Annotated in this window: 54 protein-coding genes and 1 tRNA gene (2 of these 55 only partly in view); 35 read left to right on the top strand and 20 right to left on the bottom strand. The window is 63.8% G+C overall.

The window, feature by feature from the left end; translation table 11 throughout:
* Window positions 1-339: the 5' end (the start) of a murein L,D-transpeptidase catalytic domain-containing protein gene (locus WBP07_RS11860; protein ID WP_395391251.1), read on the bottom strand. Its footprint begins 342 nt before the window's first position; the window shows 339 of its 681 coding nt (coding positions 1-339); the start codon lies at window positions 337-339; its stop codon lies beyond the left edge, outside the window.
* A gap of 371 nt (window positions 340-710) precedes the next feature.
* Window positions 711-1,955: a polyhydroxyalkanoate depolymerase gene (locus tag WBP07_RS11855; RefSeq protein WP_395391250.1), complete on the bottom strand. Its 1,245-nt coding sequence runs from the start codon at window positions 1,953-1,955 to the stop codon at window positions 711-713.
* Between the two features lie 347 nt (window positions 1,956-2,302).
* On the opposite strand from WBP07_RS11855, the gene WBP07_RS11850 reads away from it, so the two are divergent.
* From WBP07_RS11850 to ribA, 10 genes are all read left to right on the top strand, one after another.
* Window positions 2,303-4,036, top strand: a complete 1,734-nt coding sequence (locus tag WBP07_RS11850; RefSeq protein WP_395395784.1) for an ABC transporter transmembrane domain-containing protein — start codon at window positions 2,303-2,305, stop codon at window positions 4,034-4,036.
* Window positions 4,037-4,213: 177 nt separating this feature from the next.
* Window positions 4,214-6,376 carry a M13 family metallopeptidase gene (locus WBP07_RS11845; protein ID WP_395391249.1) on the top strand — a complete coding sequence of 721 codons (2,163 nt, stop codon included), beginning with the start codon at window positions 4,214-4,216 and terminating at the stop codon, window positions 6,374-6,376.
* A 301-nt stretch (window positions 6,377-6,677) separates the two neighbouring features.
* Window positions 6,678-7,283 (top strand): hypothetical protein, encoded by a 606-nt coding sequence (locus WBP07_RS11840; protein WP_395391248.1) that lies wholly within the window; start codon window positions 6,678-6,680, stop codon window positions 7,281-7,283.
* Window positions 7,284-7,285: 2 nt separating this feature from the next.
* Window positions 7,286-8,092: a hypothetical protein gene (locus WBP07_RS11835; protein ID WP_395391247.1), complete on the top strand. Its 807-nt coding sequence runs from the start codon at window positions 7,286-7,288 to the stop codon at window positions 8,090-8,092.
* A gap of 365 nt (window positions 8,093-8,457) precedes the next feature.
* On the top strand, window positions 8,458-9,270 hold the full coding sequence (locus WBP07_RS11830) for an undecaprenyl-diphosphate phosphatase (protein WP_395391246.1): 813 nt from the start codon (window positions 8,458-8,460) through the stop codon (window positions 9,268-9,270).
* Window positions 9,271-9,286: 16 nt separating this feature from the next.
* Complete coding sequence (gene ppk2 / locus WBP07_RS11825; protein WP_395391245.1) at window positions 9,287-10,081, top strand: polyphosphate kinase 2; 795 nt, start codon at window positions 9,287-9,289, stop codon at window positions 10,079-10,081.
* Between the two features lie 301 nt (window positions 10,082-10,382).
* Complete coding sequence (rpmG, locus tag WBP07_RS11820) at window positions 10,383-10,550, top strand: 50S ribosomal protein L33 (RefSeq protein WP_021232219.1); 168 nt, start codon at window positions 10,383-10,385, stop codon at window positions 10,548-10,550.
* 74 nt (window positions 10,551-10,624) lie between these two features.
* The gene (locus WBP07_RS11815; RefSeq protein WP_395391244.1) at window positions 10,625-11,281 is read left to right on the top strand and encodes an outer membrane lipoprotein carrier protein LolA; all 657 of its coding nucleotides are present in this window, start codon (window positions 10,625-10,627) and stop codon (window positions 11,279-11,281) included.
* A gap of 584 nt (window positions 11,282-11,865) precedes the next feature.
* On the top strand, window positions 11,866-12,654 hold the full coding sequence (xth, locus tag WBP07_RS11810) for an exodeoxyribonuclease III (protein ID WP_395391243.1): 789 nt from the start codon (window positions 11,866-11,868) through the stop codon (window positions 12,652-12,654).
* A gap of 23 nt (window positions 12,655-12,677) precedes the next feature.
* Window positions 12,678-13,712 carry a GTP cyclohydrolase II gene (gene ribA / locus WBP07_RS11805; RefSeq protein WP_395391242.1) on the top strand — a complete coding sequence of 345 codons (1,035 nt, stop codon included), beginning with the start codon at window positions 12,678-12,680 and terminating at the stop codon, window positions 13,710-13,712.
* 109 nt (window positions 13,713-13,821) lie between these two features.
* On the opposite strand, the gene WBP07_RS11800 is transcribed toward ribA, so the two are convergent.
* Entirely contained in the window at window positions 13,822-14,742 is a 921-nt protein-coding gene (locus tag WBP07_RS11800) for an alpha/beta fold hydrolase (protein WP_395391241.1), read from the bottom strand.
* 275 nt (window positions 14,743-15,017) lie between these two features.
* Window positions 15,018-15,680, bottom strand: coding sequence for a YggS family pyridoxal phosphate-dependent enzyme (locus tag WBP07_RS11795; RefSeq protein ID WP_395391240.1), 663 nt, complete (start codon window positions 15,678-15,680; stop codon window positions 15,018-15,020).
* Here WBP07_RS11795 and WBP07_RS11790 point away from each other — a divergent pair.
* Together WBP07_RS11790 and WBP07_RS11785 are read left to right on the top strand one after the other, a co-directional pair.
* Window positions 15,679-16,251: a thiamine phosphate synthase gene (locus WBP07_RS11790; RefSeq protein ID WP_395391239.1), complete on the top strand. Its 573-nt coding sequence runs from the start codon at window positions 15,679-15,681 to the stop codon at window positions 16,249-16,251. The two genes, WBP07_RS11795 and WBP07_RS11790, sit on opposite strands and share 2 nt — an antisense overlap.
* 86 nt (window positions 16,252-16,337) lie before the next feature.
* Complete coding sequence (locus WBP07_RS11785; protein ID WP_395391238.1) at window positions 16,338-18,800, top strand: DNA translocase FtsK 4TM domain-containing protein; 2,463 nt, start codon at window positions 16,338-16,340, stop codon at window positions 18,798-18,800.
* A gap of 335 nt (window positions 18,801-19,135) precedes the next feature.
* Here WBP07_RS11785 and WBP07_RS11780 read toward each other — a convergent pair whose 3' ends face one another.
* The 6 genes from WBP07_RS11780 to WBP07_RS11755 all read right to left on the bottom strand — a co-directional run bounded on the left by WBP07_RS11780 (window position 19,136) and on the right by WBP07_RS11755 (window position 24,215).
* Window positions 19,136-20,158, bottom strand: a complete 1,023-nt coding sequence (locus WBP07_RS11780; RefSeq protein WP_395391237.1) for a zinc-dependent alcohol dehydrogenase — start codon at window positions 20,156-20,158, stop codon at window positions 19,136-19,138.
* Window positions 20,159-20,424: 266 nt separating this feature from the next.
* Complete coding sequence (locus WBP07_RS11775; protein WP_395391236.1) at window positions 20,425-21,372, bottom strand: right-handed parallel beta-helix repeat-containing protein; 948 nt, start codon at window positions 21,370-21,372, stop codon at window positions 20,425-20,427.
* A gap of 68 nt (window positions 21,373-21,440) precedes the next feature.
* Window positions 21,441-22,790: a M1 family metallopeptidase gene (locus WBP07_RS11770; RefSeq protein WP_395391235.1), complete on the bottom strand. Its 1,350-nt coding sequence runs from the start codon at window positions 22,788-22,790 to the stop codon at window positions 21,441-21,443.
* Complete coding sequence (locus tag WBP07_RS11765) at window positions 22,787-23,065, bottom strand: hypothetical protein (RefSeq protein ID WP_395391234.1); 279 nt, start codon at window positions 23,063-23,065, stop codon at window positions 22,787-22,789. The genes WBP07_RS11770 and WBP07_RS11765 overlap by 4 nt, the downstream gene beginning before the upstream one ends.
* Window positions 23,062-23,271, bottom strand: coding sequence for a toxin-antitoxin system HicB family antitoxin (locus WBP07_RS11760; RefSeq protein ID WP_395391233.1), 210 nt, complete (start codon window positions 23,269-23,271; stop codon window positions 23,062-23,064). The genes WBP07_RS11765 and WBP07_RS11760 overlap by 4 nt, the downstream gene beginning before the upstream one ends.
* Window positions 23,272-23,303: 32 nt before the next feature.
* Window positions 23,304-24,215, bottom strand: a complete 912-nt coding sequence (locus WBP07_RS11755; protein ID WP_395391232.1) for an SPFH domain-containing protein — start codon at window positions 24,213-24,215, stop codon at window positions 23,304-23,306.
* Window positions 24,216-24,729: 514 nt separating this feature from the next.
* Here WBP07_RS11755 and WBP07_RS11750 point away from each other — a divergent pair.
* The 3 genes from WBP07_RS11750 (at window position 24,730) to WBP07_RS11740 (ending at window position 26,550) form a co-directional block, all read left to right on the top strand.
* On the top strand, window positions 24,730-24,912 hold the full coding sequence (locus WBP07_RS11750; protein WP_395391231.1) for a DUF465 domain-containing protein: 183 nt from the start codon (window positions 24,730-24,732) through the stop codon (window positions 24,910-24,912).
* Between the two features lie 72 nt (window positions 24,913-24,984).
* Window positions 24,985-25,983 carry a TerC family protein gene (locus tag WBP07_RS11745; protein WP_395391230.1) on the top strand — a complete coding sequence of 333 codons (999 nt, stop codon included), beginning with the start codon at window positions 24,985-24,987 and terminating at the stop codon, window positions 25,981-25,983.
* Window positions 25,984-26,001: 18 nt separating this feature from the next.
* Complete coding sequence (locus WBP07_RS11740) at window positions 26,002-26,550, top strand: pseudouridine synthase (protein ID WP_395391229.1); 549 nt, start codon at window positions 26,002-26,004, stop codon at window positions 26,548-26,550.
* A 244-nt stretch (window positions 26,551-26,794) separates the two neighbouring features.
* Here WBP07_RS11740 and WBP07_RS11735 read toward each other — a convergent pair whose 3' ends face one another.
* Entirely contained in the window at window positions 26,795-27,739 is a 945-nt protein-coding gene (locus tag WBP07_RS11735) for a zinc-ribbon domain-containing protein (protein ID WP_395395783.1), read from the bottom strand.
* A gap of 194 nt (window positions 27,740-27,933) precedes the next feature.
* Here WBP07_RS11735 and ftsE point away from each other — a divergent pair, with 194 nt between their 5' ends.
* Genes ftsE through WBP07_RS11715 form a run of 4 tightly spaced genes read left to right on the top strand, consistent with a single transcriptional unit; the run spans window position 27,934 to window position 30,871 of the window.
* Window positions 27,934-28,647 (top strand): cell division ATP-binding protein FtsE, encoded by a 714-nt coding sequence (gene ftsE, locus WBP07_RS11730; RefSeq protein ID WP_395391228.1) that lies wholly within the window; start codon window positions 27,934-27,936, stop codon window positions 28,645-28,647.
* Between the two features lie 47 nt (window positions 28,648-28,694).
* Complete coding sequence (locus tag WBP07_RS11725; protein ID WP_395395782.1) at window positions 28,695-29,597, top strand: cell division protein FtsX; 903 nt, start codon at window positions 28,695-28,697, stop codon at window positions 29,595-29,597.
* Between the two features lie 27 nt (window positions 29,598-29,624).
* Complete coding sequence (locus tag WBP07_RS11720; protein ID WP_395391227.1) at window positions 29,625-30,176, top strand: YdcF family protein; 552 nt, start codon at window positions 29,625-29,627, stop codon at window positions 30,174-30,176.
* Window positions 30,173-30,871, top strand: coding sequence for a lysophospholipid acyltransferase family protein (locus tag WBP07_RS11715; RefSeq protein ID WP_395391226.1), 699 nt, complete (start codon window positions 30,173-30,175; stop codon window positions 30,869-30,871). The genes WBP07_RS11720 and WBP07_RS11715 overlap by 4 nt, the downstream gene beginning before the upstream one ends.
* A gap of 158 nt (window positions 30,872-31,029) precedes the next feature.
* Here WBP07_RS11715 and WBP07_RS11710 read toward each other — a convergent pair whose 3' ends face one another.
* The 3 genes from WBP07_RS11710 to hisC form a co-directional block, all read right to left on the bottom strand.
* Window positions 31,030-31,809, bottom strand: coding sequence for a transglutaminase family protein (locus tag WBP07_RS11710; protein ID WP_395391225.1), 780 nt, complete (start codon window positions 31,807-31,809; stop codon window positions 31,030-31,032).
* Between the two features lie 118 nt (window positions 31,810-31,927).
* Window positions 31,928-32,845 (bottom strand): prephenate/arogenate dehydrogenase family protein, encoded by a 918-nt coding sequence (locus tag WBP07_RS11705; RefSeq protein WP_395391224.1) that lies wholly within the window; start codon window positions 32,843-32,845, stop codon window positions 31,928-31,930.
* A complete protein-coding gene (gene hisC, locus WBP07_RS11700; RefSeq protein WP_395391223.1) occupies window positions 32,842-33,963 on the bottom strand; it encodes a histidinol-phosphate transaminase in 1,122 nt (373 codons plus the stop codon). The genes WBP07_RS11705 and hisC overlap by 4 nt, the downstream gene beginning before the upstream one ends.
* Window positions 33,964-34,304: 341 nt before the next feature.
* Here hisC and WBP07_RS11695 point away from each other — a divergent pair, with 341 nt between their 5' ends.
* From WBP07_RS11695 to metW, 3 genes are read left to right on the top strand one after another with little or no spacing between them, the layout of a single operon-like run.
* On the top strand, window positions 34,305-35,447 hold the full coding sequence (locus WBP07_RS11695; RefSeq protein ID WP_395391222.1) for a homoserine O-acetyltransferase: 1,143 nt from the start codon (window positions 34,305-34,307) through the stop codon (window positions 35,445-35,447).
* Between the two features lies 1 nt (window position 35,448).
* Entirely contained in the window at window positions 35,449-35,889 is a 441-nt protein-coding gene (locus WBP07_RS11690; protein WP_395391221.1) for a GNAT family N-acetyltransferase, read from the top strand.
* Window positions 35,890-35,891: 2 nt separating this feature from the next.
* A complete protein-coding gene (metW, locus tag WBP07_RS11685) occupies window positions 35,892-36,473 on the top strand; it encodes a methionine biosynthesis protein MetW (RefSeq protein ID WP_395391220.1) in 582 nt (193 codons plus the stop codon).
* Window positions 36,474-36,598: 125 nt separating this feature from the next.
* Here metW and WBP07_RS11680 read toward each other — a convergent pair whose 3' ends face one another.
* Both WBP07_RS11680 and WBP07_RS11675 read right to left on the bottom strand, forming a co-directional pair.
* Window positions 36,599-37,129 (bottom strand): hypothetical protein, encoded by a 531-nt coding sequence (locus WBP07_RS11680; protein WP_395391219.1) that lies wholly within the window; start codon window positions 37,127-37,129, stop codon window positions 36,599-36,601.
* A gap of 441 nt (window positions 37,130-37,570) precedes the next feature.
* Window positions 37,571-38,455 (bottom strand): OmpA family protein, encoded by an 885-nt coding sequence (locus WBP07_RS11675; RefSeq protein WP_395391218.1) that lies wholly within the window; start codon window positions 38,453-38,455, stop codon window positions 37,571-37,573.
* Between the two features lie 483 nt (window positions 38,456-38,938).
* On the opposite strand from WBP07_RS11675, the gene WBP07_RS11670 reads away from it, so the two are divergent.
* Complete coding sequence (locus tag WBP07_RS11670; protein ID WP_395391217.1) at window positions 38,939-40,282, top strand: amidohydrolase family protein; 1,344 nt, start codon at window positions 38,939-38,941, stop codon at window positions 40,280-40,282.
* Window positions 40,283-40,380: 98 nt separating this feature from the next.
* On the opposite strand, the gene WBP07_RS11665 is transcribed toward WBP07_RS11670, so the two are convergent.
* The gene (locus tag WBP07_RS11665; protein ID WP_395391216.1) at window positions 40,381-40,767 is read right to left on the bottom strand and encodes a VOC family protein; all 387 of its coding nucleotides are present in this window, start codon (window positions 40,765-40,767) and stop codon (window positions 40,381-40,383) included.
* 58 nt (window positions 40,768-40,825) lie between these two features.
* Window positions 40,826-41,209, bottom strand: a complete 384-nt coding sequence (locus WBP07_RS11660; RefSeq protein WP_395391215.1) for a VOC family protein — start codon at window positions 41,207-41,209, stop codon at window positions 40,826-40,828.
* Window positions 41,210-41,487: 278 nt separating this feature from the next.
* Between WBP07_RS11660 and WBP07_RS11655 the strand changes: the two genes are divergently transcribed.
* Both WBP07_RS11655 and WBP07_RS11650 read left to right on the top strand, forming a co-directional pair.
* Window positions 41,488-42,159 (top strand): glutathione S-transferase family protein, encoded by a 672-nt coding sequence (locus WBP07_RS11655; protein WP_395395781.1) that lies wholly within the window; start codon window positions 41,488-41,490, stop codon window positions 42,157-42,159.
* An 18-nt stretch (window positions 42,160-42,177) separates the two neighbouring features.
* Window positions 42,178-43,038 (top strand): DUF2071 domain-containing protein, encoded by an 861-nt coding sequence (locus WBP07_RS11650; RefSeq protein ID WP_395391214.1) that lies wholly within the window; start codon window positions 42,178-42,180, stop codon window positions 43,036-43,038.
* A gap of 35 nt (window positions 43,039-43,073) precedes the next feature.
* Here WBP07_RS11650 and WBP07_RS11645 read toward each other — a convergent pair whose 3' ends face one another.
* The gene (locus WBP07_RS11645; protein WP_395391213.1) at window positions 43,074-44,027 is read right to left on the bottom strand and encodes a complex I NDUFA9 subunit family protein; all 954 of its coding nucleotides are present in this window, start codon (window positions 44,025-44,027) and stop codon (window positions 43,074-43,076) included.
* Window positions 44,028-44,295: 268 nt separating this feature from the next.
* On the opposite strand from WBP07_RS11645, the gene WBP07_RS11640 reads away from it, so the two are divergent.
* The 8 genes from WBP07_RS11640 to WBP07_RS11605 all read left to right on the top strand — a co-directional run bounded on the left by WBP07_RS11640 (window position 44,296) and on the right by WBP07_RS11605 (window position 54,865).
* Window positions 44,296-44,382 (top strand) — tRNA-Leu (locus WBP07_RS11640).
* Window positions 44,383-44,548: 166 nt separating this feature from the next.
* Window positions 44,549-45,787, top strand: a complete 1,239-nt coding sequence (locus tag WBP07_RS11635) for a tyrosine-type recombinase/integrase (protein WP_395391212.1) — start codon at window positions 44,549-44,551, stop codon at window positions 45,785-45,787.
* A 108-nt stretch (window positions 45,788-45,895) separates the two neighbouring features.
* Complete coding sequence (locus WBP07_RS11630; RefSeq protein WP_395391211.1) at window positions 45,896-46,798, top strand: HNH endonuclease; 903 nt, start codon at window positions 45,896-45,898, stop codon at window positions 46,796-46,798.
* 460 nt (window positions 46,799-47,258) lie between these two features.
* Entirely contained in the window at window positions 47,259-48,899 is a 1,641-nt protein-coding gene (locus tag WBP07_RS11625; RefSeq protein ID WP_395391210.1) for a hypothetical protein, read from the top strand.
* Complete coding sequence (locus WBP07_RS11620; protein WP_395391209.1) at window positions 48,899-50,188, top strand: MBL fold metallo-hydrolase; 1,290 nt, start codon at window positions 48,899-48,901, stop codon at window positions 50,186-50,188. The genes WBP07_RS11625 and WBP07_RS11620 overlap by 1 nt, the downstream gene beginning before the upstream one ends.
* A gap of 9 nt (window positions 50,189-50,197) precedes the next feature.
* A complete protein-coding gene (locus WBP07_RS11615) occupies window positions 50,198-51,310 on the top strand; it encodes a DUF2235 domain-containing protein (RefSeq protein WP_395391208.1) in 1,113 nt (370 codons plus the stop codon).
* Between the two features lie 346 nt (window positions 51,311-51,656).
* Entirely contained in the window at window positions 51,657-54,032 is a 2,376-nt protein-coding gene (locus tag WBP07_RS11610; protein ID WP_395391207.1) for an AAA family ATPase, read from the top strand.
* Window positions 54,029-54,865, top strand: coding sequence for an HNH endonuclease (locus WBP07_RS11605; RefSeq protein WP_395391206.1), 837 nt, complete (start codon window positions 54,029-54,031; stop codon window positions 54,863-54,865). Before WBP07_RS11610 ends, WBP07_RS11605 begins: the two co-directional genes overlap by 4 nt.
* Before the next feature lie 330 nt (window positions 54,866-55,195).
* Here WBP07_RS11605 and WBP07_RS11600 read toward each other — a convergent pair whose 3' ends face one another.
* Window positions 55,196-55,840, bottom strand: a complete 645-nt coding sequence (locus WBP07_RS11600) for a hypothetical protein (protein WP_395391205.1) — start codon at window positions 55,838-55,840, stop codon at window positions 55,196-55,198.
* Here WBP07_RS11600 and WBP07_RS11595 point away from each other — a divergent pair.
* Window positions 55,835-56,065, top strand: a complete 231-nt coding sequence (locus WBP07_RS11595; protein ID WP_395391204.1) for a hypothetical protein — start codon at window positions 55,835-55,837, stop codon at window positions 56,063-56,065. The two genes, WBP07_RS11600 and WBP07_RS11595, sit on opposite strands and share 6 nt — an antisense overlap.
* Window positions 56,066-56,228: 163 nt before the next feature.
* Window positions 56,229-56,350, top strand: partial view of an AAA family ATPase gene (locus WBP07_RS11590; protein WP_395391203.1) — the beginning only. 1,084 nt of this gene lie beyond the right edge of the window; only the first 122 of its 1,206 coding nucleotides appear in the window; its start codon is at window positions 56,229-56,231; the stop codon falls past the right edge of the window.

The following is a 56,350-nucleotide window of genomic DNA, read 5'->3' as shown; positions in this document are numbered from 1 at the left end:
CCCGTGGGCGAGCAGGAACGATCGCACCGTGCCGTTTTCCAGATTGGCGAAATGCAGGCGCGGCTTCCACGATGGCTGCGCGAAATCGGCGATGCCGACCAGATCGGTGCGCCAGAGCGAAGGCCGCACCCGTTCCACCTGCCGCGCGGCAACGTCGAGAATCCGGCGCTCGTAAGGCGTGCGCACGAAAGGCGTCACGCCGTATCCGGCCGTTGCGTTACCTGCCGCCGCGTTACCTGAAGTGTTCCCTGCTGCCAGCACGCGGGCGGGAAGCGCGAGAGTTGCCCCCGCCGCCAGTCCGCCCATGAGGACAGCACGCCGACCCAACGTGTGTTCCATCCTCGTAGATTAACCGATTTCGGTTAACGGCGCCATATGTCGCACTCTGTCGGACTACGGAGGAAAGTCAGGTTATCGCACGTGATGAACGTCTTGTCGCTCTAACGCGAGTCGGTGAGGTTAACAGACTGAAAAACCAGCCAGAACGTCGGTGGAAAACTCGTCGGCCGGGAGCCTGTGGCTAACGCGGAATATGGTTCGCGCGGCGGCGCGGAGTCACAGAGAAGAAAAGAGAAATGGGGCGTGCGAAGGCGCAATGGCGCAAGAGAGTCGCCCTTGCGCCATTGCGCGATTTCCTTGGGGTTTCACCGCGCCTCCGCGCGAATTGGAAGCGGCTTTCGGCGGCGGCATTCCGCCGCCGAAGGCTGCAATCAGGCCACCACCTTCAGCGGCTTGTGCTGGTGCTGCTGGATCCACTCTTCCACCACGGGGGCAATGCGCTTGCGCCACTTGCTGCCGTTGAAGATGCCGTAGTGGCCGACGTTTTCGGCCAGCAGATAGCGCTTGCGGTCTTCCGGCAGGTTGTTGGCCAGATGCAGCGCCGCCTTGGTCTGGCCGATGCCGGAGATATCGTCGCGCTCACCCTCGACGGCCAGCAACGCGGTATCGCGGATCGCGCCCAGGTCGATGCGCTCGCCGCGATGGACGAACTCGCCCTTCGGCAGGGAATGCTTCTGGAACACGTGCTCCACAGTCTGGAGGTAGTACTCGGCGGTCATGTCGCAGACGGCGCGGTATTCATCGTAGAACGCCTTGGTGGCCGCCGCGCCCTCGTCGTCGCCTTCGACCAAGTGTTTGAACATGCCGTAATGGCTCATCACGTGGTTGCCGAGGTTCATCGCCATGAAGCCCGCAAGCTGCAGGAAGCCGGGATAGACCTTGCGGCCGCCGCCCGGGTAGGTCAGCGGCACGGTGGCGACGACATTGTGTTCGAACCACGAAAGCGGCTGGTTCATGGCAACATCGTTGACGCTGGTGGGTGCCTCACGCGTGTCGATCGGGCCGCCCATCATGGTCAGCGTGGCGGGGCGGCAGGGGTTGCCCTGCTTGCCCATGATCGCCGCCGCCGCGAAAGCCGGGACGGAGGGCTGGCACACCGCCAGCATGTGCGTGCTGGGGCCGATGTGCTCCAGAAACGCGATCAGGTAGTCGATATAGTCGTCCAGATCGAAGCGACCGGCGCTCTGCGGCACTAGCTTCGCATCGGCCCAGTCGGTGATGTAGACCTCGCAGCTTTCCACCATGCGCGCCACGGTGCCGCGCAGAAGGGTGGCGAAGTGGCCGCTCATCGGTGCCACGATCAGCAGCTTGGGCGCGTTCTTGGGCAGGCCCGGATGATCGAAGCGCAGCAGGTTGCCATAGGGGCGGTGCATGACGATCGCCTCGGTAACGGGGTAGGTCTTGCCGCCCACCGTCACTTCCTCGATATCGAAATCAGGCTTGCCGCGCGCCATCGTCGCATGGGCGAAGACGTCCAGCGCAGAGGCCATGACCGGGCCGAATCCGAAGTAGCCGAACGGCATCGCCGGATTCGTCAGCATCTCCGCGCCGACCGATGCCCAGGCGGCGGCGCCGCTCAGCATGGTGCGCTGCAGTTCGTAGGCGTTGTAAAGCAAGCGAATTTCTCCTGCGCGACGTTCCTGACGGCCTCTAAAGGGCCGTTCTTTCCCGGATTCTCGGGCATCATGTGGGCCTCTCCGGGCGATTGTGCAATGCGGCAATGGTCCTTGTCACTTTTTGCGACAGACTATTCTGGCGATTGCGCTGTCCGGAACATCCACCGCCATCCCGGTGCGGCGGGCCTTTTCCCGGAGCCTGCAACGCGATAATGCGCAACGCCATGCAAGCCGATGTGGAACAGAGCGAGGCGCAGGAAATCGGCGCCGCGATACAGGATGGCCGGGCCGGGGACGGCGTCCAGGACAGCCGGGGGACTCGGCGCAAGAGCCTGAGCGCGCTCGGCATGGTCTGGCGGGAGCTGTTTCATTATCCCGGCCGCATGGCGATTGCCGGCGCCGCGCTGGTGACCACGGCCACCTCCACCCTCGCGATTCCCTACGGTTTCCGCCAGATCGTGGATCAGGGCTTTGCGCAAGGGGCCGATCCTTCGGCGATCCGCTGGTGGTTCGCGATGCTGATGGGCGTCGTCACCGTGCTCTCCATCGCCACCGCGATCCGGTTCTACTCGGTCTCTTGGCTGGGCGAGCGCGTCGTCGCCGACATTCGCCTGCGGGTGCAGCGCCACCTCGTCACCCTGTCGCCCAGCTTCTTCGAGGAGAACAGCCCGAAGGAGATCGCCTCGCGCATGACCGCGGATACCGCGATCATCGAAACGGTGGTGGGCACCACCGTCTCCGTCGCGCTGCGCAATGCGATCATGGCGGTGGGCGGCGTGATCTACCTGTTCATGCTGGCCCCGCACCTGACGCTGGGGCTGGTGATCGCGATTCCCGTGGTGATCCTGCCGATCGCCGCCTTCGGCCGGCGCCTGCGCGCGGTCGCCCGCTCCAGCCAGGACCGCGTGGCGGATATCGGCGCGATGACCAGCGAAGTCTTCGGCGCGCTGCGCGTGGTGCAGGCCTTCAACCAGGAAGGCCACGAAATGACGCGCTTTGCCGGCGCGGTGGAGCGCACTTTCGAGACCGGCAAACGCCGCATCGTCATCCGCGCGGCGATGACCGCGGTGATCATGTTCCTGATCTTCAGCTCGATCACCGTAATCCTCTGGCGCGGCGCCATCGGCGTGGCGGAACATACGATCACCGGCGGTACCATCGCCGCTTTCGTGGTGACGGCGGGCATCGTTGCCGGCGCTTTCGGTTCCTTGACAGAGGTTTACGGCGATCTGGTGCGCGGGGCAGGGGCGGCCAGCCGCCTTGCCGAACTGCTGGGCGAGCGCCCCGCGATCTCCCCGCCGGCACGCCCGCAAGTGCTGCCGCAGCCGGCGCGGGGCAAGATCGCCTTCGAACGCGTGACGTTCCGCTATCCCGCGCGGCCGGACGCCGCTGCGCTCCACGACTTCAGCCTGACGGTGGAGCCGGGCGAGACGGTGGCGATCGTCGGCCCCTCCGGCGCCGGCAAGTCCACGCTGTTCCAACTGGCGGAGCGATTCTACGACCCGCAGAGCGGCGTGGTGAAGATCGACGGCGTGCAGCTGACTTCCGCCGATCCGTCCGAAGTGCGCCGCCGCATCGCGCTCGTGCCGCAGGAAGGCGTGCTGTTTGCCGCCTCCGCGCGCGACAACTTGCTCTATGGCAACCCGAACGCCGATGACGCGGCAATCTGGGAAGCGGCCCGCGCCGCCAATGCCGAGCAGTTCCTGCGCGCGCTGCCGGATGAGCTCGACACCTTCCTGGGCGAAGACGGCGCGCGCCTTTCCGGCGGCCAGCGCCAACGTCTGGCGATTGCCCGCGCCTTGCTGCGTGAGGCGCCGATCCTGCTGCTGGACGAAGCGACCAGCGCGCTCGACGCCGAAAGCGAGCGGCTGGTGCAGGACGCGCTGGACCGGCTGATGGCCAGCCGCACCACGCTCGTCATCGCCCACCGCCTGGCCACCGTGCGGCAGGCGGACCGGATCATCGTGATGGACGGTGGCCGCATCGTCGAGGAAGGCAATCATGAAAGCCTGACCCGCGCCGGTGGTCTCTATGCGCGGCTGGCGGCCCTGCAGTTCGACATGGTGACCGGATCCGTTTGAAAATGCCCATGGGGGCATTTTCTCGTTCCATCGCAATCGACGAACGGCTGACAGGTCCCGACGAACTGCATCAGGGGGCTGGCGTTGCCAGCGCTGGCAATTATGTTGCGCCGAGTGACGGGTCGTCCTGGCCCGGGCATGTTTCATGCGTGTTACCAAATTCGGAAAGGCTTCCTGATGCCTCGCACCCTTTTCAGGGCGCTCGCCACCACGGCGCTCGTCTCTGCAACCGTTCTTTCGGCCCCGGCTTTCGCCCAGCAGGCGGCTCCCGCAGCCGCCGCCGCGACGACGAACCCGATGGAAGTCGATCCCGCCAAGGTCTCGTGGGGCGGCGCCGGCATCCAGACGCAGTGGCAGGACAAGTCGGTGAAGCCGGGTGACGATTTCGACCGCTTCGTCAGCGGCAAGTGGTCGGACGCGGTGGTGCTGCCCAGCGATCGCACCAACTGGGGCTCTTTCACCGCGCTGCGCGACCTTTCCGAACAGCGCCTGCACGGCATCATGGACGAACTGCTCGCCTCGAACCCGGCGCCGGGCAGCGATGCCGCGCGCGTGGCCGATGCCTACCGCGCCTTCATGGATGTGGACGCGATCAACAAGGCCGGCCTCGCTCCCGCCCAGCCGTTCCTCCAGCGCATCTATGCGGCGCAGACGCCCAATGACCTGATGAAGCTGTTCGCCTCGCCGGGCTATTCCTCGCCGCTGGGCGCCTACATTTCGCCCGACGCCAAGGCCAGCGACGTCAACGCCTTCCAGGTCGGCATGGGCGGCCTGGGCCTGCCGGACCGCGACTATTACCTGAAGAGCGACGCCCGTTCGCAGGAAATCCGCGCCAAGTACCTGGATTACCTGACCTTCCTGCTCGGCAAGGCCGGCTACACGGACCCCGCCGCCTCGGCCAAGGCCGTGCTCTCGCTGGAAACCCGTCTGGCGCAGGCCGACTGGGACCGCGCCGCCAGCCGCAACCCGGACCTCACCTACAACAAGCTGTCGCTGGCGGAGTTCGAAGGGCTGGCCTCGCCCGGCCTGATGAAGACGTTCATCGATACCATGGGCGCCAGCAAGGCCGGCTACGTGCTGGTCGATGAGATGCCGCCCTCGGCCGAAGAGTTGAAGGATGCCCGCATCGATGCGGCGCAGGCAGCTGCCTGGTTCGGCGGCGGCGTGCCGGAAGCGGCCAAGCTGATCGAAAGCGTGCCGGTCGCCACTTGGCAGGCCTGGCTGGCCGCGCAGTTCCTGCGCACCCACGCCTCCGTCCTGCCCACCGATATCGACGATGCCAACTTCGCCTTCTACGGCAAGGTGATGAGCGGCCAGCCCGAACAGCGCGCCCGCTGGAAGCGCGGGATTGCGGCGGTCGAAGGCATGTCGGGCGAACTGCTCGGCAAGATCTACGCCGAAAAGTACTATCCGCCGGAAGCCAAGGCGGCGATGGAATCGCTGGTCGGCAACTTGCGCAAGGCGATGGCTGCGAACCTTTCCGACCTGTCGTGGATGGGCCCCGAAACCCGCAAGGCCGCCGTCGCCAAGCTGGACGCCTTCACGCCCAAGATCGGCATGCCGGCGAAGTTCAAGGAATACGAAGGGCTGGCCTTCTCGGCCACCGATCCGCTGGGCAACACGATGGCCGCGGAAACCTGGGCCAATGGCGATCAGATGCGCCGCCTGGGCCAGCCGGTGGACCGCGCCGAATGGTTCATGCTGCCGCAGACGATCAACGCCTACTACAACCCCTCGTTCAACGAGATCGTCTTCCCCGCCGCGATCCTGCAGCCGCCGTTCTTCAACGTCTCGGCCGATCCGGCGGTGAACTACGGCGCGATCGGCGCGGTGATCGGCCACGAAATGGGCCACGGCTTCGACGATCAGGGCGCCAAGTTCGATGGCCAGGGCAACCTGCGCGACTGGTGGACCTCGGCCGACAAGGCCAACTTCCAGAAGCTGCAGGACCGCCTGGAAGCGCAGTACAACAGCTTCTGCCCGTTCGACGACGGCAAGACCTGCGTGAACGGCAAGCTGACCATGGGTGAGAACATCGGCGACCTTGGCGGCCTCAGCCTCGCCTACCGCGCCTACAAGCTTTCGCTGAACGGCAAGGAAGCCCCGGTGATCGATGGCCTGACCGGCGACCAGCGCTTCTTCATGGCCTGGGCGCAAGTCTGGCGCAGCAAGTACCGCGAAGAAGCCGTGCGCCAGCAGCTGAAGACCGACCCGCACTCGCCCGCGCACTACCGCATCAACGGCCTCGTCCGTAACTTCGACGAATGGTACAAGGCCTTCGACGTGAAGCCGGGCGACAAGCTCTACCAGGCCCCCGCAGACCGCGTGCGCATCTGGTGATGTAGTGCCGGTGATCCGGTTTGAGTGATCAGAGGCGGCCCGATCCGGAATTGTCCGGGTCGGGCCGCTTCGGTTTTTGGGGATGTGGTGTAAGCACATCGATCGAAATTATGAGGGGATGCCGACGTATTAGGTTTATGGTCGGCCGATGGAATAGCTTTCCGCAGCATTCGTGTCTTGTTGGCGGGAAGTGTAAAAATATCCATAAGGGAGATAGGGTGGGTTTTGCATCAATTTTGGATGTTCGAATTTATTGCCTCCGTAATACGCGAAGTGTAGTTCGGTCCCCTCGGGGGGTAAAATGACGTTAGCAATATTTCGCGACATCGGCTGCGCAGTGATCGCTGCGATGGTTTTTGGTGGCTCGATTGCGCACGCCAATGTTCTGCCAGAATCGACAAAATCTGCTCCTAGTGATGCGCAAACGGTTCTGGCTGCAGACCGGGAAGAGGGTCTGACAGGACCGCTTCCCGATCTTGCCGTGGCAACCGGTGACCTCGGTTACGAAGGCAAATATGTCGTCTTTCACAAATTAGGTGTGACTGAGCCAAAGGCGGAAGAGGATTTGCGTTTTTGCTGGCGCTTTCTTCCGCATGGCATGATGCGTGAAACGCCTTCCTTCGTAGCCTGGCGGCAGCATGAAAAAGCGCGGCCTGTCGATTATAGCTTTGGCATGTACGGTTTGATTGGTGCGGGCATGGGCGCCATCATAAAGGGGCCGCTTGAGCGCAGCATTCGGCAGATGCGGTTCTACAGTTGCATGCTTCCGCGCGGATATGTCCGATATCGAACTTCGGAAGCGGTGTGGACGAGGCTTAACGACGACGATCATCCCGAGCGGTCGATACTGTTGCAGGCGCGCATCGCAGCCGGCCCCGTTCCACCGACTGAGAAAGTGCTCAAATAGTGATGCGTACGCTTATCACCTTTCTGGCATTCGCGGCGCTTTCGCTTTGCTACCAACCCGCGTGCGCCAAATCGAACGACTATGTTCGGATGATTGAGGCGGGTGAGCCCATCAATATTGCGTCCGACAAGGCCTATGCCCTTGTTCGGCTTCAGTCCCGTTTGAAACTGTTCAACATCATAGTCATGCGCATCCCGTCCGGTGATGAAATGGCGGGATATGAAGCGGCTAAGAGCGCTGCATACGCTAAATCGGGCAGAAAGGCCGGGAGATCTGATAAATTCGACTTTACTTATGACGGTGTGCCGAATCTTTTCAGCGTGCCTTTCAAGCGAGAACTGATGGAATTGTCTGATGGCAGAATGGTTCTAGCTGAGCTGCCTGCGGGAGAATATATACTGTATGGCGAAGGCTTTAGTGGATTTTTGGTCCAATGCTTTTGTCTGGGCACGGTTCGGTTTACGCTGAAGCCCGGCGTTGTGACTGACCTGGGCACAATTGCTTTGGATTATGCATGGTCACCCGCGACAATCCCGGAGCTTGTCCCGGTCAGTGGACAAGGAGTTGCCGCCAAGATGGACTATGCCGTGATGGCGGTGGGACTGCGTCCTACTCGGGAAGGGGATGTGCTGCCTCCCGGTCTTATCCATTCGCGGATTGAAATCGCTGGCTTTCACGCCGTTGGTCCCTTCGTCGATAGTGAGACACAGCTGATTTCACAGCTCGCTCCGGTCGCTGGCGTTCTGGCTTACGATAATGGTCAAGTTGTAGATGTAGCGACGGGAAAGGTGTTGTCAGAAAATGAATAACGGCGATGAGTATGGGGAGTGATCTGGGCGGATTGCTCGGCAGGCTGGAAATATTGCATGTTGGATCGCATGGTCGATGTTGTCCTTCCAGAAAGGAGCAGTTCGTGCGACTGCGACGGGTGTACCTTCGCTGACATGCCGACTTAGCCGTTTCCCAGATGGAGCGTTTGATCTCTCGCTTTGAGCCGTCGGAAGGGCATATCCGCGTACTTGGTTATACCTGCCTCTCTGGGCGGTGGTCACCTGCCAGTCTTCAGTCACATTCCGTCAAAATACGGCCAACCGCGTTTTTCCAGCGATTATAGAGGCTCGCTTCCATCGCGCCGGGTTGACTTGGCTCGCCCGTGCGGCATGACCTTGCGCCGATGGACCTGACCCTTACCGCAATCCTCCTCGGCATCGTCGAGGGCCTCACCGAGTTTCTGCCGGTCTCTTCGACCGGGCACCTCATCCTTGCCACCGAGCTGTTCGGATACGACGCGGCGCAATGGGCGACGTTCAATATCGTCATCCAGCTGGGCGCGATCCTGGCCGTGATCGTGCAGTTCTGGCGCACCTTCTGGGCGGTGGGCGCGGGCCTGCTGCGGCTGGACCCGGTCTCGATCCGGTTCGTGCGCAACGTGCTGCTGGCCTTTCTGCCTTCGGCCGTGCTCGGCCTGCTGCTCAAGCACTATATCGAAGGTTTGCTGGGCCAGCCCATGGTGGTGGCCTGGGCGTTGATCATCGGCGGTATCGCCATCCTCGGCATCGAGAAGGTGGCCAAGCCCGGCGCGCCGAGCGGGGTTGCGCAGCTTCCGGTGTTCACTTGCCTGGGTGTCGGCCTGGCGCAGTGTCTGGCGATGGTGCCGGGCGTCAGCCGTTCGGGCGCGACGATCATGGGTGCGCTGGCGATGGGCGTTGAGCGCCGCACTGCCGCCGAATTCAGCTTCTTCCTGGCAGTGCCGACGATGATCGGCGCCACCACACTGGAACTGCTGAGCGCGCGGCATGAACTGATGGCAGGCACCGGCCCGGTCGGCTGGGGGCAGATTGGTATCGGCTTCGTCGTCGCCTTCGTGGTGGCGCTGGTCGTGATCAAGGCTTTCATGGCTTACGTAAGCCGTTCGGGCTTTGCGCCTTTTGCATGGTATCGTATCGTTGCCGGTGCACTTGCGCTGTTCCTGCTTTCGCGGGTTTGAGAAAGGCTGAACGACCATGGCCGAGAAGAAGCAAAAGAAACTCGGCCGCAAGGACTACGAAACCCAGCTTGAGCCGATGCTGGAGGAACTGGTGGGCATGGCCCGCTGGGCCGCGACCACTGGCGCGCGGATCATCGTGCTGTTCGAAGGGCGCGATACTGCGGGCAAGGGCGGGGCGATCAAGGCGGTCTCCGGCCAGCTCAACCCCCGCCAGTGCCGCACCGTCGCCCTGGGCGCGCCCAGCGAGCGGGAGCGGGGGCAGTGGTACTTCCAGCGCTATGTCGAGCATTTGCCCACGCGCGGCGAGATCGTGCTGTTCGACCGCAGCTGGTACAACCGCGCCGGTGTCGAGAAAGTCATGGGCTTCGCCACCGCGAGCGAGGTGAAGCGCTTCCTCCATCAAGTGCCGGAGTTCGAACGGATGCTGGTGGAGGATGGCATCCTGCTGTTCAAATACTGGCTCGCTTGCGATCAGGACAAGCAGGAGGAACGGCTGAACGAGCGGCTGATCGACCCGCTGAAGCGCTGGAAACTCTCCCCGATCGACGTTGCCGCACGCGAGAAGTACGAGGATTACACCAAGGCGCGCGAGGACATGCTGAAGGCCACGCACAAGAAGCATGCGCCGTGGACCGTGGTGGACTTCAACGACCAGCGGCTGGGCCGGCTGACGCTGGTGCGCGATCTGCTCGACCGGTTGCCCGATACCAAGGTGGACCCGCCGGCGATTCGCATGGAGCGGCTGGAGCACGCGCCGTACAACGAGAAGTACGGGGTTCTGAAGCCGATCAAGGATTTCGATGTAGATTGAGGGGAGTTGTCGGACTCATGGGTTGGGTGCGCCATTCGCATCCGCGAATGGTTTGCGGCAGGGCCTTTTTCCGGACTGACGTCCGGAGTGGGCTGGTGCCGCTCAAAACAGCCGGAGGCCCGTTTTGTCCGGGCGTCAGCCCGACCAAAGACTCCCTTCGAATCATTCGCCGCCCTTGACTCTGGCCGACATCTAAAGCATGGGGCCGAGCCTTGAGGGGCGGTCTCGTACCGCCTCTATGCTTTTCAACGAACATGCCGGCCTGCCAGGGCGGCTGAAACGAGAGAATTAGGAAACCGCCATGGCGAAGCCCGCAACCGTCAAGATCCGTCTTGTCTCGACCGCCGACACCGGCTTCTTCTACGTCACCAAGAAGAACCCGCGCAACACGACCGAGAAGATGACCTTCCGCAAGTACGATCCCGTCGTGCGCAAGCACGTCGACTTCAAGGAAGCCAAGATCAAGTAAGCCGCTGGTTCCGGTGCGAATCGGAACCAAGCGCTTCAGGTGCGGTTCAAGGCTGTGAACCCAATGGGAGGCTTATGACCCGCACCTTCAAGATCTTTCGCTCTTGCGTAGGCGCGGCCAGTTTGGCCGCGCTTTCCGTTCCTGCCCTCCTTACGGCAACTCCTGCGCTTGCGGCATCGCCCGCAGAGCAGCAGCAGCTTGACCAGGCCGTGGCCGCGCTGCGCGCGATCACCACGCTGAAGGCCGATTTCGTGCAGACCGACCGCAATGGTCAGTCGGTTTCCGGCCAGCTTACGCTCGCCCGTCCGGGGCGGATTCGCTTCCAGTATGAGAAGAGCGCGCGGATGCTGATCGTTGGCGACGGCAAGGCGCTGACGATGATCGACTACGCGGTGAACCAGGTGCAGCGCTGGCCGATCGGCAACAGCCCGCTGGGCGCGGTGCTCGATCCCAAGCGCGATGTGGCGAAGTACGGCACCGTGCGCCCCAGCGGCAATCCCAACGTGATCTCGGTGGAAGTGCGCGATCGTTCGCACCCCGAATACGGCATCATCACGCTGATCTTCACGCGCAAGGCCTCTGCCCCCGGCGGGCTGGAGCTGTCGTACTGGGTGGCGCTCGATTCGCAGAATCAGCGCACCACCATCGCATTGTCGAACCACCGCTACGGCGTTCCGGTGACGGATAACGATTTCCGCTTCAACGACCCGCGCCCGCGCAACCGTCGCTGAACGGAGTCGCGAAGCGCCTCAAGAATTCGTCGACACCGGACAACGCTTGGCCGTGTTTTGACCCTCCCAAGCGACAAACTGTGACAGTTTCTTTCACTCCGTTCACTTGGCAGAAAGCCAAGAGTACCTAGATAGGAATGGTCAGAACGGTTCGAGGCGGGTTTCCCCCCTGTTGCCCACGCCTCCTGAGTGAGCCGCTCTGATATTAGCGTGACGAACGCTTACAGGAACCCTCGGTCCTCTGCCCCCGGACCGAGGGTTTTTGTTTGTGTGGCTGTGGTTCGGCCCATGCCGGGCTGCGAACGGCACCGTTCTGCGCTTCCGGTGCTCACGGCCAGAAAGGCCGCTCCGCTCCGGTTCTCGAACGGCACCATTCTCGCTCCGGCCTGAACCGAACCACAGCCACACAAGCGTGGCGCTGTTCCGCCATTTGCCAAATCACCATTGGTCAAAAACCACCGTCGCCCCCGCGAAGGCGGGGGCCCTGCTTTCTTCCGGCGGCAAGGCGCTTTCCTGTCCGGCCACAAAGCTTTCCCCGCCGCCCCCTCTGGCAATTCGCGGGTGGCATCCCTAAAGCCATGGCCATGAAGATTGCCACCTGGAACATCAATTCGGTCCGCCTGCGCCTCGATCAGGTAGAGCGTTTCCTTACCGAGCAAGCCCCCGACGTTCTCTGCCTTCAGGAGATCAAGGTTGCCGAGCATCTCTTCCCGCATGAGATGTTCGAACGGCTGGGCTACACCCACCGCGCGATCCATGGGCAGAAGGGCTATCACGGCGTCGCCACCGTCTCGAAAGTGCCCTTCACCGAATTCAGCCGTCATGACTGGCAGGACAATGGCGAGGCGCGCCATGTCGGCGTCGAACTGCAAGGTGCAGGTCAGGGTCTGATCCTCGAAAACGTCTACATTCCCGCCGGCGGCGATGTCGCCGACCGTACGGTCAATCCCAAGTTCGGCCAGAAGCTGGACTTCCTGGAGCGTATGACGCGCTGGGCGGACAAGGTGGACCGGCCCACGCTGATCGTTGGCGACTTCAACATCGCCCCGCTCGAATCGGACGTCTACGACCACAAGGCGCTGCTCAAGGTCGTCAGCCACACGCCGATCGAGGTGGAAACGCTGGGTCGCTTCCGGGATGCGCACGGCTGGGTCGATCTGGGCCGCCAGTTCATCCCCGCGCCGGAGCGCAACTACTCCTGGTGGTCCTACCGCAGCTACTGGCGCCAGAAGGACCAGGGCCGCCGTCTGGACCACATGTGGGCTTCTCCCGACCTTGCCAAGCAGGCGCGCGCGCACAGCTTCGTGGAAGAGACGCGCCGCTGGGAACAGCCGAGCGACCACGTGCCGCTGATCACCGAGTTCGAACTCTGAGCGAGCAGGGCTCCTCCCGCCGCGTGGCGCTGGCGCTGGATGCGCTGCGCCACGGCTGGCCGATCCGGGTCGGCGATCACGCTGCGCTGCTGCCTGCCGAAACCGGTTTTGCGCCCGGCGTCACTGCGCCGCGCATGCTGATCTCGGCTGCGCGTGCGGTAACGCTGAAGCTGGCCAACCAGCGCGAGGCGGCCGTGCCGGAGGCGCCCGTGCTGATCCGCGCGGCGGAGCCGTTCGATCTGGCGGCCGCGCGCGCCATCGCCGATCCGGCGCTCGATCTGGTCCATCCGATGAAGGGCCCGTTTGCGGCCGAACATATCGACGACGGTGAGGCGGCGCGCACGGCGATGGAACTGGCGCGCCTCGCCGGTATCCTGCCGGCCTTCCTGGTATCACCGGAGCCGGTGGGCGAGGCGCAGCAGGTCACCCCCGCCGATCTGGCGGCATGGAAGGAGACGGGCAACCTCGTCATCGCCTCCCGCGCGCGGCTGCCCGTTGCGGCGGCCGAGGATGCCGAGATCGTCGCCTTCCGGGCACTGGATGACTTGCGTGAGCATGTCGCACTGGTGATCGGCACGCAGGATGGCGACCGTGCGCCGCTGGTGCGCCTCCATTCCGAATGCCTGACCGGCGATATTCTTGGTAGCCTGAAGTGCGATTGCGGGCCGCAACTCGATGCGGCGCTGCGGGCGATGGCGGATGAGGCGGCGAACGGCGGCTGGGGCGTGCTGCTCTATCTGCGGCAGGAAGGGCGCGGCATCGGCCTCGTCAACAAACTGCGCGCCTATCAGCTGCAGGATCAGGGTTTCGACACGGTGGACGCCAACAACCGCCTTGGCCTGCCGACCGAAGCGCGGGATTTCCCGGTGGCGGCGCGGATGCTGGAGCTGCTCGGCGTCCATGCGATCCGGCTGATGACCAACAACCCGGCCAAGGTCGCCGCGCTGGAAGGCGTGGGCGTTACCGTGGCAGAGCGTGTGCCGCACAAGCTGCCGCCGAACCCGCACAACGCCCGCTACCTGGATACCAAGCGCGATCGTACGGGGCACATTCTCTAAGGGGGAGTGATCGGCTGCCAGATCTTTCTGGCGAGTCCGATAGCCCCTTCCTGATCATTGCGAGGGCAATCCAGGGCGGCTTACGCAGCCCCGGATCGCTTCACCGGCCTCAGGTGCGCAGGAACGCGGCGATGGCGTCTACCGTCTGGGCGGGTTGTTCCTCCATCAGCCAATGGCCGGAATTCGGCACTACCAGCTCCGTCACGTTGCTGGCGGCGGCGCGCATGATGCCTGCCATGTTCGGCCCCAACGAATGGCCGCCGCCGATGGCCAAGACGGGCATCGTCAGCGGGCCGCGTGCGACGGAGGCGCGGTTATCGATCACGTCCTGATCGAACGCCGCGAATTGCGAGAAGCCTGCGTGCATCCGACCCGGCTTCGCGTAGAGCGCGGCATAGTGAACGCGGGCAGCTTCAGGAAAGGCAGTGCGGGTGGCGGCGAAATCGTTCCAGAAGCGATCCAGATAGATCCGCTCCCGCCCGGCGACGAGCCGCTCCATGTCCGGCCCGCCGAAGCGGAAATGCCAGAGGAGGGGGTTCTTCAGGATCTCATCCCAGGGCCCCACGCCGGGCACGGGGGCGTCCATCATGACCAGATGCGTGGTGCGGTCCGGATAGGCTTCGGCAAAGGCGAAGGCGACCATGTTGCCGATATCGTGACCGACGACGTCGGCACGGGTGATCTTCAGGCGATCGAGCACGCCCGCCATGTCCTGCGCCTGGTTCTTCTTGGTGAAGCCGTCGGTCGCGGTGGCGGACAGACCCAGCCCGCGAAGGTCCGGCACGATCACGGTATGATCGCGCATCAGCCGCGCGGCGAGGGGCTGCCACATGTCGCCGGTGTCACCATAGCCGTGGATCAGCAGCACCGCCGGCCCCGTTCCGCCGACGCGGACATGCAGGGTGGTGCCGTTCGTGGCGATCTCCTTCGTCCGGAACCCGGCCGGAAAGGCAAATTCCTGCGCTGAGGCGGGCGTCAGGCCCAATAGCGAGAGCAGCAGAACAGCCGCGGCAAATATTGCGCGCTTCATTATTGTGTCCCCTTACCGAAAAGTGCTCGTTCAATGGCCCCGTTCGGAAGGGGTTGGCGCATCATGCTTCAATGCGAAGCACTTGGGGAGTATGAAAAATCTCCGCTGCGGCGGTATTGCCGGGGCGAGCGAATTGTTCCTCCCGAAACGGGGAGGGGGACCGCCCGAAGGGTGGTGGAGGGGACTCTCGCCACCGCCGGACGGCCTAGTGAAGATGCCGATCCCCCGTCAGCCCCAAGGGCTGCTACCTCCCCTTGCCGGGGAGGATAAGGGAATCAGCCCCGCGCGCCGAACAGCGCACTGCCCACGCGCACATGCGTCGCGCCCAGCATGATCGCCGTTTCGAAATCCTCGCTCATGCCCATGGACAGGCCGGCCACGTCATTGTCCCGCGCGATCTTGGCCAGCAGTGCGAAGAACGGCGCCGCCTCGATCCCCGCCGGCGGTACGCACATCAGCCCGGCCAGCGGAATCTGCGCCGCGCGGGCTTCGGCCAGCAGTGCCGGCACTTCGGCAATCGGGCAGCCGCCCTTCTGTTCTTCCGCGCCGATGTTCACCTGCACGAAGCAGGGCACCTGACGGCCCAGCTTGTCCATCGCCTTGGCCAGTGCCGAAACCAGCGAGGGCCGGTCGAGCGAGTGGATGCAGTCGAACAGCGCCACCGCATCCTCGGCCTTGTTGGACTGAAGCTGGCCGACAAGGTGCAGCACCACATCGGGATGCGCCTCACGCAGGGCGGGCCACTTGGCCTCGGCCTCCTGCACGCGGTTTTCGCCGAACACGCGCTGGCCTTCAGCAATCAAAGGCAGAATGGCTTCCGCCGGATGAGTCTTCGAAATGGCGACGAGTTCGATGTCCGCGGGCTTGCGTCCGGCGATGCGGGCGGCATTGGCGATCTGGGCGCGAACGGTCGCGAGAGGAGAAGCTGGCTGATCCATGGCGCGCTGCTATAGCGTCCCCGTGCCGAACCGCCAGCCACCATGTCCCGACTCCTGGCCTGATATCTGGCTCATCAGCGACGCGCGGAACGACGCCGCACTCGAAAATGCCCTCGCCCGCCTGCCGCGCGGATCGGGGCTGGTGTTCCGCCACTACCACTTGTCGCCCGCCGAACGCGGCACGCGCTTCAAGGTTCTCTCCCGCATCGCCCGGCGTTTTGGCCACATGGTCGTACTATCCGGTACGCCCCGTGAGGCCCGGCGCTGGAAAGCAGCCGGGGCCTACGGCGCGGCGGCCAGACTGGCAGACGGCCCGGCAACCTTGCGCCTCGTCACCGTCCACTCCCTGCGCGAACTCGGCGAGGCCCACCGCGCGCGCGCCGACATGGTGCTGATTTCGCCGGTCTTCGCCACCCGCTCCCACCCCGGCGGCAAGACCCTCGGCCCAACGCGCTTCCGCCTGCTTTCGGCACGCTCGCAAGTGCCGGTTATCGCGCTGGGCGGCATGACGCCCCATCGCGGGCGCCGCTTGCCCGCGCGCAAATGGGCCGCGATTCAAGCCTTTACGTAATCGCCCACAGCCTTGTTCCCGATCCATTCTTGACGACGAGTCCCCCACCGACGCAATATAACGGGCCGAAATCAAGGGAATTTCCAATGGCGACACGGCCCCTCGCACCCGGACGGCGAATCGCCAAGCCGGACTGGCGCGCAGTGCTCAAGCGGTCCTTGCGCCGCGCGGGCGAACTGGGCGGCGCCCTGCTGCTCTTCGCGGCGATGGCCTTCCTGACGCTCGCGCTGCTCAGCTACCACCAGACCGATCCTTCCGCATCGACCGCTGCCGGCGGCCCGGCCGAGAACTGGATGGGCCCGGTCGGCGCCTGGGTGGCGGAGCGTGTGCTGTTGCTGTTCGGCCCGGTTTCGGCGCTTTTCGTGCCGCTGCTCTATGTCTTCGCTCGCAAGCTCTGGCTGCTGGTGGAGGAAGAGGACGGCGAGATCGAGCATTCGAACCAGCGCTGGTGGCGCCCGGTCTTCGTGTTGGCGCTGGCCATGGTGCTGATCGCCACGGTGCTGAGCCTTGCCTTCCCGCAAGCCGGCGCGACCTCCACCCTGCTGGGCCTGACCTACGTGCAGCCCGGCGGCAGCCTGCCCGCATCGATGGGCGGCATTTCCGGGCTGCTGGGCGCCTGGGTGATCGAGACGCTGACCGGCTTCCTGCCCGGAATCTTCGCCAGCTGGGCCGCTTTCGTGATTGCCGTGGTCTGCCTTGGCGGCGGGCTGCTGCTGGCCGGCAGCGTGTTCGCCTGGGACTGGGGCCGCCTGCTGACGCTGCCCGGCCGCATCGGTCGCCTGCCCGCGCGGGACGAGGGTTCGGCCCGCACTGCCGAGCCGGAAAAGGCCCGCGAGAAGACGCGCGAAAAGGCTCCGAAGGCTCAATCCGCGCCGTTCATGGGCGACGATTTCGACGATATCGACGTCCAGGGGCCAGCGGCTGGCCGCGAACCCGCCGCCAAGCCACGCAAGGCGCCCGAGATCAGCGATCCCAAGGCGGCGGCAACCCCCGCGCAGCTCAACATCGGCAATCGCCAGAAGGACATGTTCGACAAGTACGCCCTGCCGGGCCTGGACTTGCTGAAAGATCCGCCGCCGAACTCGCAGCCGAAGATCGACAAGCTCAGCCTGGAACGCAACGCGCGCCTGCTGGAAACCGTGCTGGACGACTTCAATGTGAAGGGCGAGATCACCGCCGTCCGCACCGGCCCGGTCGTCACCATGTACGAACTGGAGCCGGCGCCGGGCATCAAGTCCAGCCGCGTGATCGGCCTGGCCGACGATATTGCCCGCAACATGTCCGCGATCTCGGCCCGCGTTTCGTCGATCCCCGGCCGCACCGTCATGGGCATCGAACTGCCGAATGCGGACCGCCAGATGGTCTCCTTCAAGGAGATGGTCGCCTCCGAAGCCTTCGCCGAGCACAAGGGCATGCTGCCGATCATCCTGGGCAAGGACATCGCCGGCGAACCGGTGGTGGCGGACCTTGCGACGATGCCGCACTTGCTGGTCGCCGGTACCACCGGTTCGGGTAAGTCGGTCGGCCTCAACACGATCCTGCTTTCGCTGCTCTATCGCCTGACGCCGGCGCAGTGCCGCCTGATCCTGGTCGATCCCAAGGTGCTGGAACTCAAGAGCTACGACGATATTCCCCACCTGCTCTCACCGGTGGTGACCGAGCCGCCCAAGGCCGTGCGCGCGCTGAAGTGGGCAGTGGAGGAAATGGAGCGCCGCTATCGCCAGATGAGCGAGATCAGCGTGCGCAACCTTGCCAGCTTCAACGAAAAGGTCCGCGCCGCCGCCGCCAAGGGCAAGCCGCTGGGCCGCCGCATCCAGATCGGCTTCGACCCCGAGACGGGCGAGGAACTCTACGAGGACCGCCAGCTCGATTACGAGACGCTGCCGCAGATCGTCCTCATCGTCGACGAGCTGGCCGACCTTATGGTCACCGTCGGCAAGGAAATCGAAGTCTTGATCCAGCGCCTCTCGCAAAAGAGCCGCGCGGCCGGCATCCACCTGATCATGGCGACGCAGCGCCCCTCGGTCGACGTCATCACCGGCGTCATCAAGGCCAACCTGCCGACCCGCGTATCCTTCGCCGTCACCAGCCGCATCGACAGCCGCACCATCCTGGGCGAGCAGGGCGCCGAGCAGCTGCTGGGCAAGGGCGACATGCTCTACAAGCCCAGCTCCGACCCGGTGAAACGCGTCCACGGTCCGTTCGTTTCGGACGAGGAAGTGGAGCACGTCGCCGATCACTGGCGCGGCCAGGGCAAGCCGGACTACGTCGATGCCGTCACCAACGAGCCGGAAGAAGGCAGCTTCGGCTTCGACGACCTCGACGCCACCGCATCGGACCAGCCGGAAGAGCGCAAGTACCGGCAGGTGTGCCAGCTGGTGTTCGAGAACCAGAAGGTCTCGGTCTCGTGGCTCCAGCGCCAGATGGGCGTGGGCTACAACACCGCCGCCAAGTGGGTGGAGCGCATGGAGCAGGACGGCTACGTCGGCCCGGCGAACCATGTCGGCCGCCGCGACATCTATCGCGACGAGAACGGGGCGCCGCTTTAAGCTCTCTAGGCTGCGATCAGGCGGTGAGGCGGGGGCGTAACGCTCCTGCCTCCGTCAATCCCCATCCACCGATATCGGCCAAAACAGCCCGTCATCCCCGCGAAGGCGGGGATCCCGCTTTTCTTCCAGCATAACGACAGCTTGCAGAGGAAGCGGGCCCCCCGCCTCCGCGGGGGCGACGAGATATCTGCTCCCAAGTCCTCCCCGGCACGGGGAGGGGGACCGCCCGAAGGGTGGTGGAGGGGATTCGCCACCTGCGCCGGCGCCGCCTGAGGACGCCAATCCCCTCCGCCCTCACGGGCTGCCACCGCCCCTTGCCGGGGAGGAGAATGCGGTCAGAGCGTCAGCGCGACGCGGCCGTCGATCCGGCCGTGGCGCAGATCGTCGAGCACTTCGTTCACGTCTTCCAGCGGCCGCGCGGCGACCTTGGCCTTCACTTTGCCTTGCGAGGCGAAAGCGATGGCCTCGTCCAGATCGTAGCGAGTGCCGACGATGGAGCCGCGAATGGTGATGCGCTTCAGCACCACGTCGAAGATCGGCGTGGGGAAGTCGCCCGGGGGCAGGCCGATCAGGCTGACGGTGGAGCGGCGGCGGGCGCAGGCGATCGCCTGCGAGAAGGCCGCGGGGGACACGGCGGTGACGATCACGCCATGCGCGCCGCCGCCCGTTTCCCGTTGAACCTTGGCGACGAGATCGGGATCCTTGGCATCGAAGGCCAGTTCGGCGCCCAGGTCCTTGGCCAGTTGCAGCTTGGATTCACCGATATCGATGCCGATCACGTTGAGGCCCATGGCCTTGGCATACTGCACCGCCACATGGCCGAGGCCGCCGACGCCGGAGACGACCACCCACTGGCCCGGCCGCGCCTCGGTCTCCTTCAGGCCCTTATAGACCGTGACGCCGGCGCAGAGGATCGGCGCCATCGATACGAAGTCCACATCGGCGGGCAGGCGGCCGACGAAGGGCGCAGCGGCGATCACATATTCGGCATAGCCGCCGTTCACGGAGTAGCCGGTGTTGGCCTGCTTCTCGCAGAGCGTTTCCCAGCCGGTCTCGCAATATTCGCATTCGCGGCAGGCATGGTGCAGCCAGGGCACGCCCACGGCATCGCCTTCCTTGAGATCGGTGACGCCTTCGCCCAGCGCGACGACATGGCCCACGCCTTCGTGCCCCGGGATCAGCGGCAGCGATGCCTTTACCGGCCAGTCGCCGTCGATGGCGTGAAGGTCGGTGTGGCACACGCCGCTGGCGACGATCTTCACCAGCACTTCGCCGGGGCCGGGGGTGGGGATCGGCACCTGTTCGATGGTGAGCGGGGCGCCGTATTCGCGGGCGACGGCTGCGCGCATGGTCTGCATCGGATCTCTCCTTGCTCGCTCCGCGAAAGGGGGAATCGCGGGCTTGTTATGGATAGGCCGGGCAGCTTCGTCTTGAAACGATTGCGAAGATCAGCCCGGGCAGGCTGCGACCCATCCGCACAAGTTCTTAGGTCAGCGGGCAAAAACGATGCAACAGGCCGCGCCGCTACTGGGCGCAGTCTGGGCCGCAGGGTGTTTCAACCTTGCGACACTTGAGATTGTTTGAAAATCCGGCGTGTCCGGTTCCGGATGCCGATCCGGATCAATCAGCGCTTCTCAAAGCGCACCAGTCCCGGGCCCAGGATATTGGCGCCCAGCTTCATGGCATCGCCCGACCAGTCCGCCACGAAGGCGCTCTTGCGGTCCAGCCCCGGCGCGAAGCGGGCATTGTTGCCTTCCACCAGCAGCCCTTGCGAAGTGTGGTAGCGGTGCTCCGCAGCGACGGCGATGAAGGCGGAGTAGTTCTCCTTGTCGCGCCCCTGCACGAACCAGTTGTCGACGATGCGGCCGGTGGCGCCATCGGGCAGATCGATCATGTAATTGGTGCCGCGTCCGGCCGAATTGTCGAAGCTGCAATCGCTCACGTCGATGCGCGCGGCGCGGCTCTTCAGGTAGTGGCCGCCACTGCCGGCCTCGAACCGGCTGCGGGTGACGGTGAGCCCGCCGTAGTTGCCGATGTAGATCGAATGCGCGCAGCCCGATCCTTCGCAAGTGCCCAGCCGGCTGAAGGTGGACTTGTCGATGGTGACGGTGCCTTGCGTATCTTCGCCGGTCAGCAAGCCCTGCTCGCTATCGCGGAACCACGCCTGCGATACGGTGAGGTTGCCGTGCTCCAGCCGGATGCCCGCGCCGTTCTTGTCGCCCACGCGGATGTTGGCGAAGACCATGCCCTCCACATGCGCGCCGCGCCCGCGCAGCACCAGCGCCGCCTTGTCCTCGCACGCCACCCCGTCGAGGATCGACTGGCCGGGGGCTTCGGCCTGATAAGTGATCTCGCCCTTGTTCTGCACCGCGCAGTCGGCGAACCGCATCGAGGCGAAGCGGATCGTGCCGCGCGCATCGCCGATCGCGTCCACCGCATCCTGCAGCCGCACATAGCTGCGCCCGGTCTCGACCACCGTGTAGGGCGCGGTGGAGGAAGCCGCCTGCGACAGCGTGGCGGGCAGGGCGATGAGCGGAAGCGTCGCGAGTGCGATTCGGGAAAGGCGGTTCATGGGGACGAGACTAGCGGCTCATGATGGCCAAGGCGTAAACCACTTTGCCGCCGTCCCTTTGCGGGACATCAGCCCCCTTGCGATGTTCCGAACACCCATTCCGCGAACAACGCGCTCAAGTCGCGGCCGCTGGCGGTTTCCATCGCGCGCTCCAGATCGATGCTCGTGACGGTGCCGCCGGCGTGGGCGCGGCTGTAGCGGCGCAGGCCGGACCAGAATGCCCGATCGCCGATCGTGGTTCGCAGCTGCTCCATGAACAGCGCGCCCTTGCTGTACTGGACCGCCCGCCGCGTGCCCAGTGAGGGGTACTGGCCGCTCCACGTCAGCGGCTTGTCGAAGCCTTTGGCCCGCGCCTTCGCCAGCCGTTCGCGTGCGATGTCGAGTTCGGCTTCGTAGGCGGCGCGACCGTAGCGATGTTCCTTCCAGGCGGCGGTCATGAAGGTTGTGATGCCTTCGTTGAGCCAGAAGTCCTTGAGCGTCGCGCAAGTGATGAGGTTGCCCCACCACTGATGGGCCAGTTCGTGAACGATGGCCCAATCCTCGGCGGGATCGCCATCCTTTGTCGGCAGCGCCTCGATGCCGAGCACAGAATAGGTCGCCGCTTCCTGCGCTTCGTCCCCGTCCACCAGAAGCTGGCTGTAGCCGTCATTCGGCAGCGGTACGCCGGCCTTGTCGGAAAGAAAGGCGACCATGTCCGGTGTCGCGGCAAAGCGTCTTTTCAGATCGGCACTGTCGGCGGCGTCGCTCAGGTACGTGAGATCGGCCGAACCCGCCTTGGCACTGGCGCGGGCAAACCGTCCGACAGCGAAGCCATAGAGGTAGGGCGAGTAAGGCCGGCGCGCTTTCCAACCATGAATTTCGCTGCCTTCCGGTCCGGCGCGCTTCGCGGTCATGCGGCCGAGCGAAAGCGTGTCCATCCCGGCCGGGACGCGCAAGTCGAGCGAGAAATCCGCCTTGTCGCCAAACCGCTCCTGCGCGCAGATCATCCAGTCGCAGGCGAAATAGCTGGTGTAGAGCAGGTCCTGAGACCCGGCGAAGCCGCGCGCCGGACGGCCGTGGTAGGCAAGCTCCAGCTTGACGGTGCGTCCCCGCGACCGCGGATGGGGAAGCGTGAAGTCCAGACTGCCGTGCTGGTTGATGGCAACCGGGATGCCATCGACGGCCGCACTGTCGATAATCAGCGCATTGCCGGAAAAGCTCAGGAGGCGAACGTCCTCTGCAGTGATGCGCAAGGTAATCGTTTCGCGCCCGGCAAGCGTCTTGTTCGGAATGTCCGGCGTCAGCGCCAGAGCGTAGCGGGTGACTTCGAAGCCATCCCCGGGCTGGCTTTGGGCCAGTGCCGGGGCAGGCTGAATCGATGCGATGCCGGCCCATGACAGGGCCAACGCAGCTTTGCCGATCACTGCAATCTCGTTCAATCCTTTCCGCCCGAGCGCCACTTCCAGCCGCCCCGCGTCCGCCGGGCGACGACGACCATGAACAGCCCGGTCACCAGCAGGACCAGCATGAGTGCCGCGACCCGGCGCCCGCTCGTGCCGGCGTTGCCGAGCAGGCTGAGGCCGGAAACCGCCGCGATATAGCCGGCCAGCAGCAGCCAGCCCTGCCACGCGATCGGCAGGCCCGCGCCATAGCCGAAGCGCTTGGGGGCGAACCAGGCGCCGTCGTCATCCGAGGGGCGCGTCTCGTCGGTCATGCTTCATCCTCCTGCTTCGGCGGGCGACCGCGTCTTGCGGGCTCGCCGGCCGCCACTTTCACGCCGCGCCGGGCCAAAGCCTCGCGCAGCAGCACTTCGACTTGCGCGTTGACCGAGCGGAAATCGGCCCCCGCGCTGCGTTCGAGCGCGGCGTAAAGCGCCGGATCGATCCGCAGCGGAAAGGCTTTCTTGCCCGGACTAGGCATGGATATCAGCCACGATCACGCGCCTGCCGCACTCACTGGTACAGTGTGCCGGTATTCACCACCGGCTGGGTATCGCGCTCTCCGCAGAGCACGACCATCAGGTTGGAGACCATCGCCGCGCGGCGCTCGTCGTCCAGTTCCACCACGTTCTTTTCCGAAAGCTGGGAAAGCGCCATTTCCACCATCGAGACCGCGCCTTCCACCAGCTTGCGCCGCGCGCCGATCACCGCTTCGGCCTGCTGGCGGCGCAGCATGGCGCCGGCAATTTCGGGCGCGTAGGCAAGGTGGGTGAGCCCGCATTCGTCCACCGTAAGGCCTGCCACGTGCAGGCGCTCGATCAGTTCGGCGCGCAGTTCGGCATTCACCTCGGCATGGCTGCCGCGCAGGGTGATCTCGGCATCCTCGACATCGTCGTAGGCATAGCGTGATCCGATCGAGCGCACGGCGGCTTCGATCTGCACGTTCACGAAAGCGCGGTAGTCGTCCACGTCGTAAAGCGCCTGCGCGGTATCGGCCACGCGCCACACCACATTGGTGGCGATCTCGATCGGGTTGCCGCGCAAGTCGTTCACTTTCAGCTTTTCGGACACGACGTTGTTGGCGCGAACGGAGATCTTGCGCTTGGCCATCCACGGCCAGGTCCAGCGCAGGCCGGCGGTGCGATCCGTGCCGCGGTAGGAGCCGAACAGGGTGATCGCCACGGCCTGGTTGGGCTGGATCATGTAGAAGCCGGAGGCGATCAGCACCTGGCAGGCGATGGCGGGAAGAATGAAGGCGAGCGAGCCCAGCACCGCAACCGGCGAAGGCTCGCCACTCGCCAGCGAGACCACCGCGAAGAGGATCGCCGCCAGCAGAACAAGGAACACGACCAGCATCAGGTATCCGCTCATGCTGGCGGCAGCCCGTTCGCGGCTGGAATTGATGGGAAGATGCGACTCGGACATCGGCGGCTGCTCCATTTAATTTGATATCACTTTAATATCGGATTCGGGTGGGCGGTCAAGCGATGCGGGATGAGGTGGATGGCTGTCCCATTCCGACACTCGTTCTGCGCGCGCTTCGTCATTGCGCGGGCGGCGCAGCAATCCGGGGGCGCGCAAAACGCCCCGGATTGCCTGGCTGCGCGGGCAATGACGAAGGTGGAGGAGGGGCGTGGACGGACGGGCCCGAAGGAAGGTCTGATCCGACGAACGGTCAAAAGCATACCAATCCGGGGTTGAAATCGGATCGATTCGCTCATATTGGACCCCTGCGGGCCGGGCCCCTCTGGCGCGGCGCCTCTTTGCAGCAGTTCTTCGGAACGCTGCGCATCCAAGGCGCCACGTGATGTCGGACCGCATCGGGTTGATCCCCGGTGCAGGTTTCCGAGTGCCCTTACAGGCCCCGTCAGCTCGGCAATCGGAATGTGCCGTCGGATCGCCCCGATCGAACCAACACCTGTTCGATAGGGATGCTGTTATGACCGACCGTATGTTTCACCTGCTTGAGCGCTTCCAGATGCTCGACGCCCAGTTGCGCCGTGCGCAGGGCTCGACGCGCCGTAATCTCCTGGAGATTATGAAGCTGGAGCGAAGGAAATTGAGAATAAGGGCCAGGCTGGCTCGGCTGTTCGTCCCCCCGACGGCCTTTGTAAGCCTGTAACCCTCGCGCCGGCGCGCTGCCCCCCATGTACGCGCCGGCGCTTCCCTCTTTCCTTCCATCAGGACATGACCCGTGGAACTCCTTTTCGCTGACTGGCTGGGCACCCCGGCCTGGTTCTGGCTGGCCTTCGCCGGCCTCGTTCTCGTGCTTACCGCCTTCGACCTTGGCTTCCTGCACAAGGAAGACCGGGAGATGGGCATTGCCGAATCGCTGAAGCTTTCCGTCTTCTACATCGCCATCGCGGTCGCGTTCGGCGGCTGGGTCTGGTGGAGCAAGGGCTCTGCCGACGGTATCGACTGGTACACCGGCTATTTCCTGGAAAAGGCGCTGTCGATCGACAACGTCTTCGTCATCTCGATGATCTTCGGCTTCTTCGCGATCGCGCCGAAGTATCAGTATCGCGCGCTGCTCTGGGGCATTGTCGCGGTGATCGTGCTGCGCGGACTGATGATCGCGGGCGGCGTGGCGCTCGTCTCGCAGGCCCACTGGGTGATGTATCTGTTCGCCGCGTTCCTGGTGTTCACCGGCGTGAAGATGCTGTTTTCCGGCGATCATGAACCCGACATCGCGCACAACCGCGCGGTGCGCTGGATCTCGCGCCACATGCGCGTGACCAAGGCGCATCACGGCCACCACTTCTTCGTGCGCGAGCCGAACGACGCCGGCCGCATGGTCTGGGCGGCGACGCCGCTGTTCCTGGCGCTGGTGGTGATCAACCTGGCGGACCTTGTGTTCGCGGTGGACTCGGTGCCGGCGATCTTCTCGATCACCACGGACACCTTCATCGTCTACACCTCGAACATCATGGCGATTCTGGGCCTGCGCGCGCTGTACTTCGCGCTGGCGGCGATGGTGCACCGCTTCCACTATCTGAAGTATGCGCTGGCCATGGTGCTGGTGTTCATCGGCGGCAAGATCCTGGTGGCCGAACTGCTGCTGGACGGCGCGAAGGTGCCGCCGCTGCTGGGCCTTGGCGTCACGCTGGGCCTGATCGGTGGCGGCGTCGGCTGGTCGCTGTGGAAGACGCGTGGGCAGGGGGCGGAAGCTGGGCCAAAGACGGGGCGCGTTTGACCTGCTAGGGGAGGCCGAATGGCCCGCCTTATCCTGTTCAACAAGCCCTTCGATGTCCTGCCGCAGTTCACCGATGCGCGCTCCCCCACCCCGCGCGCGACGCTGTCGGACTATATCGAGGTGCCCGGCGTCTATCCCGCCGGGCGCCTCGACCGCGATAGCGAGGGGCTGATGTTGCTGACCGACGACGGCCGGCTGCAGGCCCGCATTGCCGATCCGCGCTTCAAGACGGTCAAGACCTACCTGGTGCAAGTGGAGGGCGAGCCGGATGAGGCCGCGCTGACCGCCTTGCGCAAGGGCGTTACCCTGAACGACGGGCCCACCCGCCCGGCCGAGGCGCGGCGGATCGATCCGCCCGAACTCTGGCCGCGCAACCCGCCGGTGCGGTTCCGCAAGACGGTGCCGGATTGCTGGATAGAGCTTTCGATTCGAGAGGGGCGCAACCGGCAGGTGCGGCGCATGACGGCGGCCGTGGGGCACCCGACCTTGCGGCTGGTGCGCTGGGCGATCGGCGACTGGTCGCTAGACGGTATCGCGCAGGGCGAGTGGCGCGAGATTTCGGTTTGAGGGTTGGTCGGCTTCGGCGGATCTGACCTGACCTCAATCGGACAATCTCGACAGCGCGGATGTTGATCTGACGGAGCCCAAAACTCTTCGTCGCCCCCGCGAAGGCGGGGGCCCCGCTTACTTGCGCCCCAGCACCACCGCCGCGTGAAGGAAGCGGGATCCCCGCCTTCGCGGGGATGACGGGGTGTTTTTGGGGGACGTGGTGGGTGGTGGCGGAGAAGGGGGGGCGGTCAAACCCGCCCGCTCAATCCGGCTTCCAGCCGATCTCGGCGGCGGAGGCGGCCTTGGGGATGTCGGTCAGCGCTTCGTTCACGGTGATCGCCTCGCCCGGCTTCAGCTTGCGCTTGGAAGGTACGACTTCCTTTTCGTAGACGATGCGGTCGCGCTTGTCGCGCAGCACCACGAGCAGGGAGGGCACGTAGCGCGTCTCGCTGCCGGTGTTGCTGATCGTGCCGGAGACCGAAAAGAACTCGCTGCCGTCGGGCAGAGGCTTGCGGTCCTGCCGCTTGCGCGGGAAATCGAGCTGAAGGTCCGGTTGCGCCTGAGAGAACGTCTGGCGCGGGATAGGCAGCCAGTCCGGCAGGCCGCCCAGCGCGACCGCGCCGGTCAGCGCCAGCGTGGCGCCGGCGAAGACGACCGAGGCGATGGTGGCCAGCTTGGCCCAGTTGCGGCGCGGGCGGAACGGCGGCGCGAAATCGAAGCTGGACGGCCCCTCGTCCGCATAGTGCGGCATCGTGGTGTCGTCGTAATAGCTGCCGCCACCGTTGCGGGTGCCCGGTGCGGGCGGGGGCGAGGCGGGCAGCGGATCGCGCTCCACTTCGGGCGCGGGGGCCGGCGCGGGCACGCGCACGGCCGGCGCGCGCGGCGGCACGGTGAAGCCCGGTGCTGGTGCTTCGGATGCAACGGGTGCCGGAGCGGGTGCAGGTTGCGGCCGCTCAACCGCACGTGGGGCGGGAGCAGGGGCCTGTGCAACTGGCTCGGGCGGGGTGGGCTGCGGGGCAGGGGCTGCTTGCGGAGCCGGAGCGGGTGTCGCAGAGGCCGGCGGCATCGCCGCCGCGTCCACCATTTCCGGCCCATCCTGGAACCAGCTATGGCGGCACTTGGCACACCGCACGGTGCGGCCGTCGATGCCGATCGCGCTGTCCGGCACGGCGTAACGCGTAGAGCAGGCTGGGCAGGCGATAATCATAGTCACAAAACTATAAGCACGACTGGCTTGCCCGCGACAAGCGCCAGACCTGTGGGCATAGGCCGGAGCGCTCTTTTTTCCACACTGAATGCGGGGTAGGTGATCACGAAATGCGTTCTTGGCGCATTTCCAAACCGACTCTATCACACGTTCGGTCGCCCGTTCGGTCCGACCTGTTACCAGAACAGACGAGCATGACCGCGGACGGCGAAATCATCCACTTCGACAATGTCGGCCTGCGCTACAGCACCGATCGCGAGGTGTTGAGCGATCTGACCTTCACGCTGTTCGCCGGGCGGTTCTATTTCCTCACCGGCACCAGCGGCGCGGGCAAGACCTCGCTGCTGCGGCTGCTGTTCCTGGCCCAGCGCCCGTCGCGCGGGGCGATCCGCATGTTCGGGACGGACGCGATCACCCTGCCGCGTGCGCGCCTGCCGATGCTGCGGCGGCGGATCGGCGTGGTGTTCCAGGATTTCCGCCTGATCCCGCACTTGTCCGCGTTCGACAACGTGGCGCTGCCGCTGCGCGTCGCCGGCCATCAGGAGCGCGACATCTACGGCCCGGTGCGCGACATTCTGGAGTGGGTGGGCCTGGCCGACCGGCTGGACGCGCGCCCCGCCACGCTTTCGGGCGGTGAGCAGCAACGCGTTGCCATCGCCCGCGCCGTGATCGCGCGCCCGGCGATGCTGGTGGCGGACGAGCCGACCGGCAACGTCGATCCCGAAATGGCGCAAAAGCTGATGCGCCTGTTCGAAATGCTCAACCGGCAGGGCACCACCGTGGTGGTCGCCACCCACGATCTGGACCTGCTGCGCAAGGTGTCCGACAGCCTGATCATGCGGCTCGATTGCGGGCGGCTGTCCGATCCTACCGGCGCGCTGCGCTATCCGCCCCGGAAGCAGACATGATCTTTGGCCCCATTTTCGGAAGCGCGCCGGAAGACGGCGCCCCGCGCATGGGCTGGCGGCGGCTGGGCGTGCGCGGTGCCGAACTGGTGCCGCAGGCGCGCATGTCCGGGCCGATGCCCTGGGTGATCGCGATCATGGTGGCGCTGACCGCCATTGCCCTCGCCGCCGGTCTCGCGCTCGGCAATGCCATCACCTCCGCCAAAGCGGAGATCGAGGGCGGCGTTACCGTGCAACTGCTGGAACCGCGCGAGGATGTCCGCACGCGGGAGGCCAAGGCCGCTGCCGATGCGCTGAAGCGTCAGCCGCATGTCGCCGGGCTGCGGCAGGTGCCGCAGGCGGAGCTGGACGCGCTGATCGAACCTTGGCTGGGTGCCGACGTGGGGGAGGCGACCAATGCCTCGATCCCGGTGCCCGCGCTGATCGACGTGCGGCTGGACGGCCCCGCCACCCCGGCCAAGCTGAAGGCGATCCAGCAGGCGCTGACCAAAGTGGCGCCCTCCGCCCGTGTCGATGCACAGTCCGGTTGGTTGAAGCCGGTGTTCGACGCGATGATCTCGCTTCAGGTGCTGGCGATCGCGCTGGTTGCACTGCTGTCCTTCGCGCTGGCGGCGGCGGTGCTGCTGGCGGCGCGCTCCGCACTGGGCGCCAATCGCGAGGTGATCGAGATCGTCCACCTGCTGGGTGGCACCGATACGCAAGTGGCGCGCGTGTTCCAGCGCTCGATCGGGTTCGATGCGGCGGGTGGCGGCACCGTGGGGCTGGCGCTGGCGATGGTGGTGATCCTGTCGATCGGCCGCCGCTTCGGCGGGCTGGGCGCCGGCCTTGTCGATAGCGGCGCGCTGATCTGGACCGACTGGCTGCTGCTGGCACTGGTGCCGCTGCTGTCCACCCTGCTTGCCATGCTCACGGCACGTTTCACAGTGCTGCATGCGCTGCGCAAGATGCTATAGTGCGCACAAGTTACTAGATAGTCTGTCATGTTCCGTCGCACTGCCGCCTTTGTCCTGCTGTTCTGGCTGTTCGGCTTCGTCTGGTTCGCGGTCGCGCTTCCGGATGCGCTCGACATGTCGGTGAAGACCGATGCGGTGATCGTGCTGACCGGCAGCCGGGGCCGGATCGAACGATCGCTGGAAGTGCTGAAGGAACGCCAGGCCCCGCGCCTGCTGATCTCCGGCGTCGATCGCGAGGTCCGCCCCGGCGAACTGGCGGCGGAATACCGCATTCCCGATGCGCTGATGAAATGCTGCATCACCCTGGGCTACGAAGCCTACGACACGCGATCCAACGCGCTGGAGGCGGCTGACTGGGTGAAGCGGCACCATATCCACTCGATCCGGCTGGTGACGGCGGACTGGCACATGCGCCGTGCCGCCTACGAACTGGCGCGCGAATTGCCCAAGGGCGTGACCATCCGCGAGGATGCCGTGCCCTCGCGCCCCAGCCTTAGCACCCTGTTCCTAGAGTTTCACAAGTATTTCGGGCGCATGGCGCTCGATACCTGGAACCGTCCTCCCTGGAAGAAATCTTGAACCGCACCAATTCTCTCGACGTGATCCGCAGCCTGATTTTCTACCTGGTGTTCTATCCGGGCACGATGGTCTGCGTCCTGCTGGTGTGGCTGGCCGCTTTCGCGGGCGACGCGCCGATGCGCCGCCGTGTGCGGGGCTGGGCGCGGTTCCACCGCTTCTGCTGCCGCTGGCTGCTGGGGATCACGCTGCGGATCGAAGGCGAACTGCCTAACGAGGGCGTGCTGGTCGCGCTGAAGCACGAAAGCTTTTTCGAAGCGATCGACCTTCCCGCGATGATGAACTACCCGGCGCCGTTCCCGAAGGCTGAGCTGATGGACCTTCCCGGCTGGGGCTGGGCGGCGAGCCGCTATGGCGCGGTGACGGTGATGCGCGACGAAGGCGCCAAGGCGCTGCGGGCCATGGTCTCCTCCGCGCGCGGCTTCGCGGCGCAGGGCCGCCCGCTGGCGATCTTTCCCGAGGGGACGCGCGTGCCGCATGGCACGGTGGCACCGCTGCAATCGGGCTTCGCCGGGCTCTACAAGTTGCTGAACCTGCCGGTGGTGCCGGTGGCGGTGGATTCGGGGCGGTTCTATCACCGGCTCTGGAAGAAGCCGGGCACCGTGGTGATCCGCGTCGGTCAGCGCATCGAACCCGGCCTCCCGCGCGAGCAGGTCGAAGCCGAAGTGCTGCAGGCGATCAACGCGCTGAACGGCTGATCTGCCCGCAACCTTTCGAACCAAACTCCGTCGCTCCCGCGAAGGCGGGGGCCCCGCTTGTTCTTCTGCGCCAGGTTGGCGGAAGGGCAAAAAGGAAGCGGGATCCCCGCCTTCGCGGGGATGACGGAATGGGGTGAGCCCAAGGGCTAGAGCGAGGGCTAGGCCGTCTCGCTCACTTCCACCGACTGGTTGACCATCTCCACCGGCGCATAGCTGGTCAGGAACGCCACGCCCGCCGCATCTGGCCCGACGCCGATCTTGGCGGTGCTTTCCGGCGTGCTCATCTCGGTGGCGTCGACCAGATGCCAGGCGCCGTCCAGAAACACCTCGGCCACCGCATGGAAGTCCTGCGGATCGACGCCCAGCGCATAGACGCTGGAGAAGCGCGCGGGGATCGCGGCGGCGCGGCACAGGCTGATGACGAGGTGGGCATAATCGCGGCAGACGCCCTGGCCGGATCGGAAGCTGTCTGCCGCCGTGGTTTGCGGGTCGCTGGCGCCGGGCACGTAGTCCATGTGCCCCGCCACCCAGTCGCGGATCGCCGCCACTTTGCCGCCGCCCGCCAGCGCGCCGAAGCGTTCGAGCACGAAGTCCTGAAACCGGTCCGAAGGGCAGAAGCGCGAAGGCAGCAGGTAGTCCACCGTCTCGCCCGGAAGCAGGTGCGGGGGCAGGGCGGAGAGGCTTTCCAGCGGCGCGATCAGCCGCTGCGGCTCCACCGTGGCGCGGTATTCCACCGTCAACGTGCCGGCCAGATGGAGCCAGAGCCGATCGCCGATATCGTCATGGCCGGGCAGGCGCGCGAAGTGCTCCAGCGGCGGCAGGTCGATATGGGCGTGGTGGACCACCTGCTCCGGGATTATCGCCGCTTCCAGTTGCAGCAGCACGTCGGTGGGGCCGGGCAGCGCGTATTCGAGCCGGGTGGTGATGGCGAGCTTCATCGGGGTGATCCTTCGAGCGGAGGGCTCCATCCGCTCAAAGCATCAGATCGTGCGAGGCTGCGTTGGTGGTTTGAAAATCCGCCGTGTGCGGATTTCAGCGGCCCCGGCCCGCTTCCTCTTACTTCCCGTTCTCGTGATCGTTGCGGCCGAAGTCGGGGCGGGAATCGTCCTGGCCTTCGTCGATGATCGAGCGGCGGATCGTGCGGGTGCGCTTGAACTGGTCGAACAGCGCGTCGCCGTCGCCCACGCGGATCGCGCGTTGCAGCGCGGTCAGGTCCTCGGTGAAGCGCTGGAGCATGGTCAGCACCGCTTCCTTGTTGGACAGGAACACGTCGCGCCACATCGTCGGGTCCGACGCGGCGATGCGCGTGAAGTCGCGGAAGCCGCCGGCCGAATACTTGATCACCTCGCTCTGCGTCACATCCTCAAGGTCGGACGCGGTGCCGACGATGGTATAAGCGATCAGGTGCGGCAGGTGGCTGGTGACGGCCAGCACAAGGTCATGATGCTCCGGCGTCATGATCTCCACATTGGCGCCCAGGGCTTCCCAGAAGTTCACCAGCTCGCTCAGCTTCACCATGTCGGTAGTGGCGGGCGGGGTGACGATGCACCAGCGGTTGCGGAACAAGTGGGCGAAGCCGGCGTCGGGGCCGGAATTCTCGGTGCCGGCCACGGGGTGCGCCGGGATCACCATGTGATCGGGCAGCGCCGCACCCAGATCGCGGGCGATGGCCTGCTTGCTGGATCCGACGTCGCTGACCAGGCAATGCGCGGGCAGGGCATCGCGCACTTGCTCGGCCGCCATGCCCATGGCGCCCGGCGGCACGCAGAAGATCACCAGATCGGCATCGCGCACGGCATCGGCGGGGGTGTCGCAGACCCGGTCGACCAGCCCACGCTCCGCCGCGCGTTCGCGGTGGCTGGGGCTGATGTCGTAACCGGTGGTGCGCGCGTCGGGCAGGTATTCGCGTGTAGCCAGACCGATCGAGCCGCCCTGCAGGCCCAGCCCGATGATGGCGATGTTGGAGAGGCTCACTTCGCCGCTTCCGCCATTTCGCGCAGGCCCGTGGCGATCGCATCCATGTCCGCGGGCTTGCCGATGGTGATGCGCAGTGCTTGCGGCAGGCCTTGGCCCGGCAGCCAGCGGACGATGTAGCCGCGATCGGCAAGGCCGTTATAGGCCGTTTCTCCGGTCAGGGCGCCTTCGAACAGCACGAGCACGAAGTTGGCCTCGCTGGGGATCGCGCGCAGCCCGTGGTTGCCCATGGCGGCGATCTTCGCGGCAAAGCGGGTGCGCTCCGCCAGATTGTGCAGGCGCGATTGCTCGACGAAGGCCTGATCCTTGACCGCGGCCAGCGTGGTCGCCTGAGCGGTGTTGTTCAGGGGGAAGGGGCCGCGGATGCGGTTCAGCACGCCGATCACGTCCGTCGATGCCGTGGCCCAGCCCACGCGCTCCCCGGCAAGGCCATAAGCCTTGGAGAAAGTGCGGGTGACCAGCACGTTGTTATGCGCGGCAGCCAGCGCAAGGGCGCCGTCGTCATCTTCCGGCGCGACATATTCGGCATAGGCCTGGTCGATCACGAGCAATACGTCGGCGGGCAATGCTGCGTGCAGGCGCGCGATTTCCCCGCGCGGCAGGAAGCTGCCAGTGGGATTGTTCGGATTGGCAACGAAGACCACGCGGGTCCGCTCGGTCACATGGGAAAGCAGGGTATCGACGTCGGTGCCATAGTCGGCATCGGGCGCGATGACCGGCGTGGCGCCGCAGCGCTGCGCAACGATTTCGTAGAGCGAGAAGCCGTAGCGGACATACAGAATCTCATCGCCCGGCCCGGCATAGGCACTGGCGGCGATACCGAGGATCTCGCCCGATCCGGTTCCGCACAGGATGCGCACGGGATCGATGCCGTGCAATTCGCCCAGCGCCCCGCGCAGTGCGACGCTGTCGGGATCCGGATAGAGCGAAGGCGCCACCGCCTGCGCCCGCGCATCGAGCGCGGCCTGGCTGGTGCCGAGCGGATTCTCGTTGGCTGACAGCTTGATAAGCGGCTTGCCATCCGCGCTTTTCGACTTGCCGGGGACATAGGCATGAATCGCCTCGATCCACGGCTTGGGCTGCGGGGCAAGGTTGCTGATGGTCTGGCTGTCGGTCATGATGCGCCGGCCTTTAACCCAGCAGGCGCGCGATGGACAGGGGGCGATTTGCGAGGGGGCGATCGGATCGGTCCGAAGATGTCACGCGGCCGCTTACATTGCTGCTCGCGACCATGGAAACGCTATCGGCATATTACTCCGTCGTCCCCGCGAAGGCGGGGGCCCCGCTGTTCTTCGACGCAAGCTTGGAGAAGAAAGCGGGATCCCCGCCTTCGCGCGGACGACAGGGGTAGGAGGCTGGCGATACCTGCCCCGCAACGAAAATGCGTGCCTGCGCACTTTTCAAACGAGCACCAATAATTGACAGTGGCCTACCCGTCCCCCACTTGGCTCAGTTCATCATGGCAACCACGCAGACCACCGACTCCAGTCAGGTTCTCGAACTGACCCAGCCGCTTCCGCTCGATGGCGGGCAGAGCCTTGTCGGCGCGCGGATCGCCTATGAGACGCACGGCACGCTCAACGCGGCGAAGGACAACGCGATCCTGATCTGCCACGCGCTGACGGGTGATCACCACGTCGTCTCCAACCATCCGAAAACCGGCAAGCCCGGCTGGTGGCTGCGCATGGTCGGCCCCGGCAAGCCGATCGATACCGATCGCTTCTTCGTGATCTGCGCCAACGTGATCGGTTCCTGCATGGGCTCCACCGGCCCGGCCAGTCTGGCGGAAGACGGCAAGCCCTGGGGCATGCGCTTCCCGGTCATCACCGTGCGCGACATGGTGCGCGGCCACGTCGCCCTGCTGGATGCGCTGGGGATCGAGAGCCTCTATGCCGTGGTGGGCGGATCGATGGGCGGGATGCAGGCGCTCAGCCTTGCCTCCAACTTCGCGGACCGCACCCGCGCGGCGCTGGTGATCGCCTCCACCGCGCGCCACTCGGCCCAGAACATTGCCTTCCACGAAGTGGGCCGGCAGGCGATCATGGCCGATCCCGAATGGCGCGAGGGCGACTATTACGGCGTCAAGGAAAATGGCGGAAAAGGCCCCGAAAAAGGCCTCTCCGTCGCGCGCATGGCCGCGCACATCACCTACCTCTCGGAAGCGGGGCTGACCGAGAAGTTCGGCCGCCGCCTGCAGGATCGGGAGGAAAAGACCTTCGGCTTCGACGCCGATTTCCAGATCGAGAGCTACCTGCGCTATCAGGGGCTGGCCTTTACGGACCGGTTCGACGCGAACTCGTACCTCTACATCACCCGCGCGATGGACTATTTCGACCTTGCGGAAGAACACGGCGGCCTGCTGGCCAATGCCTTCGCCAAGTCCAAGGCGCGCTTCTGCCTCGTCAGCTTCGATACCGACTGGCTCTACCCCACGGCGGATTCGCGCAACGTGGTCCACGCGCTGAACGCCGCCGGCCTGCCGGTGAGCTTCGTGGAACTCTCGGCCCCGTTCGGGCACGACTCGTTCCTGCTCGACGTGCCCGCGCTGGACCGCGTGGTGGAAGGTTTCTTGAGTGAGAGATTCCTGGGAGAAGGCCGCTAAAATGCCCGACATCGAACTGAGCGACGATCCATCGCGGCTGGACGTTGCGCGCGTCCACGGCTGGCTGGCGTCGAGCTACTGGACGCCCGGCGTCGAGCGCGAACAGGTGGAGCGCCAGATTGCCGGATCGCACTGCCTTGGCGCGTACCTTCCGGATGGAACGCAAGTCGGTTTCGCCCGCGTGATTTCCGACCGCGCCAGCTTCGCATGGCTGGCGGATGTCTGGGTGGATGAGCCCGCGCGCGGGCAGGGGCTGGGCCGCCGCATGGTGGACTGGTTTATCGAACATCCCGACTATGGCGACATTCGCCGGTTCATGCTGGCCACCAAGGATGCCCACGGTGTCTATGCCAAGCTGGGCTTCAAGCCGCTGGCCCGGCCGGATCGGCTGATGGAGAAGCTTTCCGGACCGTTCGCCGCTATTCTGGCAACGGATTCCTGACCATGCTGCGCCCCGATCTTGCCGTGATCGCCGCCAATGTCGCGCCGGGATCGCGCGTGCTGGACGTCGGCTGCGGTGACGGCACGCTGATGCTGGCGCTGCGCGACAAGCGCTGCGATGCGCGCGGGATGGAACTCGATCCCACCGATGTGGGCGTCTGCGTGGGCAAGGGCCTCTCGGTGATCCAGGGCGATGCGGACAAAGACCTGACCTTCTATCCCGACCAGTCGGTGGACTACGCGATCCTGTCGCAGACCCTGCAGACGACGATGCGGCCCGACGTGGTGCTGGAAGAACTGCTGCGCATTGGCCGCCGTGCCTTCGTCAGCTTCCCCAACTTCGCGCACTGGCGGGTACGCCTGTCACTGCTGTGGGGCGGGCGCATGCCGGTAACGCGGCTGCTGCCGATCCCGTGGTACGCCACGCCGAACATCCACCACCTGACGGTCGAGGATTTCCGCGAACTGGTGAAGGAGCGCGGGATCAAGGTGGAGGGCGCATGGTTCCTCTCCGGTGACAAGCAGTGCAGCGCGGCGGCAGCCAACTTCCGCGCCGAGCACGCGGTGTTCCTGCTCTCGCGCTGAGAGTCCGCTTGGAAATTCGCAAGACGCGAATTTCGCCGCTAACGAAAATGTCCGCAGGGGCGTTTTCTAATCGGTTGGCATTACCTGATGCAGATGCTTGCGCGACCGTGTGAGATGCTCAAAGATCAGAGGGAAGCTCGCTTGCCTTCGTTCTTCGAACATTCGGCATAGGCTGTGTGGATGAAGTTCTTCAGTTCACCTTTGTCTCGAGTGTTCAAAATATTATCGAGAGCAGGTGATTTTTCTTCGGGCTGCGCACGCAATATCGACTGATACATGTTCAACGCGCTCTCGACTCCGGCGAGTTGCTGGGCCTCGGCATCTGTCGATTGTTCCGGATGTCGGATGGTGAAGGCGGCCATGGCGAGCATGTATTGAACGATGATTTCAGAAGAGTGCGCATAGCTCTCGGGCAGCTTGGCGAAGGGTGTCAAACAGGCCGAAACCGACACGTCGGGCGCTTCAACGAGCCACCGAAGCGCCCATTGCCGATCCTGCGTCAACGCTGGATTCAGCGGCGTCCGTTCAAGGTTCTCGGTTACGTTGACGAAGCGCTGCCTGTCTTCTGCCGATGATGACGCATGCGTCTTGGCGTATACAGGTGCCGTGCAGGTCAAGATTGCAACGAACAAGGTAACGTGGGCGAGGATCTTCATCCGCGATTTGTAGATCGCACAATACGCGTCCGCAATGTCCGCGTCGCTGGAACGGCGGGCTTGAGGTTAAAATCCTGCAAAGCGGCCCTTTTCGAACTCGCATCACGCTGCGTCTGCCCACCCCGCTGCAACTAACTTCGCTGCGCTTCGTAAGTCTCGCGGCCCTCCCGCTTGCGGGAGGGCGGGGTTGCTCCGCCGTCTCATCCTTGTGCTGAAACTCCCCTCCCGCAGGCGGGAGGGGTTGGGGGTGGGCTTTCGCTGCACTAGAGCAGTTTCCGATCCGATTGCATCGGATCAACTGCTCTAAAATCTTGGTTTGCCGCGTTTTCCGAGTCATCAGGAGATTCCACCTGATTAGAAAACGCTCTAGCGCACGAAAAATGCGGGGCAGGCAAAGCCCACCCCGCATATCTCGAAGACCGGGTCTCCAGCGCGTGAGGCTTAGAAGCCGTCCACGGCCTTGCTGACCAGGATGTTCACCGCAACGCGGCGATTCTGGGCCTTGCCTTCCTCGGTGCTGTTGTCCGCCAGCGGGTCGGCCTTGGCCATGCCGGTGGGGGTCAGCATGCGGTAGGGCTTCCAGTGGCAGGCCTGCTGCAGATAGTTCACCACGCGGCTGGCGCGCTTTTCGCTGAGCACCTGGTTGTAGTCGTCGCTGCCGACGGAGTCGGTGTAGCCGACCACCAGCAGAAGCGCGTTGTCCATGCCGTCGGCCGAAGTGGCGGCAGAGCACAGGTTCTGCTTCGCTTCGGGCGAAAGATCGAACTTGCCCGTATCGAAGTTCACGTTGGTCGTGCCCTTGATGTTGTACTTGTCGATGTCACCCATGCGGCCGCGCAGGGCTTCGGTGGCCGCCTCGTTGGCGGTGAAGCGCTGGTCGGTGCCGTTGTGGATCATGGAGGCGACCTTCATGTCCTTGTTCTTCAGGTCGATCGCGCTGGCCACCAGGGCGCCGCCGCCCTGAAGGGTGTCCACCGAAACCGGCAGCCCGTTCAGCAGCTGCGTTGCCGCCAGCTTGCTGCTGTTCATGCCCAGGAAGCCGCCGCTGGACTTGATCTTGGTGGCATCGGTGATGGTGATGATGGTCTTGTTGCCGTTGGCGCTGGTCACCTGCATGCGATCGCCGCTGCGTGCGGAGATGATGCCTTCGACCTTCGGGCCCTTGGTCATGCCGGCGGTGTTGACCGGCTGCTGGTTGGACGCGTCGGCGGTGACGCTGCCTTCCAGGCCGCCATCCTGCTGCTGGGCGGAAACGCTGCCCGCCACGGACACCGAAAGCGCGCCCACGGCGATAAGAACTTTGGCCCTTTTGGAAATGCGACTCATTTATTATTCCTCCAATTCATAACAGCCGGCGCTGCGTACTGCGGCTTTTCTTGGGCCGCCCCCTGGTGGCGCGGCCGGCTGACAAAACCCCCTTCATCTGGCCAAGTGCGTTCGCGGGCCTTCCTGCCGCTTGCGCACCGTGGATTTCCTGCGTGTTCGGGGCAAGCTTTCGCGCATATGAACGTGCCGGGCAGGAACATCGATTGTGCGGGTGATCCGAGAGCGCCGTGCGGCGAACCGAGGGGAAGGGATTTCCCAATTGTACGATTCTGTGGCCATAGACTTACCTGCGCGCACTCCTGGAGGTATTGCTTCGGCGGAGTGCCAGTTCTGAGCGGCCAAAACGAACGCATGCCCCCCAGTTCTGTTCCCGGTGCGCAAGTGCTTGATTGCAAAAATACTTCGCATTACTCTCACGGTCGGCCGGGGGGCTGGACGTCGGGAGTCATCTTGATGGTGAAGTCGCCTGCCTTGGCCCGTTCCGTGGCCGTTTTTCTTGCCCTGTCCCCGTTCGCGGCCCCGTTCGCGCCCGTGGGGGCGCAAGATGCCGCGCCGGACGCGGCCGCGAAGCCGCCCGAAGTACTGTTCCGCAACGTGCGCGTGTTCGACGGGCATTCGGATCGCCTGAGCGGCCCGGTCAACGTTTCCGTCAAGGATGGAACCATTGCTGCGATCGGCGCCGGGATCACCGCCGGCTCCGGCGCGCTGGTGATCGATGGGCGCGGGCGCACGCTGATGCCGGGGCTGATCGACGTTCACGTCCACCTGACTTTCAGCGCGCTGACCGAGCCGCAATTGCTTGCGCCCGACCTGACGCCGCAAAAGGCGGAGCAGGCGGCGGCGGTGCAGTCGAAGGCGATGCTGCTGCGCGGCTTCACGGCGGTGCGCGACATGGGCGGGCCGATCTTCGGGCTGAAGGCCGGGATCGACGCGGGCAAGTACGAAGGGCCGCGCATCTGGCCCTCGGGCGCGGTGATCAGCCAGACATCCGGCCATGGCGACTTCCGCCTGCCTAATGAGCCTTCGCGCCGGTTCTTCGGCAAACCGTCCCGCGCGGAACAATTGGGCGCCACTTTCATTGCCGATGGGCGCGATGAAGTACTCACCGCCACGCGCGAAAACCTGCGGTTCGGCGCCAGCCAGATCAAGCTGATGGCGGGCGGGGGATCGTCCTCCGAATACGATCCGCTCGACGTGACGCAGTACTTGCCGGAAGAAATCTCCGCCGCTGTCGCCGCGGCGGAGGACTGGGGCACCTACGTCACCGTCCACGCCTACACCCCGCGCGCGGTGCGGCGGGCGGTGGAGGCCGGGGTGAAATGCGTGGAGCATGGGCAGTTGCTGGATGAGGCGACGGTGCAGATGCTGGCCGATCGCGGCGTGTGGCTATCGATGCAGAACCTGCCGCCGCCGCTGCCCAGCGACCCGCCGGACCGCCTTGCCAACAAGTTGAAAGTGCGCGCCGGCGCGGATCAGGTCTGGGCCTGGGCGAAGAAGGATCACGTGAAGATCGCCTGGGGCACGGACTTCCTGTTCCGGCCGGAGGAGAACGCCGAACAGAACGCCTATATCCTGCGGCTGAAGCAGTGGTTCACCAACGCGGAGATCCTGAAGCTGGTGACATACGACAATGCGCAACTGTTGGCACTGTCCGGAGAGCGCGCACCCTACAAGGGCAAGCTTGGCGTGGTGGAGCAGGGGGCGCTGGCGGACCTGATTCTGGTCAACGGCGATCCGCTTTCCAACATCGAGCTGATCGGCGATCCGGGGCGCAATTTCTCGGCGATCATGAAGGGCGGCAAGCTCTACAAGCGCGAGGGCGTGTAGGGCCTGTTCGGTGACGGCTCCGTGCCGCCAACGTGCCGCCAATGTAGGGTTAGGTGTCGTTCGGGTCACGCTTGAAAAGGCGGACCCGAACGGCCCGGTCAGCCCATCTTGAGCCCGGCGTACATGCCAAGCTTGTTGCCGTCCGGATCGCGCATATAGGCGCCGAAAGCGCCGCGTGCCTGCGGTTTTTCCTCCGGCTGGCCCTCGCAAGTGCCGCCATGGGCGATGCCGGCGGCATGCCACGCGCGCACGGTATCCGCGTCCGGCGCCTCGAAGATGATCGTGCCGCCGTTGGCATGGGTGGCGGGCTGCCCATCGCGCGCGGGGCCCAGCAGGAACTTCAGGCCATCGACATCCCACATCACGATCGGCCATTCGGGCGTCGACTGGCACGGCGAAACGCCCAGCGTGGCGAACGTCGCGTCATAGAATTCGCGTGCCTTTTCAAGATCGTTGGTGCCGAGGCGCAGGCTCTTCAGGATCATCGCTTCTCTCCCAGAAAGGCCGGCCCGCGTCGTTGCACGGGCCGGTGCCGAAGTCGGTTCAGCCCGCGCGGTACATGGCGCAAAGCTTGTTGTTATCGGGGTCGCGCAAGTAGGCGAGGTAGAGCGTGCCGAACGGAAATTCGCGCGGCCCCGGCGCATCCTCGCAGCTGGCGCCACCCGCAGCGCAGCCGGCGGCATGCCAGGCGTCCACCGCATCGGCGCTGTCCATCGTGAAGCCCACGGTACCGCCGTTGGCGAACGTGGCCGCGTCGCCGTTCAGCGGGCTGACGACCATGAAGTTCGACCCGTTGTGCATCCAGCCCAGGCGTCCGGCGGCAGGATCGCTGAGCACCGGAGTCGCGCCCATGGTGCCGAACACGGCGTCGTAGAAGGTCTTGGCGGTATTGAGGTCGTTGCTGCCGACGCAGATGTGGCTGAACATTGCAGGTTCCCTTGCGGTTGTCCGATTGGGTGAGGGCCGGCCATCGGCCGGTATTCTTCTTGGGGGGATGGTTTCACCATCGGAGGCCTTCGGGTCAATCGGATCCGTGCAATCGGCGGGGAATATCGCAGTGGTGGTCCCGCCCGCGCGATGGCTTGCTTCCTGCCGGGTGGATGATCGGCAAGACGCGCAGTTATCCACGCGTTTCGGCTCGCGAAGGCCCTTGTGGAAATGCTTCGGGTGGACGCTGGCGGGCGGGTTTGGCATTCAAAATCGCCATGTGGCACATCTTCCAGTTCCCGCTCTGCCCGTTCAGTCGCAAGGTTCGCCTGCTGATGGCCGAAAAGGGCATCGCCTACGAACTCCAGACCGCGCGCCCGTGGGAGGGTGAGGACAGGCTCTTCGCGATGAACCCGGCCGGCCGCACGCCCGTGGTGCGGGAGGCGGAGCGCAACATCGTCCTCTCCGACAGCCGCGCCATTTGCGAGTACTTCGAGGAAACGGTGGAGCGGAACCCGCAGATCAGCGGCACCGTGCAGCAACGCGCGGAAATCCGCCGCCTGATCGCGATGTTCGATGAGAATTTCTTCAACGACGTATCCGGCCCGCTGCTGCATGAGCGCATGAAGAAGCGCCTCGTCCTGCGCCAGTCGCCCGATGCGAAGATCCTGCGCGAATCGATGAAGCTGGCGCACGATTACCTCGACTACATCGACTACCTGATCGACAACCGCCCCTGGCTCGCGGGTTCGACGATGACCTTGGCCGATCTGGCCGCTGCCGCCCAGATTTCCGTGGCGGACTACCTGGGCGGCCTCGACTGGTCGAGCCACGAACAGGCGCGCGGCTGGTATCTGGTGATGAAGTCACGCCCCTCGTTCCGCCCGCTGCTCAGCGAGCGGATGGAAGTGATCCAGCCGCCCAGCCACTATGCGGAAGTAGATGCCTGAGACTGGATGGCGAATAGGATGAAGGCCGAACTGTTCGTGTCGCCGGACGGTGGCTCAGTTGGGCACTTACAGAACTGGCTGGCAAATTCTCCATCGATCAAGCGCTTGCGCCGCATCCTGCTAGGCGGATTGCCGTTTCCGGTACTCGAAAGCGACGTGCGTGATGTCATCTATGCCAACTGGGTGGTGCCGGTGGCCGCCGTCGCGGATCGCGTCCCGCCCGGCGTGCAGTTGGTCGAGCGCAATGGGCAGACCATCCTTACCGTGCTTACTTACGCTCACGGGCATTTTGGACCCGCTCTGGCGGGGCCATTGCGACGCTTCTTTCCATCACCGCTTCAAAGCAATTGGCGCCTCTATGTCGAGGAAGTCGATGGGAAGGCACCGGCGGAAGATACCGTGCTCTTCCTCGCCAACACCTTTGACAGCTATCTTTATGCGCTGGGGACAAGGATCTTTAGTGACGCCATGCTGTCGCATCGGGCTGAACATTTCGAACATCGCGAGCAAAGCGACGGCTGGTTGACGCGATTGGATGGCAGGGGAAGTGCGCCGTCGATGACGCTGCATGTCGGCCGCCTTGGGCAAGCTGAATTGCCGGAGGCTTTCGCTCCCTTCTTTTCCGGATTACCCGACGCACTGCGTAAGCTCTGCTTACAGCACGCTGCGCTTGCGCCGACGGAGCGTGATGGGCAACTTTCTTTGGCTGGTATAGATTTGCCGATAAGGACGGATGCCGTGGAATTCCTTCGCGTGGTTCGTTATGATCCTGGCGCATTGTTGAAACGGTGGCAGGCCGGCAACCTGCCATTCTGTTTTCGGGTTCCTTCGGTCCGTTTTAGAGCCATATCGGAAAGGCTTGTCACGACAACGATGTAAACACGGCCGGCGGTCTGCGCGGTCCTTTTTTGGTGTCAGGCAATCGCCGACTTGGTGCCGAAGCGGCCATGGTTGCGGAACCGCGTCATCCAGCGGTCCAGAAAGAGTTCCAGCGGCCGCGGCGTAACGCCGATCTCTGCTAACCCGGGAAGCGTGCCGCTGGCCTCGATGCCGGCCTTCAGCAGCTTGAACTGATCGGTGCTGATCGGCGTGCCGGGCAGGGCGGCAATCAGGCCGCCCAGGCCGTCGGGCAGGGGAACCAGCGCGCGCTTGCGGCCTTCGGAAGCGGCGATGCGCTGGTTGAGTTCCAGCACCGTATAGATTTCGGGCCCGGCCAGTTCGTAGGTTTTGCCACCGTGAATCTCCGGCGCGGCCAGGGCAATGGCGATCGATTCGGCCACATCGTCCACGAACACCGGCTGAAGCTTCGCCTCCGGCGCGAAAACCGGGAGCATGCGCATGCGCGAGATCAACTCGCCGAACATCATCACGAAGTTGTCGTCCGGCCCGAACATGATGGCGGGGCGCACGATCGTGGCACTGGGAAATTCGGCCAGTACGGCCCGTTCGCCTTCCGCCTTGGTGCGGGCATAGGTCACGTCCGAACCGGCATCGGCACCGATCGCGGAAACGTGGACGAAGGCCTGCGCGCCGGCAGCCTTGGCGGCGGCAGCGATGCGCCCGGCTCCCGAACCCTGCACGGCATCGAGATTGCCGTCGAACGCGCCGACAAGGTTCACCACCGCGTCGGAACCCTCCAGCACGCGCGCGAGCGAATCCAGCTTGCTGACGTCCACCCGCGCGAACTGGATCTGGCCCAGGTTGCTCAGCGGCTTGATCGACCACGCCTTGTCCGGGTTGCGGCTGGCCACGCGCACACGGGCACCCCGCGCGAACAGTTCCTGCACCACATGCCTGCCGAGAAATCCGCTGCCACCCAGCAGGGTGACGATCTTGCCGGAAAGGGAATCGGGGTTGCCTTGGCTCATGGTCTGATCGGCTCCTTCAGCGTGGCGCAGACGCGGCGAGGGAGAAAAAGGCCGCCAGCGCCGGTTTCGCGCATGATGTAAATTATTGGCACATGGGCCATGCCGGGGCAACCAAGCGCGGTATCGGAGGGAGGGTGAAGAGGAATTTTCGGCCTTTTTCGAAAGAATTGAAAAAACTTGCTTGAGGGGCGTTGACACGAATCAAGGAGCCCCTTAGAGGCGCCCTCCTACCCGGCGAGGACGGCAACAACGGCCCCCTCGCTTCCGTGCCCAGATGGCGGAATTGGTAGACGCACCAGCTTCAGGTGCTGGCGCTCGCAAGGGCGTGGAGGTTCGAGTCCTCTTCTGGGCACCAAGCTCTCATCCGCGGACGTCCACCGACGTCCGCGGAGAGGCTGAAAAACCTCACTTTTTCCGCTATAATCGTCCGCTCACAATCGGGCGGATCCGGCACCAATCGGGAACAAACTTGGTATCCTGCAAGGTATCGAAATCCGTCCTGCAGCAAGGACGGTTCCCCTATGGCCACACTCTTCGCCACCGCAGTCGCCAGCGCAAAATCTCGCGACAAGGATTACAAGCTGTCCGATGGCGGCGGGCTCTATCTGCTGGTCCGGCCAAACGGCTCGAAGCTCTGGCGCCTCAATTACACCTACCTCGGCAAGCAGCGCACGCTGGCCTTTGGCCCCTGGCCGGAGATCAGCCTAGCCGACGCGCGTGTCCGACGTGAGGAGGCCAAGCGGCTTCTTGCCAACGGTGTCGACCCTTCGCATCAGAAGAAGGTCGATGCGGCCCGGGCGCGTGTGGAGGAGAGCGAGACGTTCAAGGCGGTGGCTGTGGAGTGGATCGCGAAGAACGAGCGCGAGGGTATGGCCGAAATTACGGTCAGCAAGCTCAGGTGGCTGCTAGACAAGGCCTATCCCAAAATCGGCAATCGGCCGGTCGCGAAAATCACCACGCAGGAGGTCCTGGGCGTTCTGCGTTCGATCGAGGCCACGGGCCGCTATGAAAGCGCCCGGCGCATGCGCAGCGTTCTCAGCCGGGTGTTTCGCTACGCCATCGCAACCACGCGGGCCGAGCGCGATCCCGCGAGCGACCTGAGGGGCGCGCTGACGGTTCCCAAGACCAAGCATCTGGCGGCCATCACTACGCCCGATCGCGCAGGCGACCTCATGCGCGCGATCGAGGCATTCGCTGGGCATGGGGTTACACATTATGCGCTCAGGCTATCGGCACACCTCTTTGTGCGTCCTGGCGAGCTGCGTCAGGCGGAATGGGCGGAATTCGATTTCGAGCGGGCAATCTGGAATCTCCCGGCCCACAAGATGAAGATGCGCCGCCCGCACAGGGTTCCGCTTTCCACTCAGGTCATGGGCCTGTTCGAGGAGCTGTGGGAGCTCACCGGCCATGCGCCGTATTGCTTTCCGTCCATTCGCGGTTGGAGGCGGCCGATGTCCGAAAACACGGTGAACGCTGCGCTGCGCACTCTCGGCTTCGCGCAGGAAGAAATGTCGGCGCATGGGTTCAGGGCCATGGCGGCTACGCTGCTCAATGAGAGCGGCCGGTTCAATCCGGATGCGATTGAGCGCCAGCTTGCGCACATGGAGAACAATGGAGTGCGCAGGGCTTACACGCGCGGCGAGTACTGGAATGAGCGCGTCTCGATGATGCAGTTTTGGTCCGACGAGCTCGAGCGGCTGCGCGACTGCGCTCGGCTTTCAAAGCCCAGGTTTGGAGTGCAGCGTTCGGATGAAGCCTAGGGGGACGGCGGTATCCGCTTCATCCTTCCTGTGCAGTTGCCAAGGCGCATCTTTTGCGTGGCATCATAAGGCTTTCCACCAACGCAAGGCGGGCGCTATCGGAGGCGAATGGCGAAAGGTATATTCATCCATCGGTCGGACTCGGTCTACGACGACAGCCCGGCGGAACGCTATCAGTTCCCCAGCCAATATCTTGGGCGGGTGAGTGCCTGCATCGGTGACTGGATCATCTATTACGAGCCGAGCAAGGTTCGCTTCTCGAAAGGGTATTTCGCGACGGCCAAGGTTGAGCAGGTGGTGCCGGATCCAACTGTCCCCGGCATGTATCTCGCGCTAATCGAGCCCGGCTCCTACCTCGACTTCGTCAACCCGGTCCCATTCAATGGACCTCTTGGCGTTGTCGAGCGCGGAGTGTTGAACGAAGATGGCAAGAATTCGGGGCGAGCCCAGTCGGCGGTTCGGCCGCTGGCCATTGCTGATTTCAATCGCATCATTGACCTCGGCATTGCCGAAGACCACGACTTCCTTCCCAGAGTGGGTGACACCGTTTCCGAAACGGATGCCTTGAGGGAAGAGCGGGAGCCGTTCGTCCACGAAATCGAACGTGATCGCGTTGCATATCTCGGTTCACGGCTCGTGCGAGACCGGCTGTTTCGGCGCCGCGTCGTTACCGCTTACGACGCTCGCTGTGCGATCACAGGCCTGAAGATTATTAATGGTGGGGGGCGGGCGGAGGTTGAGGCCGCTCATATCCGGCCTGTCGAAAAGGGAGGTCCGGATGTCGTGAGCAACGGTCTGGCATTGTCGGGGACGGTGCACTGGATGTTTGATCGAGGCCTGATCAGTCTAGGAGATGATCTGGAAATCTTGGTTAGCCGCCAAGCAAACGATGCTGATTCCATTCGAGCATTGGTGAACCGCAAAGGCTTTGCAGTTCCGCCGAGTCTCCCTGGGGATCGCCCGCACCCCAGTTTCCTCGGCTGGCATCGCGATAATTGCTTCAAGCAGTGAACGGCTCGTTTGCAGACTGGAGGTGAGGCTGACGATTCTGAGCTGATGCTCATTTACGATCAGATCCGCGAGAAGGGTTTCGTGCCGACGATCTCCATCGGGACAGCCAGGACTGCTGGAGAATGAAGCCAGCGAAACCGGCGGCTGGTGGTTCTCAGCGCCATTGCAATGACAATCGCAAGCGGTGCGAACGCGGGCTTGCGCTAGGCTTGGCGATCGAGGCACACTTTGCACCTGAACAGCACGAACCCTTTTCTTGCTGGGCTGGCAGTCTTGATCTACACAATGCGCATTGTGCGACTTACTACAAATGCAAGCATTTACTTTGCTGGAATGGCATTAGTACGTCTTATATGCAGGCTGTTAGGGGGTAAAGCCTATGCGCAATGTTGCCGGAACGCGACATAGTCTCCGCAGCAATCGGTCGCTAACGATCATTGCGCAAGATCCCTCGGTTCTGGTGAACGGCAAGATTGTTCGGGCGACGGTGGATGTCCCGGCCGAACAGCTGTTGCCGGGGCCGCGCGGGTACCGCGTCAACGTCATTGATTTCGACGCCACCGCTAACGTTCTCTACGACCAGGCGGACATTCCCTGTTCACTCGATGTTCCCGTCGCCGATCCCTACGCCGACGCCGACGACAGCGTCCTCCTCGCTGATCCGCGATTTCATGCACAGAACGTATACGCAATCGTGATGCGGACGCTCGCCAGGTTCGAATTCGCTCTCGGCCGGCGCGTTGCCTGGGGCTGCGAAGGGCACCAGTTGCATATCGCCCCGCATGCTTTTGCCGAAGCCAACGCTTTCTACTCGCGCGAAGATCGGGCGATCTTCTTCGGCTACTTCAAGAGTCGCCGGCCGGATGATGCCACCGTGTTCAGTTGCCTTTCGCACGACGTCATCGCCCACGAGACGACCCATGCGATCCTCGACGGCTTGCGCTCCCGCTTCCTGGAGCCGTCCTCACCCGACCAAGCCGGGTTTCACGAAGGCTTTTCGGATGTTGTCGCACTGCTCTCGGTCTTTTCCTTGCCGGGCGTCGTAGAGAGAATTCTCGGAGGCAGTCCCGGCGACCCGCTGATTGCTGCTAAACTGCTTGAAAAGAAAAGGCTTATCGAAACCGGGCTGTTCGGCTTGGCCGTGGAGATGGGGCAAGAGCTCTCTGGAGTGCGCGGGCAAGCACTGCGGCGATCGGTTAAAATGGTGCCTGGCAAGGATTACCTCAACGACCCTGAGTACGCCGAGGAGCACATGCGCGGCGAGGTCCTCGTTGCGGCCATGCTTCACAGCTTTGTCGATGTCTGGCTGGCTCGGCTTGAGCGCGTCGGCACGATCGAGCGTGGGAAGAAGCATCGCGCCCTGGTCGTGGAGGAAGGCGCGCGTGCGGCGAGCCACCTCCTTACCATGGCCATTCGCGCGATCGACTATTGTCCGACTGTCGATCTGAGTTTCGCCGATTATTTGTCGGCGTTGCTCACCGTCGATCGCGAAGTCGTCCCGGACGACCAGTTCGGTTACCGTGAGCGATTACTCGGCTGCTTTGCCGCGTTCGGGATTACTCCCTCGCCGAATGCCGACGGGGACGGGACCTGGCTGCGCTGCGACAGTGAGCTTGTCTACAGCCGAACCCACTTTGACTCGATGCTCCGCGACAAGGAGGAGGTGTTCCGGTTCGTCTGGGAAAACCGGGATGCGCTCAAACTGGGTACGCTCGGCTACATCGAGGTGCTTTCCGTACGCCCGAGCATGCGCATTGCCCCGGACGGGTTTGTTCTGCGCGAAACCGTGGCCGAATACGTGCAGGTCCTGACCCTGGAAGCCCAGGAGCTCAAGGAGCTGCTGGGCATTGACAGCCCTGCCTCAGTCGAGCAGTGGCGGCGGATCAAGATACTTGGGGGCGGCGCACTGATCTTCGATGAATATGGTCAATTGAAGTATCAGATTGCCAACCATCTCGCCGATAGCCCCGGTGACGTCGCCCGGCAGTCGGCGCGGATTGCCTATCTTGCCGCAAACGGCAATCTGACCCCGACTGATCCCTCGCGGTCGCGAATTGCAGCGCTGCACCTTGCTCGTTCTCAAGCCAGCGAGGCGCTGTGATGACTCCGCAAAGCGTGAGGATACGCACCTATCAGGTCGGGTTCGGTGACTGCTTTCTGGTCACCTTCCGCTACGAGGACGGCGAGCGGCACCTGCTGATCGACTTCGGCTCAACCGGTCTCCCGCCGGAGGCACCGAAATCGCGGATGATGGATATCGCCAAGGACATTGCGGCCACCAGCGGCGGCAAGCTGACCGGGGTGGTGGCAACCCACCGCCACAAGGACCACGTCTCGGGGTTTGCAACCGCCGCGCGCGGTAAGGGTACCGGCGATATTATCGCTGCGCTCCAGCCGGAGCTCGTGGTCCAGCCCTGGACCGAAGATCCCAAGATTGATCCCAACGCGACCGGGCCGGCACCTCGCGCGAAGGGCCTGCGCGCGGCGTCGGCGCGGGCTGCAACCTTGGCGGCCATGCAAGCGACCGCTGGCAACGTGCTCGGTGAGATCAAGCGCATTCGCTACCTTGCGCCAGAAGCCCGCGACGAAATCGCTTTCCTGGGTGACGACAACATCGGCAATCTCGAAGCGGTCCGCAATCTCATGACCATGGGCAAGAAGAGCCTCTATGCCCATGCCGGGATGAACAACATCTTCGGCAGCCTGCTGCCCGGGGTCGAGGTGCTTGTCCTCGGCCCACCCACCGTCGACCAATCGGCGTCCGTCCGGAAGCAAGCCAGCCGAAACGCGGACGAATACTGGCATCTTCAGGCGGCGGCGGCCGACACAGTACCATCAGTTGGTCGGGGCAAGGTGGCTCCGCTGTTTCCTGGGCACGTCCGCGCATCGCGAAACCCGTTTCCGGAAGAGGCCCGCTGGTTGATGTATCATCTGCGCCAAGTGCGCGGCCAGCAAATGCTCGGCATTGTCCGGATGCTCGACAAAGCGATGAACAATACCAGCTTGATCCTGCTCTTCCGCATCGGCGACAAGAGTTTCCTCTTCCCGGGCGACGCCCAATGGGAGAACTGGGCCTATGCGCTCAGTGACCCGCAGATCCAGGAACTCCTCAAGGACGTCGATGTGTATAAGGTCGGGCATCATGGCAGCTTGAACGCCACTCCCAAGTCCCTGTGGGAGTTGTTTGCCAACCGCTCTCCTGACCCCCACAAACATGATCGGCTGACCTCGATCATGTCGACCATGCCAGGAAAACACGGATCAATCGCGAGCAAGACCGAAGTTCCGCGCACAACTTTGAAGACGGAACTCAAGCGCGAATCCAATCTGCTCACGACCGACGAAATCGAGGACACCACGCTCTACCGTGATCTCGAGATCGAGCTTTGAGAGGTGCCCATGTCCAGAAACATCGTCATCTGTTGTGACGGCACCTCGAACCAGTTCGCGCCGTGCAACACCAATGTGGTCAAGCTTTGCCAGCTCCTGATCAAGGATCTTGCCAGGCAGGCGATCTATTACCATCCAGGCCTGGGGACGCGTGAGCCCCTCGGTTTCAAACCCGCATGGCGCCGGCTTGTTGCGCGTGTTGCGGGGCTCGCGTTCGGCTTCGGCATCAAGCAGGATGTTGCTGAGCTCTACCAGTTCGTCATGAACCAGTGGAGGCCGGGCGATCGGCTCTACCTCTTCGGGTTCAGCCGCGGCGCTTATACCGTTCGCGCTTTGGCCGCGATGATCCACCTTTACGGTCTGGCCATGCCCGGCAACCAGGAACTCATTCCGTACGCCGTGCGGCTGTTCTGGTCGATGCGGGGACAGGCCGATGAAGATGAAACGGAAACCGCTGCACGCTTTGCCCTGGCGACGCAGTTCCGCGAAGCCTTGAGTATCCAGCCAGCAGGAATTCACTTTCTCGGCGTCTGGGACACGGTATCATCGGTCGGGTGGGTCGGCAGTCCGGTTTCGCTGCCGTATACCCGCCGAAACCCGAGCGTGGCCATTGCCCGCCACGCCGTCGCAATCGACGAGCGCCGCGCTTTCTTCCGGACCAATTTACTCGACCCGGCACCGGGACAGGATGTCGCACAGGTCTGGTTCCCGGGCAGCCACTGCGATGTCGGCGGTGGTTATCCCGAGGCCGAATGTGATCTGTCCAACATAACGCTTGGGTGGATGATCGCGGAAGCCGAGGCTGCCGGGCTGTTGTTCGACAAAGACCGGATCGACGCCTACTTTGCTTCTGGCCAGGGCAAGTCACGCGACCCTGCAGCGCCGTATCATGAGTCGCTGACCGGTGCCTGGAAGCTCGCCGAATTTGCTCCCAAGCGGCATTGGAATCGGCAAACCGGCCAAGAGGAATGGCGCCTCAATCGTTTCCGCAGGCGCTGGCTCGGCCCGGTTCCAAGAATTGCGGCAACGGCTTGGGCGCGAGACGCAAGCTATGTGGCAGCGCTCCCAGGTGATGCCCAACGCACCCAAATTCACCAGTCATTGATCGGAACAATGGTGTGACGATCTTTCCAAGTGCAGAAGCGGGCAAGTTGAGCAGATTGTTAGACCCAGCGCGGTCAGTTGGTCAGAACGACAATGCCGTGCGAACTGGCGGTTGCCCAGCTAAGCCCTGTTCGATGAGGTCCGATCAAGCGTTCAATCGAAGGTTCAATGACCAGCACGGTAGAGCGCCCGACCCGGTAATGGCTAGCAACCGGGTCCCATTAGCCCTCGATCCGCTCGAGGCGAAGCTATATGAAGCGCGGATGCGGGATATATCAGGACAGGTTCACGATGCTGCCGCCGCACCGCGACATAATGGTGGACGATACGTGCGTGCGAGGCAGACCTGCTCATGAATTGGTGGTTGATCCTCACGACCGCCGGGTCGGTGACCGTTGCTGGCACCCTGGTGTTGTATTTTTCGAAAATGCTTCGCGAGCAGCGCCGGCTGCGCGAGACGATCGACGAGCTTAAAGGAAGTGCCGAAGGGCTTGCAAGGGAAGCGGACAAGCCACTTTCGGACTACGTTGCCATACAAGAGACGGGACAGGTGTCGTCCGCTGAACTCGTCGAGGACGCTGCTCCTCGACCAACGGTTCCAGCTCCGTTGCCGCTGGACCTAGTGGAGGCATGCGCGCGCGGTGTCGCCACTCTGTTCGTCGGAGACGCCGCCTATCTTCGTGTCAATGCACCCGACCGTAAGGATTTTCTGCTCGACCTCGGGCGCCAGCTTCCCGCCGCGATTGAGCAAGAGAATTCCAGGCGTCGATCAACACGGGCGAGCCTGGCCCGGCTTCTTGAGCGTGCGAGCGTAGATGCTGCTGTCGAACTACTCGAGCAACATATCGGAAGCGATGCGCTGATTGGGGCGACCCGGGCGGCGTATTCCAACGCGCTTCCGACGAGTGCGTTGACAAAGCTCGTCCGCGATGTCGGGGTCGAGGAGTTCGTATCGCTTGGCTTCGACGCCGCTGTGTCATCCGCCGCCATCAACGAGCCAACACGCGTTTTAACCAACCGCTCGAGCGGCAATTTTGAGCAACTGATGACGACGCCGGGCCGTTTCTTGCTACAACTTGGCGGTGATCTCAATCAGCCAGGGACGGTGTGCCTGACCTTCGACCAGGTTAAGGCCAGCCTCGTTGAGGCTCCGGACCTTCGATCGGTCCTGCTTTCCATGTTTGCAGCGCGAACGGTAATATTCGTCGGCGCATCGACGCACGACATCGAGGCCCTGCTTGACGCGGTGGGTCTCTACGGGGTTCCCGCACAGCGCCATTTCGCCATCATCCAAGGCGACCCTGATTTCGACATCATAGCTTCGCGGTTTGAGAGCAAATACAATATCCAGTTGATTGAGATCGTCGATCCCACCGAACTGGATTCCTTTGTAGATTTGCTTGTTCGCAAGGTGGCAGCCCGCAAGCGGGAGATCGCTCAGGAATCGCCCAATGCGTCCGCTCGCGGCAGTTTGCTGCGCCGGGTAACAGTGCAGAATATCGGTCCGTTCTCGAGCGCAACGGTTGAACTGTCGCCTTCGTGGACGCTGATCCTGGGTAACAATGGCGCTGGCAAATCGACCATCCTTCGCGCGATCGCGCTTGTACTAGCCGGCACCGATCGCCAAGCTCAAACTTGGGCGCGTACCCTGCTCAAGCGTGGACAGAAAACCGGGAGCGTCGAACTGGAAGTGGACGCTGTACCGCAACCAGTAATCTACCGTGCGCAAATCACGCTTGAGGGGGACAGGGTTAGCCTAAGTTCGAGCGTGTCACCGCTCCAAGCTGGAGCGCTCTGCGCCTTTGGGTTTGCCGCGATTCGCGGCGTCACAATGCCAGACGTCATGGAGCCGCTCGCCCCCGCCGGTGACCCGATGCCGCGTGTGAGCGATGTTCTGCCGCTATTGCGCGGTGGGTGGGACGAACGCGTACTCGATCTAAAAGCTTGGATCCGCCAGGCTTATGCGACGCAACAAAATGCTTCGGCCGATGTTCGCGAGCGCAAGCGCGCCACAGACAAGCTCAGTAGCTTCTTCCAAGTCGTCGACGAGATGGCGCCGGGTTTCGACCTACGTTTTTCACGATGCGACGAGGCAGGCGAGATCCTGCTCATGACGTCGGACGGGGAGATTCCGCTCTCATACGTAAGCCAGGGCATGACGTCGATGATCGGCTGGCTCGGCACATTGATCCAGCGCCTCTTCGAGCTTGCCGATGGCGATACAGATCCACGGCAGAGCAGCGCTGTAATCCTGATTGATGAAGTCGACAGCCATCTTCATCCGGAATGGCAGCAGCGACTTGTGCCGACCCTGCGCCGAACGTTTCCGAACTTACAGGTAATCGCGACGACACATTCAGCGCTGATGGTGGGAAGCTTGGAGGAGCGCGAGATCGTTAAGGTCACCCGGCACAAGGGCAAACTCGAAATCGAGCATCTTGAGCGTTCATACAAGGGATATCGCGTCGATCAGATCCTTACCGACCCGCCGTTCGACCTTGTGTCGACCCGCGATCTCGACTGGGAGGCCTTGCGCGACGAATATGCCGACCTACTTGGAATTTCGAAACGGACGCCTGAGCAGGAGGCACGCTATCGCGAACTGGATGTGATGATGGACCAGGTGCCGCCCCCGCTTGAGACGCGAGGTGCCCGCGACCATTTCGAGGCACAGCTCAGTCTCATCGACGCCGAGATTGAGCGTACAGCCACGGCCAGTGCAACCGGGCAAGCCACGTGATTAACGTCCCATTCGACCCTGATCAGCTTACCGGGGACGAGCGCGTCTGGTGGGATGCCTGGAGCGGACGCGCCGCGGCCAAAAGGCAGGCGTATCTTGCGAAGCGTGCGGCCGGCGAGACCTGCGAGTTTGACAGTTCGATTTGGTCGGATCTGAAAGCGTGGTTGCTTGAGCACGTCTTTCACAACAAGTGCGCCTATTGCGAAGGCCATGTCACCGCAGTGGCTTTCGGAGATGCGGAACATTATCGGCCAAAGGGCAACGTCACCATATCTGATGGGGCGGCAAAGCGTGCGGCCGTGCTTCCAAATGGCGAGCCACACGCCGGCTATTATTGGCTGGCTTACGACTGGCGGAACCTGTTGCCGGCTTGCACACGCTGCAACAATGCGAAGTCAGATCAGTTCGAGGTTGAACTGATGGCGGAACCGGACCCAACGCTTGACACGCTCACGCTCAACGATCGCGAGGCTCCGCGCTTGCTCTATCCGTATACGGACGACCCGGCCGTTCACCTCCGGTTCGGTAAAAACGGTGTGGTGGCTGCAATCGATGGCAATGAGCGCGGTAAGGCGACAATTCGTATCCTGGGTCTGAATAGGCGCGAATTGATGGATGCGAGGTGGCGTGCGCAATCTCAGGCACTCGATGGGTTGGAGGGGCGCGTCGGCCAATTAATGTCCAGCGAAGACGCCCTTGCCGAACGTGCAGACACTTATATGGGACGGAAAGCGCCGTTCTCGCGCGCGGTCTATGACTGGTTCACGGAGCGCGTACGGCTCGTGTCGGAGCGTGCCCTGACCGCCGCACAGGCAACGCAGAGCAGTCCCTAAATGGTGCTCAGCGTTGGCATATTTGGGCTAGCGGTGCGTGCCGGTGATCGACGCCGGCTCGCGTTAGCCTATGGGAAAGTGCTACGTCCGACGTCGCTGCCAATCATAGACTCACGAACCGAAATCCGCTTTTGGCCAACCCTGCCATTCTAGAGGTGACCTTTGAACGGCAGTAAAGTCCCAACCCAAGGCGTTGCGCGTTTGTCGAAAAACGACCCTTTGCAGCCGTTCAACCGCCGATTTGCAGCACTAAGGTGCGGACGTTCTGCTATCATGGTGGGTGGGCGAGTTGGTCTGTGATCAGGTTACGAAACAGCACGCGTCGGCCGTTCATCTCTGGGAGCGACAATTCCCGGAGTCACGGCTGATATCTATCTGACCGGAGAAAATAGCGCCGTTAGCCGGGTTGCGTTTAGTCAGTCGGCGTCGGCGTTCGGCCAGAAATTCGGACGCTTTTCCGCTTTCGACATAGTCAAAAGCGCTGATCTGGGCATCCAGCAGAGTCGCATGTATGCCCTTGCCTTTCACGTTATCCAGATTGAACCGGAACGAGCCTTCAGGGGCTGGTACAATCTCGATCGCTATTCCGGCCCGCTCAATGGACCTTTCGCCGCCTGGAAAGATGGACCATTTTGGCGAATGGATGAACGTCTTGCGACGGTTGAGGTAATTTAGAAATTCAGCGTGTTGCTCCGTGCCCACCGTGCTTTCGGTGAGATTGTCGCAGCATTTTTCGCCGACGATCATCGTCCCCCATTTTGGATGCGTGACCATGTGGGTGTAGCGCAATTCCTTCCCACAATATTCGCATTCGCCGTTCAAGCCGCCAAGGTCGTCTTCGCCGATGAACTCCCAGTCTTTCGACGGCATGATGATGCCATGTTCCTTGGCGTGGCACCCCCGGCACAGCACGTCACATTCGTCATAAGGGTAATCCCACGGCAAGCGGCCTTTGACGTAGTGGCGGTGATGCACCTGAAGAACGACGTCCGGAGCGGTGCGAAGGCAATGGGCGCACTGACCGCCATGCAGTTTGATTTGCTCGGCGCAGTAGGCCTTCCATTCTCGCTGCCGATAAAGCTTCATCGTCCCACACCAACCGCACTGGCCGAAAGACGAGCCTATCTGATCGGCGGATCTTTCGCGATGCATTTCGGCATCATCATGGCGACCGCCGGTCAGGACACCACTGTCACATAGCGACGGAGTCCACCTTGCATCTAAGTCCTTCGATCATGCAACACGTGGTCGAAGTTTTGCACCAATTCCGTTGGCGGGTGCAACAAAAGTGGATTGAAATGCACTCGCGATCAGCATATATGCACCGAGATGGCGCAATTGTGCAACGCGCCCAGGATAAATCATGGACCATTTCACTATCATTCAAGCACTCTGCCGCGCCGCCATGGCCGATGCGTCGCCAGCCCTGCGCAAGCAGGTCGAACGTCTGCGCGATGCCCTGGCCAAGGATGGCGAACAGAAGCA

Source organism: Novosphingobium oxfordense (assembly GCF_044029435.1).
Lineage (GTDB): Bacteria > Pseudomonadota > Alphaproteobacteria > Sphingomonadales > Sphingomonadaceae > Novosphingobium.
This window is presented reverse-complemented; position numbering and strand designations above follow the sequence as displayed.

What these genes read in the sequence shown, in the direction of transcription:
- WBP07_RS11850 (WP_395395784.1), top strand. Translation starts at nt 2,303, where the DNA reads ATGGTCTGGCGGGAGCTGTTTCATTATCCCGGCCGCATGGCGATTGCC.
- WBP07_RS11845 (WP_395391249.1), top strand. Translation starts at nt 4,214, where the DNA reads ATGCCTCGCACCCTTTTCAGGGCGCTCGCCACCACGGCGCTCGTCTCT.
- WBP07_RS11840 (WP_395391248.1), top strand. Translation starts at nt 6,678, where the DNA reads ATGACGTTAGCAATATTTCGCGACATCGGCTGCGCAGTGATCGCTGCG.
- WBP07_RS11835 (WP_395391247.1), top strand. Translation starts at nt 7,286, where the DNA reads ATGCGTACGCTTATCACCTTTCTGGCATTCGCGGCGCTTTCGCTTTGC.
- WBP07_RS11830 (WP_395391246.1), top strand. Translation starts at nt 8,458, where the DNA reads ATGGACCTGACCCTTACCGCAATCCTCCTCGGCATCGTCGAGGGCCTC.
- ppk2 (WP_395391245.1), top strand. Translation starts at nt 9,287, where the DNA reads ATGGCCGAGAAGAAGCAAAAGAAACTCGGCCGCAAGGACTACGAAACC.
- rpmG (WP_021232219.1), top strand. Translation starts at nt 10,383, where the DNA reads ATGGCGAAGCCCGCAACCGTCAAGATCCGTCTTGTCTCGACCGCCGAC.
- WBP07_RS11815 (WP_395391244.1), top strand. Translation starts at nt 10,625, where the DNA reads ATGACCCGCACCTTCAAGATCTTTCGCTCTTGCGTAGGCGCGGCCAGT.
- xth (WP_395391243.1), top strand. Translation starts at nt 11,866, where the DNA reads ATGAAGATTGCCACCTGGAACATCAATTCGGTCCGCCTGCGCCTCGAT.
- WBP07_RS11800 (WP_395391241.1), bottom strand. Translation starts at nt 14,742, where the DNA reads ATGAAGCGCGCAATATTTGCCGCGGCTGTTCTGCTGCTCTCGCTATTG.
- WBP07_RS11790 (WP_395391239.1), top strand. Translation starts at nt 15,679, where the DNA reads ATGGCGCGCTGCTATAGCGTCCCCGTGCCGAACCGCCAGCCACCATGT.
- WBP07_RS11795 (WP_395391240.1), bottom strand. Translation starts at nt 15,680, where the DNA reads ATGGATCAGCCAGCTTCTCCTCTCGCGACCGTTCGCGCCCAGATCGCC.
- WBP07_RS11785 (WP_395391238.1), top strand. Translation starts at nt 16,338, where the DNA reads ATGGCGACACGGCCCCTCGCACCCGGACGGCGAATCGCCAAGCCGGAC.
- WBP07_RS11780 (WP_395391237.1), bottom strand. Translation starts at nt 20,158, where the DNA reads ATGCAGACCATGCGCGCAGCCGTCGCCCGCGAATACGGCGCCCCGCTC.
- WBP07_RS11775 (WP_395391236.1), bottom strand. Translation starts at nt 21,372, where the DNA reads ATGAACCGCCTTTCCCGAATCGCACTCGCGACGCTTCCGCTCATCGCC.
- WBP07_RS11765 (WP_395391234.1), bottom strand. Translation starts at nt 23,065, where the DNA reads ATGACCGACGAGACGCGCCCCTCGGATGACGACGGCGCCTGGTTCGCC.
- WBP07_RS11760 (WP_395391233.1), bottom strand. Translation starts at nt 23,271, where the DNA reads ATGCCTAGTCCGGGCAAGAAAGCCTTTCCGCTGCGGATCGATCCGGCG.
- WBP07_RS11755 (WP_395391232.1), bottom strand. Translation starts at nt 24,215, where the DNA reads ATGTCCGAGTCGCATCTTCCCATCAATTCCAGCCGCGAACGGGCTGCC.
- WBP07_RS11750 (WP_395391231.1), top strand. Translation starts at nt 24,730, where the DNA reads ATGACCGACCGTATGTTTCACCTGCTTGAGCGCTTCCAGATGCTCGAC.
- WBP07_RS11740 (WP_395391229.1), top strand. Translation starts at nt 26,002, where the DNA reads ATGGCCCGCCTTATCCTGTTCAACAAGCCCTTCGATGTCCTGCCGCAG.
- WBP07_RS11735 (WP_395395783.1), bottom strand. Translation starts at nt 27,739, where the DNA reads ATGATTATCGCCTGCCCAGCCTGCTCTACGCGTTACGCCGTGCCGGAC.
- ftsE (WP_395391228.1), top strand. Translation starts at nt 27,934, where the DNA reads ATGACCGCGGACGGCGAAATCATCCACTTCGACAATGTCGGCCTGCGC.
- WBP07_RS11725 (WP_395395782.1), top strand. Translation starts at nt 28,695, where the DNA reads ATGGGCTGGCGGCGGCTGGGCGTGCGCGGTGCCGAACTGGTGCCGCAG.
- WBP07_RS11720 (WP_395391227.1), top strand. Translation starts at nt 29,625, where the DNA reads ATGTTCCGTCGCACTGCCGCCTTTGTCCTGCTGTTCTGGCTGTTCGGC.
- WBP07_RS11710 (WP_395391225.1), bottom strand. Translation starts at nt 31,809, where the DNA reads ATGAAGCTCGCCATCACCACCCGGCTCGAATACGCGCTGCCCGGCCCC.
- hisC (WP_395391223.1), bottom strand. Translation starts at nt 33,963, where the DNA reads ATGACCGACAGCCAGACCATCAGCAACCTTGCCCCGCAGCCCAAGCCG.
- WBP07_RS11695 (WP_395391222.1), top strand. Translation starts at nt 34,305, where the DNA reads ATGGCAACCACGCAGACCACCGACTCCAGTCAGGTTCTCGAACTGACC.
- WBP07_RS11690 (WP_395391221.1), top strand. Translation starts at nt 35,449, where the DNA reads ATGCCCGACATCGAACTGAGCGACGATCCATCGCGGCTGGACGTTGCG.
- metW (WP_395391220.1), top strand. Translation starts at nt 35,892, where the DNA reads ATGCTGCGCCCCGATCTTGCCGTGATCGCCGCCAATGTCGCGCCGGGA.
- WBP07_RS11680 (WP_395391219.1), bottom strand. Translation starts at nt 37,129, where the DNA reads ATGAAGATCCTCGCCCACGTTACCTTGTTCGTTGCAATCTTGACCTGC.
- WBP07_RS11675 (WP_395391218.1), bottom strand. Translation starts at nt 38,455, where the DNA reads ATGAGTCGCATTTCCAAAAGGGCCAAAGTTCTTATCGCCGTGGGCGCG.
- WBP07_RS11665 (WP_395391216.1), bottom strand. Translation starts at nt 40,767, where the DNA reads ATGATCCTGAAGAGCCTGCGCCTCGGCACCAACGATCTTGAAAAGGCA.
- WBP07_RS11660 (WP_395391215.1), bottom strand. Translation starts at nt 41,209, where the DNA reads ATGTTCAGCCACATCTGCGTCGGCAGCAACGACCTCAATACCGCCAAG.
- WBP07_RS11655 (WP_395395781.1), top strand. Translation starts at nt 41,488, where the DNA reads ATGTGGCACATCTTCCAGTTCCCGCTCTGCCCGTTCAGTCGCAAGGTT.
- WBP07_RS11650 (WP_395391214.1), top strand. Translation starts at nt 42,178, where the DNA reads ATGAAGGCCGAACTGTTCGTGTCGCCGGACGGTGGCTCAGTTGGGCAC.
- WBP07_RS11645 (WP_395391213.1), bottom strand. Translation starts at nt 44,027, where the DNA reads ATGAGCCAAGGCAACCCCGATTCCCTTTCCGGCAAGATCGTCACCCTG.
- WBP07_RS11635 (WP_395391212.1), top strand. Translation starts at nt 44,549, where the DNA reads ATGGCCACACTCTTCGCCACCGCAGTCGCCAGCGCAAAATCTCGCGAC.
- WBP07_RS11630 (WP_395391211.1), top strand. Translation starts at nt 45,896, where the DNA reads ATGGCGAAAGGTATATTCATCCATCGGTCGGACTCGGTCTACGACGAC.
- WBP07_RS11620 (WP_395391209.1), top strand. Translation starts at nt 48,899, where the DNA reads ATGACTCCGCAAAGCGTGAGGATACGCACCTATCAGGTCGGGTTCGGT.
- WBP07_RS11615 (WP_395391208.1), top strand. Translation starts at nt 50,198, where the DNA reads ATGTCCAGAAACATCGTCATCTGTTGTGACGGCACCTCGAACCAGTTC.
- WBP07_RS11595 (WP_395391204.1), top strand. Translation starts at nt 55,835, where the DNA reads ATGCACCTGAAGAACGACGTCCGGAGCGGTGCGAAGGCAATGGGCGCA.